Here is a 57045-nt window from a genome sequence, read left to right as displayed (position 1 = left end):
TTCTTGGCCGCGGTACGAACCAGCACGAGAGCACCCTTGGGTCCGGGCACAGCGCCCTTGACCAGGATCAGGTTGTTCTCGGCGTCGACCGCCTGCACCGTCAGGTTCTGCACGGTGAAGCGCTGGCTACCCATGCGACCGGCCATCCGGACGCCCTTGAAGACGCGACCGGGGGTCGCGCAGGCGCCGATCGAGCCGGGCGAGCGGTGCTTGCGCTCGACACCGTGGCTGGCCTTGAGGCCGTGGAAGCCGTGCCGCTTCATGACACCGGCGTAGCCCTTACCGCGGGTCTTGCCGGTGACGTCGATCGGCGCGCCCACCGGGAACGAGTCCACGGTGATCTCCTGGCCGAGCTCGTACTCACCGGCGTCGACGGTACGGAGCTCGACGACGTGCCGACGCGGCGAAACGCCCGCCTTCGCGAAGTGACCGCCCTCGGGCTTGTTCACCTTGCGCGGGTCGATGGCACCGAAGGCCAACTGGACGGCCGAGTAGCCGTCCTTCTCGTTTGTCCGGACCTGGGTCACGACACAAGGGCCGGCCTGCACCACGGTCACCGGGACAACCTTGTTGTTGTCCCAGACCTGGGTCATGCCGAGCTTGGCGCCCAGGATCCCCTTTACTTGCCTGTCCATCAGTCGCAGATCCCTACAGCTTGATCTCGATGTCGACGCCAGCCGGCAGGTCGAGGCGCATGAGCGAGTCGACCGTCTTGGGCGTCGGGTCGATGATGTCGATCAGCCGCTTGTGCGTGCGCATCTCGAAGTGCTCGCGCGAGTCCTTGTACTTGTGCGGCGAGCGGATGACGCAGAAACGGTTGATTTCCGTGGGCAGCGGCACCGGGCCAGCAACCTGGGCCCCGGTACGCGTCACCGTCTCGACGATCTTCCGCGCCGAGGAGTCCACGACCTCGTGGTCATAGGCCTTGAGCCGGATGCGGATCTTCTGTCCCGCCATGGTGGCTTCTGTTTCCTTCTCTCGATGCCGCTACGTGCGAAAGCGGCGGCCTTCGCATGCCCGCAGGACCGTTGATCCTGCGTTGTCCGACCCCCGCGGTCGGGCGTGTCGCGCTGAGTCTCAGAAAGCTGCGCAGGGCAGCACTCTAGATCGCGGGGATCTTGAGGTGTCTCGGGCCCGGAATCAGACCCGAAAAGGGCGGCTCGTAAACACACCCAGACACCCGGCGAGGGTGGCCAGCTGCACAAGGCAGCTGACCACCCCGCTCGGACGCAACCTGACTAGTATGCCGGATCTAAGCCGACAATGCTAATCGGGGCTACCGACCTGCTCAGACGTTGATCTTCGTGACCGTGCCGGCGCCGACGGTGCGGCCACCCTCACGGATCGCGAACTTCAGGCCCTGCTCCATGGCGATCGGCTGGATCAGCTTGACCGACATGCTGGTGGAGTCGCCCGGCATGACCATCTCGGTGCCCTCGGGCAGCGTGACGACGCCGGTGACGTCCGTGGTGCGGAAGTAGAACTGCGGGCGGTAGTTCTGGAAGAACGGGGTGTGCCGGCCGCCCTCTTCCTTCGAGAGGATGTAGACCTGGCCCTCGAACTCCGTGTGCGGGGTGCTCGAGCCCGGCTTCACGACGACCATGCCGCGCTCGACGTCCTCGCGCTTGATGCCGCGGAGCAGCAGACCGACGTTCTCGCCCGCGCGGGCCTCGTCGAGCAGCTTGCGGAACATCTCGATGCCGGTGCAGACGGTCTTCGTCGACTTCTCGCGGATGCCGACGATCTCGACCTCCTCGTTCGGCTTGAGGATGCCGCGCTCGGCGCGACCCGTGACCACGGTGCCACGACCGGTGATCGTGAAGACGTCCTCGATGGGCATGAGGAACGGCTTCTCGGTCTCACGCTCGGGCTGCGGGATCGCGGTGTCGACCGCGTTCATCAGCTCGAGGAGCTTGGCGGTCCACTCCTTGTCGCCCTCGAGCGCCTTGAGCGCCGAGACACGCACGACCGGCAGGTCGTCGCCCGGGAACTCGTAGGTGCTGAGCAGCTCGCGGACCTCGAGCTCGACGAGCTCGAGCAGCTCCTCGTCGTCCACCATGTCGCTCTTGTTCAGGGCGACGACGATGTACGGAACGCCGACCTGGCGGGCCAGGAGCACGTGCTCCTTGGTCTGCGGCATCGGGCCGTCGGTCGCGGCAACCACCAGGATCGCGCCGTCCATCTGCGCGGCACCGGTGATCATGTTCTTGATGTAGTCAGCGTGGCCGGGGCAGTCCACGTGCGCGTAGTGACGCGCCGCGGTCTGGTACTCGACGTGCGCGATCGAGATCGTGATACCACGGGCCTTCTCTTCAGGCGCCTTGTCGATCTCGTCGAACGGGGTGTACGGGTTCAGGTCCGGGTATTCGTCGTGCAGGACCTTCGTGATGGCCGCAGTCAGCGTCGTCTTACCGTGGTCGATGTGACCAATGGTGCCGATGTTGACGTGCGGCTTAGTCCGCTCGAACTTCGCCTTCGCCACTGGTGTCCTCCTGTGGACTGTGGAATTGCTTTTTCCCGGCACGCCCGATAAGGCGATGGGGACTCTGTCGACTGCTCGTGCGTGTGCGGCCCTCGACGGACCGCACACGCCTCAACGCATCAGGCGCCGGTGGCCTTCGCGATGATCTCCTTCGCGACGCCCTGCGGGACCTCGGCGTAGGAGTCGAACTGCATGCTGTAGCTCGCCCGGCCGGCCGTCTTCGACCGAAGGTCGCCGACGTAGCCGAACATCTCGGACAGCGGCACCAGCGCCTTGACGACTCGGGCGCCGGAGCGCTCCTCCATCGACTGGATGATGCCACGCCGCGAGTTGAGGTCGCCGATCACGTCGCCCATGTTGTCCTCGGGGGTGGTCACCTCGACGGACATCATCGGCTCGAGCAGCGCGGGGTCGGCCTTGCGGGCCGCTTCCTTCATCACCATCGCGCCGGCGATCTTGAAGGCCATTTCCGACGAGTCGACCTCGTGGTACTGGCCGTCAACCAGGGTGAACTTCACGCCGACCAGCGGGTAGCCCGCGAGGACGCCGTACTGCAGCGAGTCCTGCGCACCCGCGTCCACCGACGGGATGAACTCCCGGGGGATGCGGCCACCGGTCACGGCGTTGACGAACTCGTACGTCGGGCCGTCGGCCTCGAGCGACAGCGGCTCGAGCGTGATGACGACCTTCGCGTACTGGCCCGAGCCACCGGTCTGCTTCTTGTGGACGTACGTGTACTTCTCCACCGTGCCGCGGATGGTCTCGCGGTACGCGACCTGCGGCTTACCGATGTTCGCCTCGACGTTGAACTCGCGCCGCATGCGGTCGACGAGGATGTCGAGGTGAAGCTCGCCCATACCGGCGATGATGGTCTGCCCGGTCTCCTCGTCGTTGAAGACGCGGAAGGTCGGGTCCTCCTCGGCCAGACGCTGGATCGCGGTGCCCAGCTTCTCCTGGTCCGACTTGGTCTTGGGCTCGATGGCGACCTGGATGACCGGCTCCGGGAAGGTCATCGACTCCAGGATGACCGGGTTGGCCGGGTCGCTGAGCGTGTCGCCGGTGGTGGTCTGCTTGAGACCCTGCACGGCGATGATGTCGCCGGCCTGCGCCGACGGACGCTCTTCACGCTTGTTCGCGTGCATCTGGTAGATCTTGCCGATCCGCTCCTTGCGGTCCTTGGTGGAGTTGACCACCTGGGAGCCGGAGTCGAGCGTGCCGGAGTAGACCCGGACGTAGGTCAGCTTGCCGAGGTGCTTGTCCGTCTGAATCTTGAACGCCAGGCCGGAGAACGGCTCGGAGTTCGACGGCTTACGCAGGATCGGGGTCTCACCGTCGGTCGCGGTGCCCTCGATGGCCGGGATGTCCAGCGGCGACGGCAGGTAGTCGACCACGGCGTCGAGCATGGGCTGAACGCCCTTGTTCTTGAACGCCGAGCCGCACAGCACCGGGTTGGCCTTGCTGGCGATCGTCGCGCGCCGGATGGCGGCCTTGACCTCTTCCAGCGAGACCTCTTCGCCCTCGAGGTACTTCAGCATGACCTCGTCGTCGACGTCGGCCAGCGTCTCGATCAGCTTCTCGCGCCACTCGTTCGCGGAGTCGACCAGGTCGGCCGGGATCTCCTCGACGGCGTAGTCCTCACCCTTCTGGGTCTCACCACGCCAGGTGAGCGCGCGCATCTCGACCAGGTCGACGACACCGATGTGGTCGCCCTCGAGCCCGATCGGGATCTGCAGGACCAGCGGGGTGGCGTTGAGCCGGTCGATCATCATCTGCACGCAGCGGAAGAAGTCCGCGCCGGTCCGGTCGAGCTTGTTGACGAAGCACATCCGGGGGACGTTGTACTTGTCCGCCTGGCGCCAGACGTTCTCGGTCTGCGGCTCCACGCCGGCCACGCCGTCGTAAACCGCGACCGCGCCGTCCAGAACACGCAGCGACCGCTCCACCTCGACCGTGAAGTCGACGTGGCCGGGCGTGTCGATGATCTGGATCGTGTGGCCCTTCCACTCGCACTTGGTGGCGGCGGAAGTGATCGTGATACCGCGCTCCTGCTCCTGCTCCATCCAGTCCATGGTGGCGGCGCCATCGTGGACTTCACCGATCTTGTACGTGATACCGGTGTAGAAGAGGATTCGCTCAGTAGTCGTGGTCTTACCGGCATCGATGTGCGCCATGATGCCGATGTTGCGTACGTTGGCGAGCGCGTCTGCGGCGGCCACTTCAATCCCTACTTTTCTTCGTCGTCGTCTCGTGGACCGGTACGACTTGCGCCGCGGCCCGGTTCAGCACCGGGCCGGCAGCAGCGGGGTCTTACCAGCGGTAGTGCGCGAAGGCCTTGTTGGACTCCGCCATCTTGTGAGTGTCCTCGCGACGCTTGACCGCGGCGCCGAGGCCGTTGCTGGCGTCGAGCAGCTCGTTCTGGAGGCGCTCGATCATGGTCTTCTCGCGGCGGGCCTTGGAGTACTGCACCAGCCAGCGGAGACCCAGGGTGGTCTGGCGCGGGGTACGCACCTCGACCGGCACCTGGTAGGTCGCGCCACCGACGCGGCGGCTGCGGACCTCGAGGGTCGGCTTGACGTTGTCCATGGCGCGCTTGAGCGTCACCACGGGGTCGGTGCCGTTCTTCTCACGGCAGCCCTCGAGGGCTCCGTACACAATGCGCTCAGCGAGCTGACGCTTGCCGCCGACCAGGATCTTGTTGACCAGCTGGGTCACCAGCGGCGAGTTGTAAACCGGGTCCGCGACCACTGGGTGGCGCGGAGCGGGGCCCTTGCGCGGCATGTCAGCTCTTCTCCTTCTTCGCGCCGTAACGGCTGCGAGCCTGCTTGCGGTTGCGGACACCCTGGGTGTCCAGCGAACCACGGACGATCTTGTAGCGGACGCCCGGGAGGTCCTTCACACGACCGCCGCGCACGAGCACGATCGAGTGCTCCTGCAGGTTGTGGCCGACGCCGGGGATGTACGCCGTCACCTCGATCTGGCTGCTGAGCTTCACACGAGCGACCTTGCGCAGCGCGGAGTTCGGCTTCTTGGGGGTGGTGGTGTACACGCGCGTGCACACGCCGCGCCGCTGAGGACTTCCCTTCAGCGCCGGCGTCTTGGTCTTGCTCGTCTTCGCCTGGCGGCCCTTTCGGACCAGCTGCTGGATCGTGGGCACCGGGTTTCTCCGCTCCCTTCGGCCGCTTCCTAGGCGGCCGCACCGTCTGTTTCTGCCTTTTGTGTGCTGGTCAGCTCTCCCTCGCGGAGAGTTGTCCGGCACCCGCGGTCGGGCGTGTCGTCCGGCTCACGGTCCCGCCGCACGCTTGTTGCGTGCCCCGGGTTCTGTCTTTGTCGATGCCGCGATGGGCACCGGCTCGGCGAGCGCCGCCCAGTCGCAACTGGGGCGCACGCACGAGTTGCCCGAGCAAGCTCGGGCACGAGGGAGAAGATTACCCACCTCGAGCACCCAGGTCAAAATGAGCCCGGGGACCGCGCGACGGATATCTCCGATACAAGTGTACCGGGTGCCTCACGGAAGCAACGCCGCGGTACCAGATCCGGCCTCAGGCCGACAGTTGCAACACCAGAGTCAACGCGAGGGACAGCAGAGCAATTCCCGCGCCGGCGCATCCGCACACGATCCCCGCCATACCCAGTCCGGCGCCGGTGAACCGCACCTGGCCGGTCCGGCCCGACCCGCGGATCTGCCGGCGGGCGACCACGCCGAGGGCGATCGCACCCCCACCGACAAGCACGCTGAGCAGGGTGAAGGCGCCCGAGACCCAGCCGCCCCAGCCACCCGTGGAGCCGGCCACGCCGAAGCAGAGCACGAGCACCGAGACGAGAATCGAGCCGATGCCGGCGATGAGCGACCCGATGGCCAGGCCCGAGGTGATCGGTTCGACCCGCAGCTGGACCAGGCCGAACTCCGTGCCGGGCAGGGCGTCGACCCGCTCCGGGCGCCACCGGCCCGAGGGCGGCGGCGGGGGCACGGCGGGCGGATAGTGCGCCGGCGGCGGGGGTGGCACGGTCATATCAAGAGCATGTCACTCGGACGATGCCGCCCGCACCCCGCATCAATCCGTTCCGGGCGAGAAGTCGGGGCCACCGGGTGCGCCGGCCAGGTGCAGCAGACCGGCGATCGACGCCACCACCAGCGACGTCAGAGCCAGGACGATGCCCGCCCAGGCCAGGCGGCGGCCCCGGCGGATCCAGGCCGAGCCGGTCAGATAACCCTTCGCCTCGTACGCCTGCCGCGCGGTCTGACGGGAGAGCACGAGCGCGACGGTGGCCGGGATCACCCCGCCGACGAACACACCGGTCAGGAAGCCCACCAGGCCCAGCGCGAAGACCGCCCGCGCCTTGGACGAGGGCTCCGGATCCGGATCCATCGGGTGGCGGGTGGGCACGGCCGCGGGGTGGGTCACCAGACCATCCTAGAGACAGAGAGACAACAGAAGGGCGGCCGCGCAGCGCGCGACCGCCCTTCCGTTCATACAGCCTTAGCGGTACGACCCGAAGTCGAAGTCGTCCAGCGGCACAGCCTGCCCGCTGGCCGGCCCGAAGCCGTAGTCGGTCTCCGGGTACCCGGTCATCGAGTAGACCTTGGCCTTGGCCTCCTCGGTCGGCTCGACCCGGATGTTGCGGTACTTGGAGATACCGGTACCGGCCGGGATGAGCTTACCGATGATCACGTTCTCCTTGAGGCCGACCAGCGAGTCGCTGCGCGAGTTGATCGCCGCGTCGGTCAGCACCCGGGTGGTCTCCTGGAAGGAGGCCGCCGAGAGCCAGGAGTCGGTGGCCAGCGAGGCCTTGGTGATACCCATCAGCACCGGGCGACCGGCGGCGGGCTCGCCACCCTCGCCCACGATCCGGCGGTTCTCCGACTCGAAGAGCGCCCGGTCGACCAGCACGCCGGGAAGGAACTCCGCGGCGCCCGAGTCGATGACCGTCACCCGCTTCAGCATCTGGCGGATGATGATCTCGATGTGCTTGTCGTGGATGAGCACACCCTGCGAGCGGTAGACCTCCTGGACCTCACTGGTCAGGTGGACCTGGACCGCCCGCGGACCCATGATCCGCAGAAGCTCGTGCGGGTCGATGGTGCCCTCGGTCAGCTTCTCGCCGACGCCGACGTGGTCGCCGTCGTGGGCACGGAGCTTGACGCGCTTCGAGATCTTGTCGTAGACGATCTCGTCGCTGCCGTCGTCCGGCACCACGATGATCTTGCGCGAGCGCTCGCCGTCCTCGATGCGGATGCGTCCCGGGGTGTCGGCGATGGGCGCCTTGCCCTTGGGCACGCGGGCCTCGAAGATCTCCTGCACACGCGGCAGACCCTGGGTGATGTCCTCACCCGCGACACCACCGGTGTGGAAGGTACGCATCGTCAGCTGCGTACCCGGCTCACCGATGGACTGGGCGGCGATGATGCCGACCGCCTCGCCGATGTCGACCGACTTGCCGGTCGGCAGCGAACGGCCGTAGCAGGCCGCACACACGCCGAGCTTCGACTCACAGGTCAGCACCGAGCGCACCCGGACGTTCTCGACGCCGGCCGCGACCAGCAGGTCGACCAGGATCGAGTTGAGGTCCGAGCCGCGGGCGACGACCAGGTTGCCGTTGGCGTCCTTGATGTCGTCGGCCAGCGTGCGGGCGTGCACACCGGTCTCCGCGTGGACGTGCACGACCAGCGTGCCGTCCGCCTCGCGCTCGCCCACCTGCATCGGGATCGCGCGGTCGGTGCCGCAGTCCTCCTCGCGGATGATGACGTCCTGCGAGACGTCCACCAGACGACGGGTCAGGTAACCCGAGTCGGCGGTACGCAGCGCGGTGTCGGCCAGACCCTTACGGGCACCGTGGGTGGAGATGAAGTACTCCAGCACGGTCAGACCCTCGCGGTACGACGAGGTGATCGGCCGCGGGATGATCTCGCCCTTGGGGTTGGCCACCAGGCCTCGGATGGCCGCGATCTGGCGGAGCTGGAGCAGGTTGCCGCGCGCGCCCGAGTTGATCATGACCCAGAGCGGGTTCTCGTGCGGCAGAGAGTTCTCCATCTCCTTGGAGATCTCGTTGGTCGCCTTGGTCCAGATCTCGATGAGCTCGCCGCGACGCTCCTCGGCGGTCATCAGACCACGCTGGTACTGCTTGTCGATGCGGTCGGCCTCGACCTGGTAGCGGGCCAGGATCTCCGGCTTGCGCGGAGGGCCGATGACGTCGCCCATGCCGATGGTCACGCCGGACCAGGTGGCCCAGTGGAAACCGGCCTCCTTGAGCGCGTCCAGGGTCGCCGCGAGGGCCACCTTGGGGAAGCGCTCGGCGAGGTCGTTGACGATCGCCGACAGCTGACCCTTGCGGATCTCGTAGTTCACGAAGCGGTAGCCCGGGGGCAGCGTCTCGTTGAAGATGACCCGGCCGAGGGTGGTCTCGACGAGCAGCGGCTGCCCCTCGGTCCAGTCCTCGGGCGCCTCCCACTTGTCACCCTTGGCGCCGTTGTCGACCCCGATGACTTCCTGGAGGCGGATCTTGACGGGCGCCTGCAGGTGCAGTTCGCCGTTGTCGAAGGCCATCCGCGCCTCGGCGTCCGAGCTGAACACCCGTCCCTCGCCCTTGGTGCCGGGCGTCTGGTGGGTCAGGTAGTACAGACCGATGACCATGTCCTGGGTCGGCATGGTGACCGGCTTGCCGTCGGCCGGCTTGAGGATGTTGTTCGACGAGAGCATCAGGATCCGGGCCTCGGCCTGCGCTTCGGCCGACAGCGGCACGTGCACCGCCATCTGGTCACCGTCGAAGTCGGCGTTGAACGCCGTACAGACGAGCGGGTGGATCTGGATCGCCTTGCCCTCGACCAGCTGCGGCTCGAAGGCCTGGATGCCCAGGCGGTGCAGGGTCGGCGCGCGGTTCAGCAGCACCGGGTGCTCGCTGATGACCTCTTCGAGGACGTCCCACACGACCGGCCGCTGACGCTCGACCATGCGCTTGGCCGACTTGATGTTCTGCGCGTGGTTCAGGTCGACCAGGCGCTTCATCACGAACGGCTTGAACAGCTCCAGCGCCATCTGCTTGGGCAGACCGCACTGGTGCAGCTTGAGGCGCGGGCCGACGACGATGACCGAACGGCCGGAGTAGTCGACGCGCTTGCCGAGCAGGTTCTGACGGAACCGGCCCTGCTTGCCCTTGAGCATGTCGGACAGCGACTTGAGCGGGCGGTTACCCGGACCCGTCACCGGCCGGCCGCGGCGGCCGTTGTCGAACAGTGCGTCGACGGCCTCCTGCAGCATCCGCTTCTCGTTGTTGACGATGATCTCGGGCGCGCCGAGGTCGATCAGTCGCTTGAGGCGGTTGTTCCGGTTGATCACGCGGCGGTACAGGTCGTTCAGGTCGGACGTGGCGAAGCGGCCACCGTCGAGCTGCACCATCGGGCGCAGGTCCGGCGGGATGACCGGGACGCAGTCCAGGACCATGCCGAGCGGCGAGTTGCGCGTGTTCAGGAACGCGGCGACGACCTTGAGGCGCTTCAGGGCACGGATCTTGCGCTGGCCCTTACCGGTGCGAATGATCTCGCGCAGGTTTTCGGCCTCGGCGTCCAGGTCCATGTTCGTCAGCAGCGCCTTGATCGCCTCGGCACCCATGCCACCGGTGAAGTACTCACCGAAGCGGTCGCGCAGCTCGCGGTAGAGCAGCTCGTCGGTGACCAGCTGCTTGGAGTCGAGCTTGCGGAAGGTGTCGAGCACCTCGTCGAGACGGTCGATCTCGCGCTGCGCCTTGTCCCGGATCTGGCGCATCTCGCGCTCGCCGGCTTCCTTGACCTTGCGGCGCACGTCGGCCTTGGCACCCTCGGCCTCGAGCTCCGAGAGGTCCTGCTCCAGCTTCGCGGCCCGCTTCTCGATCTCGGAGTCACGGCTGTTCTCGGACTGGCGCTTCTCGGCGAAGATCTCGTTCTCGATCGTGGACAGGTCGCGGTGACGCGCTTCGGCGTCCACGCTCGTGATCACGTACGAGGCGAAGTAAATGATCTTCTCGAGATCCTTGGGCGCGAGGTCGAGCAGGTAGCCCAGCCGGCTCGGCACACCCTTGAAGTACCAGATGTGCGTGACCGACGCGGCCAGCTCGATGTGACCCATGCGCTCACGGCGGACCTTGGACCGGGTCACCTCGACGCCGCAGCGCTCACAGATGATGCCCTTGAACCGGACCCGCTTGTACTTGCCGCAGTAGCACTCCCAGTCCCGCTGAGGACCGAAGATCTTCTCGCAGAAGAGTCCGTCCTTCTCGGGCTTGAGCGTGCGGTAGTTGATCGTCTCGGGCTTCTTGACCTCGCCGTGCGACCACTGCCGGATGTCGTCAGCGGTGGCCAGGCCGATGCGCAACTCGTCGAAGAAGTTGACGTCGAGCACTTGGTCTATCCCTCGTATTTCATTGCTCGGATGGGTTCCAGGCCGGCGGTTGGCGTCCCGGGGCTTTCACACCCCGGGACGCTTCCGTCAGATCTCTTCGACGCTGCTGACGCCCTCGTTCGGGCGCCGCGACAGGTCGATACCGAGTTCCTCCGCGGCCCGGAAGACCTCGTCGTCCGTCTCGCGCATCTCGAGGGCCACACCGTCGCTGGAGAGCACCTCGACGTTCAGGCACAGCGACTGGAGTTCCTTGAGAAGCACCTTGAAGGACTCGGGGATTCCCGGCTCCGGGATGTTCTCGCCCTTGACGATGGCCTCGTAGACCTTCACGCGACCGAGGACGTCGTCGGACTTGATGGTGAGCAGTTCCTGCAGCGCGTATGCGGCGCCGTAGGCCTGCATCGCCCAGCACTCCATCTCGCCGAACCGCTGGCCACCGAACTGCGCCTTACCACCCAGCGGCTGCTGCGTGATCATCGAGTACGGGCCGGTCGACCGAGCGTGAATCTTGTCGTCGACCAGGTGGTTCAGCTTGAGGATGTACACGTAGCCGACCGAGACGGGGTCAGGCAGCGGCTCGCCGGAACGACCGTCGAACAGCTGCGCCTTGCCGTCACCGTTGACCAGCCGCTTACCGTCGCGGTTGACCAGCGTCGACTCTAGGAGACCCTTGATCTCCTCTTCCTGCGCACCGTCGAAGACGGGGGTCGCGACGTTCGAGTCCTTGGGGGACTCGTGCGCCTCGATCGCGCGCAGCTGGCGCTTCCACTCGGTGTCGTCGCCCTCGACCTCCCAGCCGGTCTTGGCGATCCACCCGAGGTGGGTCTCCAGAACCTGGCCGATGTTCATACGCGAGGGCACACCGAGCGGGTTGAGCACGATGTCGACCGGGGTGCCGTCCTCGAGGAACGGCATGTCCTCGACCGGCAGGATCTTGGAGATGACGCCCTTGTTGCCGTGGCGGCCCGCGAGCTTGTCACCGTCCTGGATCTTGCGCTTCTGGGCCACGTAGACCCGGACGAGCTCGTTCACGCCCGGGGGCAGCTCGTCGCCGTCCTCACGCGAGAACGTGCGGACGCCGATGACCGTGCCGGTCTCACCGTGCGGCACCTTCAGCGAGGTGTCCCGGACTTCCCGGGCCTTCTCACCGAAGATCGCGCGGAGCAGGCGCTCCTCGGGGGTCAGCTCGGTCTCGCCCTTGGGCGTGACCTTGCCGACCAGGATGTCGCCGGGGACGACCTCGGCACCGATCCGGATGATGCCCCGCTCGTCCAGGTCGGCGAGCATTTCCTCGCTGACGTTGGGGATGTCGCGGGTGATCTCCTCCGGGCCGAGCTTGGTGTCCCGGGCGTCGACCTCGTGCTCCTCGATGTGGATCGAGGTGAGGACGTCCTGCTGCACGAGGCGCTGCGACAGGATGATCGCGTCCTCGTAGTTGTGGCCCTCCCAGCACATGAACGCGACGAGCAGGTTGCGGCCGAGGGCCATCTCCCCCTCGTCGGTGCACGGGCCGTCGGCGATGACCTGGCCGGCTTCGACCCGGTCACCCTCGAACACGACCGGCTTCTGGTTGACGCAGGAGCCGGCGTTGGAGCGGCGGAACTTGTGCAGCAGGTACGTGCGGCGGTGGCCGTCGTCCTGGTGGACCGTGACGTAGTCGGCGCACAGGTCTTCGACCACTCCGCCGACCTCGGCCACGACCACGTCACCGGCGTCGACCGCGGCGCGGTACTCCATGCCGGTGCCGACCAGCGGCGACTCCGCCTTGACCAGCGGCACGGCCTGACGCTGCATGTTCGCACCCATGAGGGCGCGGTTGGCGTCGTCGTGCTCGAGGAACGGAATCATCGCGGTCGCGACCGACGTCATCTGACGCGGCGACACGTCCATGTAGTCGACCTCGGTGCCGGGCACGTAGTCGACCTCACCGCCCTTCCGGCGGACCAGGACGCGGTCGTCGGCGAAGGTGCCGTCACTCTTCAGCGTGGCGTTCGCCTGCGCCTTGATGTAACGGTCTTCCTCGTCGGCCGTGAGGTAGTGCACCTCGTCGGTGACGACACCGGCCTCGACCTTGCGGTACGGGGTCTCGATGAAGCCGAACGGGTTGACCCGCGCGAACGTCGAGAGCGCGCCGATCAGACCGATGTTCGGGCCCTCGGGCGTCTCGATCGGGCACATCCGGCCGTAGTGGGACGGGTGCACGTCGCGGACCTCGAAGCCGGCCCGCTCACGGGACAGACCACCCGGGCCGAGCGCCGACAGGCGGCGACGGTGGGTCAGACCCGCGAGCGGGTTGGTCTGGTCCATGAACTGCGACAGCTGCGACGTACCGAAGAACTCCTTGATCGCCGCCACCACGGGACGGATGTTGATCAGGGTCTGCGGCGTGATCGCCTCGACGTCCTGGGTCGTCATGCGCTCGCGGACGACGCGCTCCATCCGGGACAGGCCGACGCGGACCTGGTTCTGGATGAGCTCGCCGACCGTACGCAGGCGGCGGTTGCCGAAGTGGTCGATGTCGTCGGCCTCGTAGCCCTCTTCACCGGCGTGCAGCCGGGCGAGGTACTCGACGGTCTTGACGATGTCTTCCTCGGTCAACGTGCCGCGGACGATCGGAACGTCGATGTCCAGCTTCTTGTTGAACTTGTAACGGCCGACCTTGGCGACGTCGTACCTCTTCGGGTTGAAGAAGAGGTTGTCGAGCAGGGTCTGCGCGTTCTCCCGGGTCGGGGGCTCGCCAGGGCGGAGCTTGCGGTAGATGTCGAGCAGGGCCTCGTCCTGCCCGGCGATGTGGTCCTTCTCGAGGGTGGTCATGAGCAGTTCGGACCACCCGAACCGCTCGCGGATCTGGTCGGCCGACCAGCCGATCGCCTTGAGCAGGACGGTGACGGCCTGCCGGCGCTTGCGGTCGATCCGGACACCCACGGTGTCGCGCTTGTCGATGTCGAACTCCAGCCAGGCACCCCGGCTGGGGATGACCTTGACGCTGGAGAGGTCGCGGTCGGAGGTCTTGTCCGGCTCCTTGGTGAAGTACACGCCCGGCGAACGGACGAGCTGGCTCACCACGACGCGCTCCGTGCCGTTGATGACGAACGTCCCCTTGGGGGTCATCATCGGGAAGTCACCCATGAACACGGTCTGGCTCTTGATCTCGCCAGTCGTGTTGTTGGTGAACTCCGCGGTCACGAACAGCGGCGCGCAGTAGGTCAGATCCTTCTCTTTGCACTCCTCGATCGAGGCCTTGACCTCGTCGAATCGGGGTGACGAGAAGGACAGCGACATGGTGCCGGAGAAGTCCTCAATGGGACTGATCTCTTCGAGGATCTCTGCGAGGCCCGAGTGGGCGTGCGGGTCGTCCGTCGACCGGGCCTGCCAAGCCTCGTTCCCGACCAGCCAGTCGAAGGACTCCGTCTGGAGGGCAAGGAGGTTGGGGACCTCAAGTTGCTCGGTGATCCTGCCGAAAGAGACACGGCGGGGTGCGTAAGCGCTCGACGTACGGCTGGTCTTCGCAGGGCGGGAAGCTGCCAAGATGCGTCCTTCCGAGGACCGGTGCTGCTGATGCGGCTGCAGCTGCGGTATGCAACTGTCTGCGTGCACTCTGACGAGCCCCCAGGAATTCATCCGGATGGATGTCCCGACAGGGCTCAAGACAGAAGGCAGCGCAAACTAGCAGTGTAGCCGCTCGGCTAACCGCTGTCCAGCCCACACCTGAGGGGGCCTGCGGAACGTGTCCCCGCCGGCCTCTGACCTGCGCATCTCTAGGTCAGAACCGTCGTGCGGGGCCGCTCGGAACGCGGCAACTCTCCCTCTGGTGCCTAGCCACAGGACCCGGCCGAAACCGGTGTGCCCGCGGGGCGGCTGTCGCAAGCGCGGAAACTTGCTGCTGTCAGCGTGCCTGTCAGGGGACACACAGTCAAGGCCTGCGGCGCGGGTCGACTTCTCACCGTCGCCCACCCGGCGCGCTCTAGCGACCATACTCCACGGCTTGCCCGATTGGCCCCGCTTTGTACGTCGGGAGCCGGACAGCCGGCATCAATGCTCTGACCTGGGACGACAGGGGAAAGATACAAATGGCGGGAACCCCGTCACGGGGTCCCCGCCATTCGCAAGAGAAAGCAGTGGAGCGTTAGATCACTTGAGGGTGACCTTGGCGCCTTCGCCCTCGAGCTTGGCCTTGGCGGCCTCGGCCTTCTCCTTGTTGACACCCTCGAGGATCGCCTTGGGGGCGGACTCGACGGCGTCCTTGGCCTCCTTGAGGCCCAGGCCGGTCAGCTCACGCACGACCTTGATGACCTGGATCTTCTTGCCACCGTCGGCCTCGAGGACGACGTCGAACGAGTCCTTCTCGGCCTCGGCCTCGGGGGCAGCGCCGCCGCCACCGGGGGCAGCCGCGACGGCAACCGGGGCAGCCGCCTTGACGTCGAAGACGTCCTCGAACTGCTTCACGAACTCCGACAGCTCGATGAGCGTCATTTCCTTGAACGCGTCGAGCAGCTCGTCGGTGCTGAGCTTCGCCATATCTGGCAACCTTTCCTAGCTTCTTATGAAAAGTCGTACTGGTGCGCGGTGGCTCAGGCCTCCGCGGGACCGTCCTTCTCGCGCTTCTCCTGAAGAGCGGCCGCGAGGCGTGCCACCTGGGCCAGCGGGGCCTGGAACGTGCCCACGGCCTTGGCCAGGTTGCCCTTCATGGCGCCGGCCAGCTTGGCCAGCAGAACCTCACGCGACTCGAGGTCAGCGATCTTGTTGACGTCATCCGCCGAGATCGCCTTGCCCTCGAAAACACCGCCCTTGATGACCAGGACGGGGTTGGCCTTGGCGAAAGCCCGAAGGCCCTTGGCCGCCTCGACCGGGTCGCCGCTGATGAAAGCGAGCGCGGTAGGACCGGCAAACAGGTTGTCGAGGCCCTCGATGCCCGCGTCAGTTGCGGCACGCTTCGCCAGGGTGTTCTTCGACACCGCGTACTTGGTGTCGCTACCCAGCGAACGGCGCAGCTCGGTGAGCTGCTTGACCGTGAGACCGCGGTACTCGGTCAGCACGGTGGCCGACGAGTTGCGGAAATCGTCCGTCAGCTCAGCAACGGCGCTGGCCTTGTCGGCCCGGACCGGCTTGTCCGCCATGTCCCTCCTCTCTCAGTGCTCGAACCGCTGGTCGAGAGTGAAGGAGGAGCAAAATGAGAAACGCCCCGGCGCAGGGCGCACGGGGCGGGATCGGCCTGAATGGTCAAGGCGCAGTCACGAACCGTTCTCCCCTGCGCGGGCCGCCCGCATTGTGCGGGACCTTCGACCGTGGCTAAGGGGCAGCCACGGCGACCAGCGGTCTATGGGTGGAACTTCGATTCGCAAGAGTACGCGACGGTGCTGCAACCGCCAAATCGGCCGGGTCACGTGCCCAACCCACCCGACCGGGGGGCCTCCACCCTAAACAGTGGGGCGGTTGTGTCGGCCGGGTTATCCACAGGGCGTCGGGTTGTCCACAGGGTGCGGTGACCGGGGCTGCGGTAGCTGGCAGGCTGCGGGGCTATGAACGAGAGCGGCGGAGCTGGGCGTATCCGAGCAGGGCGGCGGCGCACCAGAGCGCGGCCCAGCCGGTGAGCAGAGCCAGTGCGGGTGCGCCGGGCAGCTCCCGGCCGCTGAGAGCCCGCGCGGTGGCCATGACCGGCGGGACCAGCCACGGGGCGACCGAGCCCTGCAGGCCCAGCACCACGACCAGGACGGCGGCGGTGACCAGCACGGCGACGCCGTTGCGGACGCCCCGGGTCACGGCGCGGCTGGCCAGAGCGCCCACGGCGATGGCGGGCGGGACGGCGAGCAGGTGGGCCAGGACGCCCAGCGCGACGCCGGGACCGAGCGCCTTGGTGGTGTCGATGCCGTTGAACAGCCAGGGGGCGCCCATGGCCAGGGCGCAGACGACCAGCGCGAGCACGGCGGCGGCGAGCAGGCCGGCGGTGGCCTCGGTGCGGGCGCCGACCGCGACCCTCGCCAGGCGGCGCTGCACGTCGGGCTCGGTGTCCAGCAGGAGCTTGGTCTGCCAGGCCAGCACCGGGAACAGGGCGGCCGCCGAGTAGCCGTAGGCCACCGCCGCCGGGGACGCTCCCCCGCCGTAAATGACGCCGAGGACGACCAGAACGGCGATGGCAGGCGGCAGCATCCGGCCGCCGCGCAGGAAACCGGCGAGGCGCATGCGGATCAGGGGACTCATCCGCGCTCCCATGAGCCGTCGGCGGCCTTGCGGGCGTTCGCCCCGCCCGGGGTGATAGATGCCGTCGGGCCCGGGACGGGCTCGGTGCGGTTGGGGGCGGAGACGTCGCGTACGGAAGAAACAGCGTGACCCTGAGCTCTCAGCCGGACCACCGTCTCGTCCACGGCGGCGCGCGGCACGGTGATCTCGATGACGACCTGGTCGTGCGCGGGTGGCGGAGGCGGCTCGGCGGGCGCGAGAGTGCCCTCGGCGACCTGCCAGTGGATGGCCCCGGGCAGATGGGCGGTCTCGCCGCGATGGTCGCTGAGCAGCACCATGCCGCCGGCCGCGGTCACCTCGGCGACGATCTCGGGGACGAGGGTGCGCGCGACCGCGTCGAGACCCTCCCACGGCTCATCGAGAATGAGCAGGCCGGGGCGGGCGATCAGGGCCTGGGCCAGACCGACCTTCTGCGCGGTGCCCTTCGAGAGATCGCTGAGCCGGGTGCCGGTGTGCGCGGTGAGCAGCAACCGCTCGATCCACTGGTCGGCCTCGCCCGGATCGTGGCCTCGTAGCTCGGCCATGCGGTGCAGATAGTCGCCCGCGGTGAACGGCTGGTCGGCCGGGAATCGCTCGGGCACCCAGCCCACGATCGGCGGGCGGTCGCGCACGACGCCGCGGGACGGACGCAGGACGCCGGCGGCGAGCTGCAGGAGCGTGGACTTGCCGGCGCCGTTGCGGCCCAGCACCACGACCGTCTGGCCGGGCTCGACCGCGGCATCGACCTCTCGCAGCGTCCAGTCGGCGCGGCGGCCGTAGCGGAACCACACTCCGTCGAAACGCACGACGGAACCTTGCCATACAAAAAGCCCCCGGGGTGTCCCCCGGGGGCCTTGCGAAAACCGATCAGGCCTCGGTGCTGGTCAGGCCCTTGACCACGTTCGGGTCGACCGGCACGCCGGGGCCCATGGTGGTGGTGACGGTGACCTTCCTGAGGTACTTGCCCTTGGCCGCGGACGGCTTGGCCCGCAGCACCTCGTCGAGCACGGCGCCGTAGTTCTCGACGAGCTGCTGCTCGCTGAACGACGCCTTGCCGATGATCAGGTGCAGGTTCGAGTGCTTGTCGACCCGGAAGGTGATCTTGCCGCCCTTGATCTCGTTGACCGCCTTGGTGACGTCCATGGTCACCGTGCCGGTCTTCGGGTTGGGCATGAGACCACGCGGGCCGAGGATGCGGGCGATGCGACCGATCTTGGCCATCTGGTCGGGCGTGGCGATGGCGGCGTCGAAGTCGAGCCAGCCACCCTGGATGCGGGCGACGAGCTCGTCGGTGCCGACCTCGTCGGCGCCGGCCGCGACGGCCTCTTCGGCCTTGGCGCCCTGGGCGAAGACGATGACGCGGGCGGTCTTGCCGGTGCCGTGCGGCAGGTTGACCGTGCCGCGAACCATCTGGTCGGCCTTACGCGGGTCGACGCCCAGACGCATGGCGACCTCGACGGTGGCGTCGAACTTGGTCGGGCTGGCCTCCTTGGCCAGCTTGACCGCCTCGGCGGGCTCGTAGAGCTTGTTGGCGTCGATCGTCTCGGCGCCCTTGCGGTAGCCCTTGCTGCGCTGCATGTTCACTTACTCCTGTGGTAGATGGCGGGCCCGTCTTGGTTTACCGGGCCCTCCCACTGACGTGCTTGTCAGATCTTGGCGACCTGGTTGAAGTTCAGCTCCACCGGCGTCTCACGGCCGAAGATGGAGACCAGAACCTTCAACTTCTGCTGGTCGGCATTAATTTCGCTGATCGAGGCGGGCAGCGAGGCGAACGCGCCGTCGGTCACCGTGACCGAGTCGCCGACCTCGAAGTCGAGCACCTTGATCTCGGGCTTGGCCTTCTTCTCCTCCTGCTCGACGGCCGGTGCCAGCCACTTCAGCACCTCGTCGAGCGAGAGCGGGGCCGGCCGGTCGACCCGGTCGGTCGCGCCCACGAAGCCGGTCACACCGGGCGTGTTGCGCACGCAGGAGTAGGACTCGGGCGACAGGTCCATGCGGACCAGGATGTAGCCCGGGAAGACCTTGTTGTTGACCTGGACGCGCTTGCCGCCCTTGACCTCGACCTCTTCGCGGGTCGGGACCTCGACCTGGAAGATGAAATCCTCCATGTCGAGGCTCGTGATGCGGGTCTCGAGGTTGGTCTTGACCTTGTTCTCGTAACCCGCGTAGGAGTGCACGACGTACCAGTCGCCCGGCGCGTAGCGCAGCTTCTGCCGAAGCTCCTGTACCGGGTCGTAGTCGGGGTCGTCCTCGGGGTTCACCGTGGCGACCGGGGCCGGCTCCTCGACGGTCTCCTCGGCCTCGACCTCCAGCGAATCAGCGGCCTCGACCGACTCGTCGGTGTCCGCCGTGGCCACCGACGACTGCTCGTCGGTCACCTTCGCGGTCTCGTCGTCGTACTCAGGCACGCTCGCTCACTTCCAGCTATGTCTTCTCGGGGGCGGCGTCAGCCGCCGAACGCCCAGAGGATGGCCTTGCCCAGGCCCAGGTCCAGCAGGCCGACGATCGTGGTCATGACCGCCACGAAGACGATCACGATCGTCGTGTAGGTCAGCAGTTCCTTGCGCGTGGGCCAGATGACCTTACGCAGTTCGCTGACGACCTCACGGAAGAAACCACCGATGCGACCGAAGAAGCCGGTCCGGCGGACCTCCTTCTTCGGCTTGGCCGACCGCTCGGCGAGGGCGGTTCCGCCGCGGCCTACCGGCTCATCGGCGTCGGTCGCGTCGTTGTCGTCCTCGACGGCTTCGTCGAACACCTCGTCGTCGGCAGGGTCGCCGGCGTCACCGGGTCGGTTCCTGTCGGCCATGGCGCCCTACTTCCGTCATCGGTGGGGGTCCCCTGTCGGCGCTCACCGGCGGCGGAGGTCGTGCGGACCGCGCACCGGGCGGGCACGTCTAGGAGGATTGCGCAGGGGTGACAGGACTTGAACCTGCAGCCTGCGGTTTTGGAGACCGCTGCTCTGCCAATTGAGCTACACCCCTATGTGAAGCCACACCCCATTATCGGGGGAGCCCCACGGCGCACCAGTGTACGGGTTCACACCAGGTTCGCCCAACCCGGCCCCGACTCAGCGTTTCCGGATCGTCGCCGTCGCCATCGAGAGGACCTTTTCGCCCTGGCAGGTGGCGGTCAGCGCGAGTTTCGTGTGGCCCTCGTCGGTGGTTCCCTTGACCGTGCCGGTGACGACCACCTCGGTGCCCTCGTCGGTGTCGGGAACCGGCACCGGGCGGGAGAACCGCACGCTGTATTCCACGACCGCGTCGGGGGCGCCGGCCCACGCGGTGACCGCCCGGCCGACCAGGGCCATGGTGAACATGCCGTGCGCGATGACGCCGGGCAGGCCCACGCTCTGGGCGACCCGGTCACTCCAGTGGATGAAGTTGAAATCGCCCGAGGCGCCGGCGTAGCGCACCAGGTCGGCCCGGGTGATCCGGAAGGTCTGCGGCTCCAGCTCGTCGCTCATCAGTGCTCTCCCCGCTGCACGAGCTTGGACCACACGGTGACGACCGGCTCGCCCTCGGCCGTGGAGACCTCGGTGCGGGTGGTCAGGAAGTCGTGCCCGCCGCGCGAGGTGATGTCGTCGACCGAGTTGACGCAGACCAGCGCGTCGCCGGCCACGACCGGGCGGGTGTACGCGAACTTCTGGTCGCCGTGCACGACGCGGCTGTAGTCCAGGCCCAGCGCCGGGTCGTCGATGATCTGCCGGCTGGACGTCATCGTGATCACGACCGGGAAGGTGGGCGGGGCGACGACGTCGGCGTAGCCGATCGCGCGGGCCGCCTCGGGGTCGTGATATTCCGCGTCGGTGGCGCCGATGGCCCGGGCGAACTCCCGGATCTTTTCGCGACCGACCAGGTAGGGCTCGGTGGGTGGCCAACTGCGGCCGATGAAGGACTGGTCCAGGGGCATGCTCTAGAAACTACTGCCCCGGAAACGACTCTGCGCCGCCCGGTACTCGACCGGACGGCGCAGGTGTTGTCTTAAAGGTCAGCGGGTCTCGCGGTGCAGGGTGTGCTTGCCATCGCGCGGGCAGAACTTCTTCAGCTCGACCCGGTCGGGGTCGTTACGCCGGTTCTTCCGGGTGATGTAGTTCCGGTCCTTGCACTCCGTGCACGCCAAAGTGATCTTCGGACGGACGTCGGTCGCCTTGGCCACGACGGGTTGCCTTCCTGCTAACGGGGTTTAAACGACGCTCCAGACTACTTCGTCAGGACGCCGACATGCAAAGTGGGACCCCGGCTGGGATCCCCTCTTGCAAAGTAGCGGTGGCCGGACTTGAACCGGCGACACAGCGATTATGAGCCGCTTGCTCTGCCATCTGAGCTACACCGCCGAGCCAGGCTCAAGTCCAGCGCCTGTGGCGGGAACGAACCCGGTAGAGCCCCCTTACGGAATCGAACCGTAGACCTTCTCCTTACCATGGAGACGCTCTGCCGACTGAGCTAAGGGGGCCTGCGCGCGATCGCTCGCTTGCTGCGCAGTCGAAAGCTTACACGGCCCGGGCAGGGGGGTGAAATCGACTCCCCCAAACCCGCATTCGCGCAGGTCAGATCACGGCTCGGAGCCTGCGGACCTCGCCCGCCGGAGTGGTCGCCGGCTCGGTCTGAGCGCTGAACCAGGCCTCGAGACGCTCGTAGGGCAACGGCCGGCTGAACAGATAGCCCTGACCGATCTCGCAGCCCATCTCTTCGAGCAGGTCGAGGGTGAGCTCGCTCTCGACACCCTCGGCGACCACGGTCAGGCCGAACTCACGGGCCAGGCTGATCACGGCCCGCACGATCGCCAGGTCGCCGGTGTCGGTCGCCATGCCCTGCACGAAGCTGTCGTCGATCTTCACCTCGTGCACCGGCCACTGACGCAGATAGGACAGTGAGGACGCGCCGGTGCCGAAGTCGTCGACGCTCAGCCGCACCCCGAGGTCGCGCAGCCGATAGAGGGTGGGCAGCACGCGCTCGATGTCGCCGAGCATGCCCGGCTCGGAGATCTCGAAGGTCACCTGGGCCGGGGCCACGCCGTACTGCTCGAGCAGCGACGCCACCTGATCGGGGAAGCGCGAGTCGAGCAGCGTACGCACCGAGAGGTTGACCGCGATCGACAGCGGACGTTCCTGGTCGGCCCACTCACGGCACCGCCGCAGGCCCTGCGTCAGGACCACCTCGGTCAGACGGGAGAGCTGTCCGGTGTGCTCGGCCACGGCCACGAAGTCTTCCGGCGACACCTCGCCTTGGGCCGGGTGCTGCCAGCGGGCCAGGCACTCCACGCCGACCAGATGGCGGTCGGTCAGCGTCACCTTGGGCTGGAAGTAGACGTCGAGGGCGCCGTTGTCGAGGGCCGTGCGCAGATCGGCCGCAATGCCGAGGCGGCGGACGGCGCGGGACTCGAGGGCGGGGTGGAAGAGCTGGACGCCGTACGGGAGCACCTTGGCCGAATTGGCGGCGAGCTCGGCCCGTTGGAGCAACGTCTCGGGGTCACCGCCGTGGTCGGGATAGACCGCCACACCGACCGCGGTGTCGACGTCGAGGGTGAGCGTGCCCACGGTCATCGCGCCGCGCATCTGCTCGCGCATCTCGGTGGCCATCTGCACGGTCGCGTCGGTGCTCTCGGCCCGCAGGGTCACCACGAACTCGTCGCCACCGATGCGGCCGACCAGCGCGCCCGGGCCGGCGATGGCCCGCAGCCGCTCGGCCACCTCGGCCAGCAGCTTGTCGCCGGCGGCGTGGCCCATCGACTCGTTCACGTCGCGCTGGCCGTCGACGTCGAACAGCATGACTGCGACAACCTCGTCCTCGGCCCGCACCTTGACCGACTCGGCCAGCGCGTCGGTGAGGCGGCGGCGGTTGGGCAGCGCGGTCAGGCGGTCGTGGTACGCGTCGTAGAGCAGCCGGTCGACCAGGCGCCCGTTCTCGACGGCGGCCGCGGCGTGCGCGGCGATCGTCTCGAGCACCTGGATGTCGGCGGCCCGGAAGGAACGCGTGTCACCGAGCCGGTTGACCACCTCGAGCGTGCCGATCGTGGTCTGCCCCGACCGCAGCGGGACGATCAGGATGTCTTTGATCTTCGCCGCGCGCAGCGGCTTCCGCAGCTCCTGCGTGTCGGGGAAACTCGGTCCGATGGCCAGGGTGCCGCCGTCGGCGACGGCCTGCTCGCGAATCGAGGCCGGGGCCGGGGAGAGATCGAGCAGGCCCTTGTTCTCGACGCGGGCGGTGAGCAGCACCTCGGGGTGCCTGTCCTGCGGGGCGAGCCAGAGCGTGGCGTATTCCGACCGCATCAGCGACTGCACCCGGCTCAGCAGCGCGTCGGGCAGGCCCGAGTCGGCCGCCACCGCGCGGACCGCCTTGGTGAGCTCGTAGACCTCGGCCAGGGTGCGGTGCTGCCGGAAGAACTCGGCGAACGACCGCAACATGAGGATGAGCGCGGCGACCAGCACGGCCAGGGGCACGGCCGACCAGTAGGTGGCGTCGAGCGCGACCAGGAAGACCAGGCCGATCACCGTGTTGATGCTCGCGACGATCAGCACCGAGACGCCGCTGCGCAGAACGTCCTGACCGGCCCGGAAGCCCTGGACGACGCTCATCACACCGGCGACGGACGCCACATCGACCGCCGTGTAGACCAGCAGCGCGGCCGCGAGAATGAGCCAGGTGCGCGGGTCGCGGCCGTCGAACCGCGGGAACGCGGCGATGACCAGCAAGGCCAGCGAGATGCCGGTCGAGCTCTTGGCGACGTTGAACCACAGCTTGGACGGTGTGATCACCGCGGACCGGATCAGCTGGGTCACCAGGGTGCCGACGGCGACAACGCAGATCACCATCGGCGGCGGCAGGTAATACAGCACCAGGACGAAGGGAACCTCGACCAGAACGATGCTGTATGTACTACGCCGGATAACTACATTGAAGACACCGACATAGACCAGGCAGACGCCGGCGAGCGACAGCAGACCGTAAGGCCATTTGCCGATCCATCCCGGGTCATTGGCCCAGAAGACGGCGAAGCAGGAAAGAGTGAAGACGGCCAGCGGGCCGGTGATGAGCCAGGCGTACTGCGCGGAACGCGACCGCACTCGTAGACGCTCGGCCATCGCGCTCCTCGTCGATATCGGCGCTCGTGACCTGCCGGTCAGCGGGCGTGGACCCCTAATCCCACTCGATGCCGAGGCTGGACTGAACCGGCCCCGAATTGGCGCTGCGTGCCGCAGCCGCATTGCTTTCAGTGGCATCGTGAGCAGAGACCGCAGCGACGCCCCCGAAGGCGGCGGCGAGCACGAAAACCAAGCCGGCGAGGCGGCCCAGCTTCCTTGCGAACATGTTTCACTCCTGCGGTTTTTGAACGCGCTCCGGTGGGGGGTTCCATGATGGTGCCACACGTGTTGTGCGACTGGCAGTGTCCGACGCCGGGTCGAAACCGCACATGAGGAAATCCTGACCGAACGGCTGAGCGACGCCCCCCACGGTTACGCGCAAAATTGACAACTTTACGTCCGAAATAACCGGAGAAGTGAGGGCAATTCGCCTCTCAGGCGCCCCTTGACCTTGCCTTACGCCGTGGCAGCCGGCCGGTCGGTCGCGCTGTATTGCGACCACGAACCGGGATAGAGACGCCCCGGAGCGAAACCGGCCCGTTCCAGGGCCAGCAGGTTGTGACAGGCGGTGACGCCGGAGCCGCAATAGGAGACAACCTCGGCGCCATCGGTGACCCCGGCCGCGGTGAACCGCTCACGCAGCACCTCGGGCGGAAGGAAACGACCGCCGACGTCGACATTTTCCCGGCACGGAACGCTGCGGGCGCCCGGAATGTGGCCGGGGCGCGGATCGATCGGCTCGGACTCGCCGCGGAACCGCTCGGGCTGGCGCGCGTCGATCACCACGAAGTCGCTCGAGGTGGCGTCGTCCAGACCGGCCAGGCGCTCGGCCGGCCACGGGCGCGTCACCCGGGCCGCGACCGGGCGCTCCGGCACGGCGGTTTCCAGTTCCTTTTCCCCGTACGCGTCCAGGCCGCCGTCGAGAAGTGCCGCGTCCTGCCCGAGCGCGCGCAGCATCCAGACCAGCCGGGCCGCCATCACGCCACCCGCGTCGTCGTACGCGATCACGGTGTCGTCGTCGCCGATGCCCAGCGCGGACATCCGCTCGGCGAAGTGCGCCGGGTCGGGCAGCGGGTGCCGGCCGTCGGCGGACGTGGGCGGGGCGGCCAGATCGGCGTCGAGGTCGACGAACACGGCACCGGGCAGGTGACCCCGCGCGTACGCGTCGGCGCCCTTACGCCCGTCGAGGTAGGCGCGCACGTCGGCGAGGATCACCCGATCGCGCCGGCGACGGACCCACTCGGCGCTGACGACCGGCTCGATCACCCTCGGAACTCCCTATCGATTGACGGGCCTCTGCCGGGCCCGCGGCCGGAACCGCACCAGGGCCACCGCCGCCATGATCATGGCAAGCACGGTGATCGTGGTGGTGACGACGGGACTGTTGATACCCGTGGCGATCACCACCAGGCCCAGCGAGGTGCCGAAGAGAAAGTGGTAGAAACCGGCGTCGCGGACCGAACGGAAGGCCCGGGAGGTCGGCGTCGGAGCCCGGCCGGTCACCAGGATGACCAGGCCGAACACCGCCAGCCCGGCCCCGGCCAGGCCGCCGGCCAGCATCGTCCAAGCACTGGTGCTCATGGCCCCAGTCTGGGGCCATGAGCCGCCCGGATCAGCGGTAATTGGTGAACTGGAGGGCGACGCCGAAGTCCTCGGCCTTGAGCAGCGCGATGACGGCCTGCAGATCGTCGCGCTTCTTGCCGGTCACCCGCAGCTGGTCACCCTGGATCTGGGCCTGCACACCCTTGGGGCCCTCGTCGCGGATCTTCTTGCTGATCGCCTTGGCCTTGTCGGTCTCGATGCCCTCGATGACCTTGCAGTCGATCTTGTAGGTCTTGCCGGACTGCCGGGGCTCCCCCGCGTCGAGCGACTTGAGCGAGATGTTCCGCTTGACGAGCTTCTCCTTGAAGACGTCGAGCGCGGCCGAGGCCCGCTCCTCGGTCTCCGAGGTGATGGTGATCCCGTTCTCCCCCGATTTGGCGACGGTCGTGCCCGTGCCCCGGAAGTCGAAGCGGGTGCCGAGCTCCTTCTCCGCCTGGTGGAACGCGTTGTCGACCTCCTGCTGATCGACCTTGCTCACGATGTCGAAGGACGGGCTGGCTGCCATGATCAGACTCCTGCGGCTGGCTTTCGGCGGGATGAACGGGAGCCGTCGACCGGCCCCCGACATGCCGACCGTACCCGGTTGCGAATCCGGTCCGCGGTACGGCTAAGCTGTTCTCCGCTGCCACGGGAAACTGTGGTGGTGTGCCCAGGCGGGTTGCCCGAGCGGCCAATGGGAGCGGACTGTAAATCCGTCGCGAAAGCTTCGAAGGTTCGAATCCTTCACCCGCCACAGGCAGACAGAAAGGCCCTCGACTTCGGTCGGGGGCCTTTTGCGTTTCCGCCATTCGGTTAGATGACCGGCATGACCTTGCCGACTACTGATGAGCTCGCCACCCCGGATGGGCGGGTGCTTCGCTATTGCCTGTACGGGCCCGCGGACGGGGTCCCGGTGATCTTTCACAGTGGCTCGCCCAGCTGTCGATGGAAGCGGCCCGATCTGATCGGTGTGATGGAGCGCAGCCGGCTGCGCCTGCTCGTTTACGACCGGCCCGGCTACGGCGGGTCGACGCGGCAGCCCGGACGGTCGGTGGCCGACGCCGCTGCGGACACGCGGGCGCTGGCCGACGCGTACGGGTGGGGAAGGTTTGGGGTCTTCGGGGGTTCGGGCGGTGGCCCGCATGCCTTGGCGACCGCCGCCCTGCTCGGTGACCGGGTCGCTCGGTGCGCTGTGCTGTCGGGGATCATGCCGCGGCCGCCGGCCCCGCCGGAGGAACAGGTGCGCTCCAGCGTCACGCGAAACGGCGCGGGGGTCATGGAGAAGATCGCGGCGGGCGGGCCCGAGGTGCCGTGGGTGCCGGGACCTCCGGCCCGCGACGATCCGGATGCGGTGGCCCGGCTGCGGGCTACGTTCGTGGAGAGCATCGACGGATGGGTGGACGACACCCTCGCCTTCGGGCGGCCGTGGGGCTTCGACCCGGGTGCGATCGCCGTGCCGGTGGGCAGTTGGCGGGGCTCGGACGACACCGCTGTGCCGGCTGAGGACGAGGCGTGGATCCGGGCGAGTGTTCCGGGAGCGCGTGGATACGAATACTCCGGCGGGCACATCCCGGGCGTGGATACGTACGGGGAAATCTTCGGGTGGCTGGCGCTCAGTCAACTCACAGCTCACGATGGATGAAACCGCAGGCCAGCGACGTTCCATAGGTACGTGACCACAACCCGGTCACATGTCTAAGGAGTCCTGTTGCACAGCCATCACAACGGCCTCAAGACGGCCGCTCTGCTGGGTCTGCTGACCGCCCTCATCCTGGGTGCCGGCTACTGGCTCGGTGGCAGTGGCGGTCTGGTCTTCGCCGTTCTCATCTCGCTGGCGATGAACGCCGGCACCTACTTCTTCTCCGACAAGCTGGCCCTGCGGGCGATGCGCGCGCAGCCGGTCAGCGAGGCGCAGTTCCCCGAACTCCACCAGATGGTGCGGGAGCTCTCGCAGACCGCGGGGCAGCCGATGCCGCGGCTCTACGTGTCGCCGACGCTGCAGCCGAACGCGTTCGCGACCGGCCGCAACCCGCAGCACGCGGCGGTGGCCGTGACCGAGGGGATCGTGCGCCTGCTCAGTCCGCGTGAGTTGCGGGCCGTGATCGGGCACGAGCTGTCGCACGTCTACAACCGCGACATCTTGATCTCGAGCGTGGCCGGGGCGCTGGCCGGCATCATCACGATGTTCGCCCAGCTGGCGATCTTCCTGCCGCTCGGCGGGTCGGACGACGACGACAGCCCGAACCCGGCCGCCCTGCTGCTGATGCTGATCCTCGGCCCGCTCGCCGCCAGTGTCATCCAGCTGGCGATCAGCCGTAACCGGGAGTTCCAGGCGGACGCCGACGGTGCCACCCTGACCCGCGACCCGCTGGCCCTGGCCGGCGCCCTGGAAAAGATCCACTACGGGGCTCAGCGGATGCCGTTGCCGGCCGACAACCGGCTCACCAGCGCCGCCCACCTGATGATCGCCAACCCGTTCCGGGGTGGCGGCCTGGCCAAGCTGTTCTCCACCCACCCGCCGATGGAGGAGCGCGTCGCCCGCCTGCGCCAGCAGGCCGGTGCGATCCAGTACGCACGCTGACCTTTCCTCCGCACGAGGGGTCGCCCGAGAAGGGCGGCCCCTCGCTGTGTTTCCCGACACCACACCTCATATTGCGGATGTGTTGCGAGGCCTCCGGCCGTTAAGGTCCGGGTGGCCTGATCGGTCGTTACACAGCACACGAGGAGGACGGGAAAGTGACCGCGTTGCGTCAGTATCTGAGCGTTTGGCATCTGCCGGGCGGACGGGTCCTGCTGAGCGTAGGAGTACTCGCCCGTCTCGGGATCGGCATGACCCCGCTGGCCCTGCTGCTGCTCGTGCAGGCCTCGACCGGCAGCTATGCCGCGGCCGGCCTCGCCGGTGGCGTCTACGCCCTGGCCGGCGCGGCGCTGAGCCCGGTCGCGGGCCGGCTCGCCGACCGCATCGGCCCGGCGCCGATCCTCACCGCGACCGCCGTGCTGCACCCGCTCGCCCTGGTCGCACTGGTGCTGATCAGCCGGGGCGGTTCGGCGGCGCTGCCGTGGATCTTCGTGGCCGCGGCCCTGGCCGGTGCCACCTATCCGCCGCTCACCGCGGCCATCCGGCGGGCCTGGACCGACATGACCGAGCCGGGCGGCGGCCGGCACCACCTGCGCGGTGCCGCCATCGCCGCCGAGACCTCCCTGTTCGAGTTGGTCTTCGTGCTCGGCCCGATGCTCGTGGCGGCCTTCGTGGTGGTCACCAGCCCAGCCACGGCGCTGCTGGGAGCCGCGGTGGCGACGTTCGCCGGCACCCTGTGGATCTCACGGCTGCCGGTCATGCGGCAACCGCACCGGCCCGAGCACGACGCGGCGGCCCGCGGTCTGGGGCCGCTGAAGGTGTCCGGCTTCCCGGCCCTGCTGGTGTGCGTGATCGCGCTCGGCATCGGGTTCGGTGCGGCCGGCGTCATCGTCCCGGCCTACGCGAGCCAGCACGGCGGCGGAGACGGCCTGGGCGGCGTCCTGCTCGGCATCTGGGGTGTCGGCAGCGCGATCGGCGGGATCTGGTTCGGCACCCGGCGGCCCGCGATGGAGCTGCCCCGGCAGTTCGCGTGGCTGCTCGGCGCGGTCTCCACCAGCTTCCTGGTGCTGGCCTTCATGCCGAGCCCGCTCTGGCTGGGCGTGGCGCTGGTGCTCGGGGGTGCGGTCATCGCCCCGGCGCTGACCGTGGAGACCAATCTGGTCGGTCGGCTGTCGCCGCCGGCGATGCTGAACGAGGCGTACACCTGGGTCGTCACCGTCTCGGTGGCCGGCAGTGCCGCCGGTGGCGCGGTGGCCGGAGCCATCGTGGACCAGCCGGGTGGACTCGGGTGGGCGTTCGCGTTCGCGTCGGCCGTGCTGATGGTGGCCGCGCTGGTCGCGGCCGTGCCGCACGGTTCGATCGCCCGGGCCGACCGGCGGGCCACCGACCGTCTGCGCGAGGCACTCAGCCAATAGGGGAATTTCCCTCTGCCGGGCGCTGGGGACGCTCCGATAGCCTGACCCGATCGACGGGGGTGCGAAGGAGCGTCTGATGGCGAAAGAGGTCCGGGCCGACATCGAGACGATGCGGGCCGCCGACGCCGACCGGCAGAAGGTCGCCGAGCAGCTCAAGACGGCCCTCGACGAGGGTCGTCTCACGCTGCACGAGTACGACGAACGGACGGCGCTCGCCTATTCGTCGAAGACGTACCAGGAACTGCTGATGCTCCTGACCGACCTGCCCCGGCCGGGGCAGAGCGCGACTGAGGTGCGGGCCCGCCGCGACGCCGAGCGGCGCCGCGCGGCCCGCCGGCTACCGACCGCGATGCTCGTGCTGTGGACCATCTGGGCCTCGCTGACGGTGGTCAACCTGGTCGTCTGGGGCCTGGTCGTGGTCGGCAGCGACTCGGGCGTCTACCCCTGGCCGGTGTGGATGCTCGTGCCGGGGGCGGCGCTGGCCGCGACCACGGTCGGCGTCCAGCTCATCCGGAACCGCGCTTAGCTTGAGTTTTAACCTGTGCGGCGGGGCCGCGGGGTGGTCGGGGTCTTCTTTTTGGTGGTGTTGCTGGGGCGGTTTGTTCTGGTGACGATGTGGACGTCGTGGCGGGTGGCTGGTCGGTTGTTGGGGCGTCCGGGTGGTCGTCCTGGTCCTGGTCGGGTGGGTTTCGGTGCGCTGGTGGGAGTGCCGGTTTGTGTGTGCAGGTGCCGAAACCCTCTTCGGACGCGGGCCGGGGTGAGGCGTTCGGGTGGGGCGGGGCGTTCCCAGGGCCGGCGTAGGTCAGCGACCAGTGTTCGAGCGAGGCGGAGCTGGGTGTAGGCGGCTAGCAGCAGCCAGGTCCACCGGTCGGCGGTGGCGGGGTCGCGTAGTTTCGGGCTGGTCCAGCCGAGGGTTTGTTTGAGCATGCGGAAGGTGTGCTCGACGTCGAAGCGGCGCAGGAAGGCTTGCCAGAGCAGGTCGACGGTGTTGCTGTTGGCGGCGGGGATCGAGGACCACAGCCAGACCGGTTTCGCGGTCGCGCCCGATGGCAGCCGTTCGACGCGTAGCAGGACGACGGTGCCCTCGATGACCGGCAGGACACCGGCATGACCGATCCACGCGGTGCGATGGGTCAGGCGGGGGTGTAGCCGTTGCCAGGCCAGCACACTCGCCGTGCCGTAGAGCCGGGTCGTGGCGGTGATGCTGGTGTCCGGGCTGCCCCAGCTGGTGGGGTCGCCGAAGATGAACTCACCGCCGTGGCGTTTCGTGCGGCCCATCGTGCCGGGTTCGCGGGGCGGTGCGGCCCGTCGCAGAACCCGGTCCGACCGCATCCGGACCAGCACGTTCACGGGCAGATCTTGCAGCAGTAGCGCCAGCCGGGGACCGTCGTAGCCGGCATCCGCGACGATCCAGATATCGGGCTCGCCGGGCTGCCACTGCCCGGCGAGGATCAGCCGCTCGACGACCTCACGCAGCTGCCCGGCGGTCACCGTGGCGGCGTCGTCAACGGGCGCCAGGCGGCGGGCGTCCAGCGGGGCCGTCCACGAATGCCGTCCTGATTCCAACGCGACCACCACCGAATAGGGCCAGCCTGGAACACCGACGTGGGAGTCTTTCGCCCGGCCGTAGGTGTGACACAGCACCCGCTGCGGCGACGTGTGGGCTCCGGACGCAGCCAGCACGTCACGTCCACGGCCAGGACGACCCGGCCGTCCGCGGCCCGCGGGACCGGCACCGCGGCCACCGCGGTCCGCAACCGGTCGATATCGACCCGGCCGCGGTTCAACCCCGCATACATCGCGCCGTGACCACGCCGATGCTGTCCCGCCAGGGACAACTCAGCCAGCGAACGCACCGGTGTATCCCCGCACAACACAGCGTCTACCAGCTCGAACAACGCATCACGGCGTGCGGTCAGACAACGGTGGAACTCGGCCCGGAACTCGGCCAGACGCCCGAAAGCACCAGCCGGATCCACGTCAGGCACACTGATCATCAGGCAGCCCTTGATTCGGTTTTCTTCCCTCGACAAGAAGATGATCAATCAAGGGCTGCCCTCATGATCAACCGGGGTCGATACCACCCAGCCACACGTTAAAACTCAAGTTAGGGAAACAGTGCCCGGTCGACGACCGGGGCGAGCGCGTGGGCGTATGCCAGCGTCATGTGGCTGTCGTCCTTGTAGACCAGGGTGTTGCCGACGATGACCGGGCACCTGGTGTCGTCGCAGAACCACGGGGTCGGATCGATCACCCGGATGCCGGCCGCGCCGGCTGCCTCGGCCACCAGCTCGCGCTTGTCCTTCTCCTCGATCGCGTTGGCCACCGGGCGGTCGCACTTCGACAGGAAGCGGGCGTTGACCGCCGCGCACTCCGGGGCGTCGCTCGCGGGCCACGGCGTGTCCTGGAGCAGGACCTTCGGGATGCCGTCGAGCTTGGCCCAGGTCTGCTTCCAGCGCTCGACCCAGACCGGGTTGTCTTCGGTGCCGGTGACGCCCAGGTTGCGCCCGTCGGCCTGGATGATGCCGCCGTTGTCGAGGTCGTTGGAGGCCATCACGACCAGGTCGGGCTTGTCGGCCGCGACCCGCTCGAGGATCTGGTCACGCCAGGTCACGCACTCGGTGTAGGGCCGTTTGAGCGCCGGGTTGAAGGTCAGCACCTCGGGCAGCTGGCAGGACGCCTTGGTCAGCGCGACCAGTCGCCAGCCGTGGTTCTTGGCGACGTCGTCGACGGCCGGGAACCAGTGGGCGGCGTGCGAGTCGCCGATCAGATACATCGTCCGGGTGCCGGCCGGATCGCCGTACACACAATCCTTGTTCTGCCTGGTCTGGGTGTAGTTGAAGTGGCACTGGTCGCGGTAGATCTGCGGGCTCTGATCACCCGCCTCCGGCACCTTGGGCGTCAGATTGCCGGGCAGCACCGTGCCCCGGGTCGACGCGGTGATCAGCTCGGTCAGGCGGGCCTGCGGGTCGGCCGCGTTGGCCAGCTCGGCCTGGGTGTTCGGGGCCGACGGTCCGGACGGCAGCGGGGGCGTGTACTGGCTCACGAAGAGCGCGAACCCGGCGGCCGAGGCGGACAGGATGAGACCCAGGCTCAGACCCCGGCGGGCCCGGCCGCGCAGCCACGGCCGCATCCGGATCGGGTTTTCCACCAGGTGGTAGGTGACCCAGGCCAGGGCGAGCGCGGCGACGGCGAACATCAGGTTGGTCTTGACGCTCGCGGTTCGCGACAGTGCGGCCGGCCAGATCATCAGGACCGGCCAGTGCCACAGATACCAGCCGTAGGAGAGCTTGCCGATGAAGCGGAACGGGCCGGTGCCGATCAGCGTGCCCGCGCCCCAGCCGGCCGCGCTGGTGCCACCGGCGATCACGGCGGCGGTGCCGAGCACGGGCAGAAGGGCAACGTAGCCGGGGAACGCGGTCGACTTGTCGAAGGTGACGGCTGCGGCGACGACGGCCACCAGACCGCCCCACGTGAGCATGGCGGCAAGTGCTTTCGGCGTACGGCGTAGGAAGCCCCCGGACACCGCTACGAGCGCCCCGATGCCCAGCTCCCAGGCCCGGGTGTGCGACCCGAAGTAGGCCCACGGCGCCGCGCCGGCTGTCTGCTGGACGCTGACCACGAGCGAGACCACGACCAGGAGGCTCAGCGCGACCATGGCCCGGCGGTTGGCCCGGCGCCCCGACCAGACGGCGAGCAGCAGCAGCGGCCAGATCAGATAGAACTGCTCCTCGACCGCGAGCGACCACAGGTGCTGCAGCGGCGAGGGCGCGGCGGTGGCGTTGAGATAGTCGGTTCCCTCGTACGCGAGACGCCAGTTGATGCCGTAGAACGTGCTGTACAGGGCGTCCAGCGAGATCGACTTGAACCGGGTGGCGGGCAGCCAGAACCACGCCGCGACCACGGTGGCGACCAGCACCACGGCCGAGACGGGCAGGAGCCGGACCGCGCGCCGGGCATAGAAGCCGCGCAGCGAGATCGTGCCGGTCTTGCCGAGTTCCTTGAGCAGCAGCGTCGTGATCAGGAAGCCGGAGATGACGAAGAAGACGTCCACGCCGACGTAGCCGCCGGCGAACGCGCCGACCCCCACGTGGCTGAGCACGACCAGCACGACCGCGATGGCTCGCAGGCCCTCGATGTCGGGCCGGAACCCGATGTGCGGCCCCTCGGCTTTCGGGCTCGCCGGAGCCGGCCGGTGGCGCTGACCGTCCGGATTCGAGGACGGCGGCCGCTGGCCGACGATCGGGGCTTGGACTGAATAATTCATGGTCGCCGCACCAAAGTACTCAGGAGCCGGGGAGAGTTCGACTCGAACGGGTCGCGCTAGGGTCGAAATGTGACCTTGATCGAACGTGTGCCACTGTCCGTTCTTGACCTGGCCACCGTGCGTGCCGGGCACTCCAGCACGGACGCTTTGCTGGGCACGATCGCCGTGGCACGGGCGGCCGACGATCTGGGCTACCGCCGGTTCTGGGTAGCTGAGCACCACAACATGCCCGCCGTCGCGTCGACGAACCCTCCCGTCCTGATCGCGTCGGTGGCCGCACAAACCAGAACGATTCGGGTCGGATCGGGTGGCGTCATGCTGCCCAATCACATGCCGTTCGTGGTAGCCGAGCAGTTCGCCATGCTCGAGGCCCTCCACCCCGGACGCATCGACCTCGGTATCGGGCGCGCGCCCGGAACTGATCAGATGACGGCGGCCGCCCTGCGGGGCGTCTCGCCCTATCTGACGGTCGAACAGTTCCCCGACCACCTGCGCGCGGTGCTGGCCCTTCTCGGCGACGACCGGATCGACGCCGGCCCGACCGCCCGGCTGCGCGCCACACCCGCGCCGGAGAGCTTCCCCGAGGTGTGGATGCTCGGCTCCTCGACCTACGGAGCTCAGGTCGCGGCCGCGCTCGGACTGCCGTTCTGTTACGCGTATCACTTCGCGATGGGCTCCGACGTGGACCGCGCCCTCGAGCTCTACCGGTCCGGTTTCCAGCCGTCGCCACGGTTCCCCGAGCCCTACCCGATGGTCAGCGCCTCGGTGATCGCCGCCGCGACGACCGAGGAGGCCATCTACCTGGCCGGGCCGTCCCGGGTCATGGTGCAGAGCCTGCGGACCGGTCGCCTCGGTCCGATCGTCTCGCCCGAGGAGGCGGCCGACCTCGACCCGGAGCTGCCCGGCACGCAGTACGCCGGCACCGCCGAGGAGGTCGTGGCCGGACTCGACGACCTGATCGAGCGCACCGGAGCCCGCGAACTGATGCTGGCCGGCACGGTCTACGACCCGGCGACCAGGCAGGACACTCTTGCCCGAATAGCGAAGGCGTGGGGCATGTAGGGCCTTCGCTCCACGTAGGGCCTTTGCTCCGCGCGGGGTCGCGCGATCACGCAAAGCGACGACATGATCGCGGTATGAGCTGGCAGCTGACCGATGACGTCGAGACCTTCGCCGCCACCACGGGCGACTTCCTGCGCGCCCGGCCGGTCGAGAACACCGCGATGCTGACCGTGCTCGCCACCCTGCAGCGGCGCGGGTCACACGCGTACGGAGAAGGAACGCCCGTGCTCGGCTGGTGGAGCACGCCGTCCGGGCAGGTCACCGGGGTGCTGATGCAGACGCCGCCGCACCCGATGATGTTCAGCGACCTGCCGCCGCGCGCGGTGCCGGCCGCGGTCGAGGTGCTCGACGGCCTGCCGCTGCCGGGCGCCAACCTGCCGGCCGAGGCGGTGGACGGCTTCGCGGCCGGGTGGCGGCGGCGGACCGGGGTGCGGACCCACGTCGTACGGAGAACCCGCCTTTATCGCCTGGAGGGGTTGAATTTCCCGCCCGACCCCCCGCCCGGCCATGTGCGATTCGCCGAGGCCCACGACTCGGCGCTGCTGCAGGGCTGGTTGCTCGCGTTCCACGACGAGATCGGCGAACGCCGCCCGGCCGACCCGCAAGCGGCGATCGACGACCGATTGGCGTACGGGGGTGTGCTGCTCTGGGAAGACGGCGGGCAACCGGTATCGATGGCGATGTGCTCCCGTCCCGAGGCGGGCATGGTGCGCGTGCAGATCGTCTACACCCCTCCCGTACGCCGTGGGCGCGGCTACGCCGGAGCGGTGACTGTGGTCGCGAGCCAGGCCGCCCTCGACACCGGAGCGCGAGATGTGGTGCTCACCACCGACCTGGCCAACCCGACCAGTAATGCTTTGTATCAGCGGCTGGGCTACCGCCCGGTCGAGGATCGAGTGATCGTGGAGTTCACGGCATGACAGACGGCAAAGTGCTCTCGGTGAACGTGGGCGTCGCCCGGCCCAACCCGGCCAAGCGCAACGGCGGCCTGACCGGCATCGACAAGCTGCCGGTCGAGCACGCCGTCGAGGTGCGGGCGCCCGGCCCCAAGACGACCGGCCTGCACAGCGGGGTGGTCGGCGACCCGATCGGCGACATCAAACACCACGGCGGCAACGACCAGGCCGTGTACGCCTACTCCCGCGAAGACTACGAGTGGTGGGAAGAATCGCTGGGCCGGTCGCTGCCGGACGGCATGTTCGGCGAAAACATGACGACGGTCGGAATGGACCTGAACCAGACCCAGATCGGCGAGGTCTGGCGGGTCGGGGAGGTGCTGGAGCTGCAGCCGACGTTCGGGCGCATCCCGTGCTCGACGTTCCAGGCCAAGATGGGCGAGAAGCAGTGGTTGAAGCGGTTCGCGCGGGAGGCCCGCACCGGCACCTACCTACGCGTGATCACCCCGGGGCCGCTGCAGGTGGGCGATCCGATCTCGGTGGTGCATCGGCCAGCGCGGAGCATCGGGGTGTCGGAGGCGTTCGACATCTATATGCACCGCTCTGAGGAGCTGGCCCGGTTGCTGGTCGCCGAGGCCCTGCCGGCCGACTTGAGGGCCGAGATCGACCGCCGCCTGTGACGGTGCTCGGTGGGGCTGGGGTCGACCCGTTGCCGTTGGCCGACTCCGTGCATGCGTCGTCGGCGTACACGCGGGCAGCGCAGACCGGAGATCTCGTCGCGCTCGGGTTGCACACGCTCGGAGTGGCGACCATGCACACCGACGTGACCGGCGACGACCCGGAGGGCGAGCTGGTTCGGGCGTTACACGCGCGCTGCGCCGCCGGCTGCAGTGGTCGACTCGAACGGGGCGGAGAGGCCTTCTGCCGCCGGGTTCCTCTATGGATGGCTCGGCGGCGATGCCGTCGCACGGTGCGTGGGGATGGGTGCGGTTGCCGGCCCGTCGCTGACGTGATCTGGGAGGCGGCCGCCGCCTCGCGAGGCATGACGCGACGACTGACAGATGCCACCGTCATGTCCGGCGCCTCATCGCTCCCCGCGCGGGGAGCGGCTACCGCTTCAAGGCTCGATAACGGCGGAGGAGGGCGGTGATCTTGTCCTGGTCGGCGGCGCCGTTCAGTTCGGTGAGCAGGTCGTCCGGGCACAACTCGTAGAGGTCGCCCCACCAGCAGCGTCTCTTGTTGTCCCAGATCCGGTAGCCGCCGGGTACTCCTCGGGCGACGTACTGCCTCCTGCTCACAGGACAGCAGCCTACGAATGCCCGCTGCTGTAAGTCAGGACAATGCGTTGAAGAGGAGCTGGGGGGCGAAGCCCAAGACCACGGCTGCAGCGGCGGCGGTGATCAAGGCCGCGGCCAGTGGGCGGGTCACGGGGAAGCGCGGGTGGGTGGCGGCCTCGAGCAGGGTGGGGTCGACGACCGGGATGCCGGGGACTGTGGGGGTGGCGTAGAGCAGGGCGGCTACCCGTACGTAGTAGGCCAAGGCGACTACCGCGTTCAGGACTACCACTACGGCCAGCCAAGTCTCGCCGCCCTCAATCAAGGCGTCGACGATGGTGATTTTGGCGAACAGGCCCGCCAAGCCTGGGGGTAGGCCCGCCAAGCCGGCCAGGGAAAGGACCAGGGCGGCGCCCAACCACGGGGAACGGCGGGCGGCTCCGCGGTAGTAGAGGATGTCGCCGCCTGTGGCGCCGGCGGGACGCAGGGCCGCGATCACCCCGAAGGCGATGAACTCCAGGATGACGAAGAAGACGGCGTAGACGGCGGCCGCCTGGACGCCGTCGGCGCCCAGGGACAGCGGGGCCAGGATGTAGCCCGCCTGGGCGATCGAGGACCAGGCCAGCAAGCGGACCATGCGGGTCTGACGCAATGCCACCAGGTTGCCCACGGTCATGGTCAACAGGGCCAGGAAGGCGGTCAGAGTGGCGGCGTCCAGGCGTACGACGATGGCGGCCAGGGCCAGCACGCCGCCCAGCTTGGACGCCGTGGAGAGGTAGGCCGCGATGGGTAGGGGCGAGCCCTCGTACGTGGGTGGGGCCCACGCGTGCAGGGGGACGGCGGCGACCTTGAAGGCCAGGCCGACCACCAGGAGAGCGACACCGGCCTCGGCTACGGGGGCCGTGGGGCCGCTGCCGTTGATCAGGCGGTCGAAGTGCAGGGCGCCGGTGGCGGCGTAGTTGAGTGCCGCTCCTAACAGGGCGATCGCCGTGGAGATGACGCTGATCAGGAAGAACGTTACCGAGGCGGAGGCGGCCGAGGTCATCGGCTTCTCGCCGGGGGCGAAACGGCGCAGGCCCACCAGCAGGTAGAGCGGCAGGGTCAGGGTCTCCAGGCCGACGATCAGGGTGATCAGGTCGCCGGCGTAGCCGACCGCTACGCCGCCGGTCATCGAGGCGGCCAGCAGGAAGCAGTACTCCCCCGCCGGTGCGGTGCCCAGGCGCAGGGCCGGGATCGAGAGGGCCAGCACGCCTACGGTCAGGGCGGCGAACACTACCGCGGCGGTGGCGGCCAGCGGGCTCGGTACCCAGGAGCAGGCGTCTCCGGTGGGGGCGCAGAACGTGCCGGCGCGGGAACCGGTGATGATCGCGGCGGCGACCGTGGCCAGGCCGCCGGTGGCGAGCGTGCCGAAGACCGCGCCGCGGCGGGCTACGAGCAGGTCGGCGAGCAGCACCAGTACGGCGGTGCCGGCTGCGGCGTACAGGGGAAGCAGGGAAACGTGGTCGACGGTCTGGGCGCTCATCGCAGGGCCTCCGTCAAGGCTCGGACGGGGGCGCTCGTCGCGGCCAGCACCAGGGTGGGGGCCAGGCCCACGGCCAGGGTCAAGGCCGCCAGCGGAGACCAGGCGAACCACTCGGCGCCGCCTATCCCGGCGGGCACGGAAGCGGAACCGGTGGGGCCGTGGGTGACCTTGCGGAGCAGGCGGAGGAAGTACGCGGCGGTGAGCGCGCCGCCGATCGCGGCCAGCACGGCCAGCGTCAGCCAGAGGCCGCCGCCGCGCTCGACGGCGGCCACCACGGCGAACGCCTCGCCCCAGAAGCCGGCCAGGCCGGGCAGGCCGAGCGAGGCGATGGCGGCGAAACCGAGCAGGCCGGCCAGACGAGGGGCGGACTCGCGCAGACCGCCGAGGTCGGCCAGCTCGCCGGTGTGGGCCCGGTCCTTGATCGCGCCGGCCAGGAAGAACAGCAGGCCGGTGATCAGGCCGTGGGCGACGTTGCCGAGCAGCGCGGCCTGCAGGCCGGTGGCGGTCAGGGTGGCGATGCCGAGCAGCACGAAACCCATGTGGCCGACGCTCGAATAGGCGATCAGGCGCTTGAGCTCGGTCTGGCGCAGGCAGATCAGCGAACCGGCCAGGATGGCGGCGACGGCCAGGATGCCGAGCAGCGGCGCGGCCCACTCGGCACCGAGCGGGGCGACGCCGACCCCGATCCGGATCAGACCGTACGTGCCCATCTTGAGCAGCACCCCGGCCAGGATGACCGAACCCACGGTCGGGGCCTGGGTGTGCGCGTCGGGGAGCCAGGTGTGCAGGGGCCAGAGCGGGGCCTTCACGGCGAAGGCGACGGCGAACAGGGCGAACGCCGCCAGCTGGGTGGAACGGCTCAGGCCGGTGCCGCCGGTGAGCTGGGCGAGGTCGCCGGTGCCGGCGTTGACGGCGACCGTGATCACGCCGAGCAGCAGCAGGACCGAGCCGAACAGCGTGTAGAGGACGAACTTGCGCGCGGCCCGCCGCCGGTCGTCGCCACCCCAGCCGATGATCACGGCGTACATGGGAAGCAGGACGACCTCGAAGAACAGGAAGAACAGGATCAGATCCAGGGCCAGGAACGTGCCCAGGATGCCGGCCTCGAGGACCAGGAGCAGGGCGACCAGGGTGCGGCCCTGACCACCGCTGGGAACCTTTCCGATGGTGTACGCGCAACAGAGAACCGTGAGCAGGCCGGTGAGCGCGACCAGCGGGTAGGAGACGCCGTCGACGCCCAGATGGAAGTCGAGGCGCAGGGCGGGGACCCAGGAGACGTCGAACTCGGTCCACGGGCGGAGGGCCGTCGGCGTGGCCGAATAGGTGGTCCAGCCGTCGTCACGGGCGAACGGGAGCACGGCGATCGGGATCAGGGTGACCGCGGCGAAGATCGTGCCGGTGACGCGGGCGGCGTGGTCGCGACCCCGCGGGAAGAGGGCGATGACGGCCGCACCCAGGGCGGGAACGAGCAGAACGGCGACCAGAAGAGCGCTCATGCGGCGGCTCCGAACAGGACGGCCAGGGCGCCCAGGAACAGGGCGCCGGCCAGGACGGCGGCGGCCGCTGCGGGCAGGGGAACGCGGTGGGCGTACGCGAGGGCGGCGCCCACGGTCGAGGTGGTCTTGCCGGTTCCCTCGACGGCGGCGTCCACCACCTTCTCGTCGACCGTGGTGACGGCACGGGCGAGGGCGCGAGTAGGGCGTACGAGGAAACGGTCTTGAATCTCATCGAGCCGGAAACCCGCCGCCAACAGGGGACGCGCGCGGCCCAGAGCCATCGCGGGATCGACTCCGGGCACCTCGCGCCACAGCCACCACGCGGCCGTCGCGCCGGCCGCCAGCAGGATCAGGGGCAGGACGATGGCCACGCTGAGGTGCGGATCTTCCAGCTCGAGGGCGGTGCGGAAGGCCGGCGCGTACGCGGCCACGCCCAGCAACGCGGCCGGAATCGCCAGCAGCAGGATCGGCCAGCGCATGGCGGCGGGCGGATCGTGCGGAGTCGCCGGTTCGGTGTAGCGGGCGTCGTCGAACCCGACCTCCCAGTCGGGGCCGTCGGGGCCGTGCGCGCGCGAGATGCCGAAGAACGCCCAGAGCAGCAGGCGGGTGGCGTAGAAGGCGGTGATCCCGATGGCGAACAGCGCGGCGATCCAGACCAGCCAGCCGACCCAGATCGGCGCCGCCTCCCCGCCCTCGGTGGCGTGCGCGGCCGCGGTGAGCACATTTTCCTTGGACCAGAACCCGGCCAGCGGCGGCAGCCCGGCCAGCGCGCCGAGACCGATCACGAACGACCAGAAGGTGACCGGCATGTGCCGGCGGAGGCCACCCATGCGGGAGAGGTAGTTCGTGCCGACGGCGTGGATCACCGCGCCCGCCGCGAGGAACAGCAGGGCCTTGAACGCGGCGTGGGTGAGCAGGTGGAACAGCGCGGCGGCGGGCGAGCCGACGGCCAGGGCGCCGGTCATGTAACCGATCTGGCTGACAGTGGACCAGGCGAGCACGCGTTTCAGGTCGTCCTGAGCCATCGCGCTGAGCGCGCCGAGCAGGATCGTGATCGCGGCCATGACACCCAGCACGGCCAGGGCGGCCGGGGACTGGGCGTAGAGCGGGTACAGGCGGAAGACGACGTAGACACCGGCCGCGACCATCGTGGCCGCATGGATCAGCGCCGAGATCGGGGTCGGGCCGGCCATCGCGTCGGGCAGCCAGGTGTGCAGCGGGAACTGGGCGCTCTTGCCGGCCACCCCGGCCAGAATCAGGATCAGCGCGGCCGGGTGCGGCGGGTGAGCCAGCACGGCCGAGATCTCGCTGGTACGCGCGTCGACGATCAGAAACGCGATGCCGAGCAGGAAGCCGACATCGCCGACCCGGGTGACCAGGAAGGCCTTGACCGCGGCGGCCGGGGCCTCGGGCAGTCGCCGGTCGTGGCCGATCAGCAGGTAGGAGCAGGCGCCCATCACCTCCCAGCCGATCAGCAGGGTGATCAGGTCGCCGCTGGTGACAACCAGCAGCATGGCGCCGGTGAACAGGCTGATCTGGGCCGCGTACGGGGCATAGCGCGGGTCGTCGTGCAGGTAGGCCACCGAATAGACCTGCACGGCGAGGGCCACCGCGCAGACGGCCAGTGCGATGTAGAGGGCCGCGGGGCCGACGCTGATACCCAACGTGAGCTGGATGTCGCCGATGCTCACCCAGTGTGCCGACCACTCCTGTTGCTCTCGACTCACGAGGCTGACGATCGTCACCAGGAGTGCGATCGCGGCGCCCGCGATGCCGAGGACGGCGGCGGGGCGGCGGCGGTCCTGGTTGTCGTCCGGGGGCAGGGTCAGACCCACCAGGCCCAGGAGCAGCGGTACGGCGGGAATCAGCGCGGCGATCGTCACGAGGACACCTGAGCGTTCCGGTTCTGCTCGGCCACCGTCGCGTGGTCGGCCGAGACCTGCTCGTGGTCGTGCTCGTGCAGCGCCACCTCGTCGAGCACCACGGCCCGGCGCAGGCGGTAGAACTGCAGCACGATGGCCAGGCCCACACCGACCTCGGCCGCCGCCAGCACGATGACGAACAGGGCGAAGATCGCGCCGGCCCGGGGCTCGGGGACGGCGTAGGCCCAGGCCTCGGGCTGCACGCCGGTCAGACCCGCCTTGATCGTGCTGTCGGCGGCGACCAGGATCAGGTTGACGGCGTTGAGCATGAGCTCGACCGCCATCAGGACGAGGATGGCGTTGCGCCGTTTGAGGACGCCATAGACCCCAAGACCAAAGAGCAGAGCGGCTACGACGTACGGGATCACCGCGTGCATCAGGTGCCCTCGTCATCTCTCGTCGGGCCCGAGGGCAGCTCTCTCGGCGGGCCTTTCCGGGTGCCGCGCGGCAGCTCGGGGCGGCCCCGGCTCACCTCGGTGCTCGTGCTCTCGATGACCCGGGGGTCGGGGGCGGGCTCGAGCGGCATGTCCGGCGTCCGGCCCAGTTTGGGTGCGCCCTCGCGAGCCTGGAAGACGACGTTGCGGGCCTGGTCCTTGAGAGCGTCCTCGCGGGTCTGTTCCTGAGCCGGCTCGGCAACCTCGGTGGCCTGCTCGGCGGCGTGCTGAGCGCGCACCCGGGCCTGGGCGGCGGCCTGCCGGGCGGCGATGCGTTCCAGGCGGGCGGCCACCTCGGGCGACTCCCCGATCGGGCCGGGTTCGGGCGCGGGCTCGGCCCCGGCGTTCGGGTCGGGGCGGGCGCCGATGTCGGGGCGGGACAGCACGATCGCGCCGACCAGGGCGGCCAGCAGCAGGATCGAGAGCACCTCGAACGGCAGCACCCAGGCCCCGAAGATCTGCTCGCCGACGCGCCGGCCGGTGCCGGGCGGGGGCAGTTCGTATTCGGTCCAGCGGAAGGCGTCGACCAGCAGGACGGTGAGCCCCAGGCCGACGCCGCCGCCGATCAGGGCGGCCGGAAGGGCGGGCCGGTCGAGATCGTCGGACGGGCCGATCGGGGCCCGGGTCAGCATGACGGCGAACAGAAGCAGCACGACGACCGCGCCGACGTAGACCAGGATCTGCACCCAGGCGACCAGTTCGGCGCCCAGCACCAGATAGAGGCCGGCGATCGCGCCCAGGCTGACGACCAGGTAGAAGCCGGAACGCACCAGGTGGGCGCTGGTGACGACGAGGGCGCCGGAGCCGACCGCGATCGCGCCGAGAGCCAGCATCAGCGCGTCCGCTACGGTCACCGCTCCTGCTCCGGGGCGCTGGGACGGCGTACGGGGGGACGGGCTGTCTTTGCCGCAGTCGCCGCGCCCGGACCGGCGGCCTTGCGAGCGGCGGTGGCCTCCTCCTTGGAAGGCTCGCCGAGCACGTCGTGGGCCGGGGGCGGCGGGACCGTACGCATCCAGTCGCCCAGCCTGTCCTTGGTGTGGAGCAGGTCGAGGACGTCGGTCTCGGCGTATTCGAACTCGGGCGTCCAGTGCAGCGCGTCGAACGGGCAGACCTCGATGCAGATGCCGCAGTACATGCAGAGCGAGAAGTCGATGTCGAACTTGTCGAGCACGTTCCGCTGCCGGGCCCGCGCCGCACCGGGGACCACGACCTCTTCCTTGTGCGAGTCGATGTAGATGCACCAGTCGGGGCACTCGCGGGCGCAGAGCATGCAGACCGTGCAGTTCTCCTCGAGGAGCGCGATCACTCCCCGGCTGCGGGGCGGGAGCTCGGGCTCGACATCGGGATATTGCTGGGTGCCCGACCGCTTGGTCATCGTCTTGAGGGTGACGGCGAGACCCTGCACCAGGCCCTTGCCGGGCGTGCTCCGCTCCCCGTCGTCACTCACAAACGCATATCCTGCCCCTTCGCCCGATTCGATGCGAGCACACCCCCATCAGATCTTCCGGTAGTTTGACTCGCGAGTGAGTAGCCCCGCGCCGGAGACCTCGCATGGTCGCTGCTGTCCAGCGACATGTCGCGCCCGGCGACTCGGCCTCATCAAGATCCCGGCTGCGGCATCGTCGCGAGATCTTGAACGGAGCCTCACGTGTCCCCGACTCATCCGGCGCTGTCCGGTCCCCAGGGCGGTCGGCTGACGGCCCTCGACGCGCCACCCGACGGCGGATGGACCGTCGACGACCTCGAGACCTTCCCTGAGGACGGAGTACGGCGGGAACTGCTCGACGGAGTGTTGCTCGTGCGGCCCTCGCCCCCGGTGGTTCATCAGCAGATCGCCATGCGGCTGATGGCCGCGCTCCAGGACGGCGGCCCGACCGAATACGACGTCAACCAGGGCGTGCAGATTCGACTGGGCCCACGAACGGCGTTCAGCCCGGACGTGCTGGCGGTTACCGAGGATGCCGCTCGGCGGTGCGGGAACCATTTCTTTCCCGGCGAGGTCGTGCTGGCGATCGAAGTCGTGGCCGGCGCCTCGGCAACCATGGACCGGATTACGAAACCGGCCCTTTACGCAGCTGCGGGCATTCCGTCCTATTGGATCGTCGAGACCGACGGGCGGGTCACCGTCCGCACTTACGCCCTCGACGGGGATGCCGGAGCGTATCGGGCGACCGGCGAGTTCGACGGGACGCTGGAGATCGACGATCCGTGGCCGGCAGTCATCTCGCTCACCGAGCTGGCGCCGCCGTTCTTGTGAAGCTGTACCACCGGGAACATCCCGGTCGGGCGCTACGGCCGTTCGCCTCGCTCAGGTCGCCGCGGCAGCCGCCGGAGGCGGAGGGCTGGGCTGGTGCTTCTGGGGCGTCGACGAGGCGTACGGGATGGGGTGGTTTGTGATCTTGAAAGTGGATAACAGTAAAAGTAATGAATATAGAAGATCCTCGGTTTGATGCCTTGGTGTCCGGTTACTACCCGGGTGACCGCTTCATCCGAGCGAAGGAGGATCTTCGAATGACCAGGACCGGACGAGTGGCAGTTGCCGTCGTGGGATCGGCCGGACTGATCGGGGCGATCGCATCGCCCGCCGCGGCGGCGCCGGCAGTGATGGCGACGCCGTGTGTGCAGAAGGTGAGCGTCGTCAACAATGGTGGGTTCGTGATGAACTACCAGCTCACTACGCGTGATGGGCAGCTGTCGGCGCCGACCGACGACTACCCGGTCAACCAGTGGCGGGTCGTCGATCTGGCGTCGACGCCGTTCGCCGAAGGGGTCGACGTGCGGCCGCTGGTGCACGCGACCGCCGGCAACACTGTGGCGGGCAACGTGTTCGTGTCGTACTGCGCCAACGGGCAGACGGCGACCTACACGGCCAGCGGCACCACGCTGAACTACTCGGTGACGCTGCTTACGTGAGCACCCTGACCAACGCGGTCAGCACCAGCTGACCCAGCGCGACCGGCACGAGGACCAGCCAGCAGAGGCGTTGCAGCTGGTCCTCGCGCAGGCGCGGGTAGCTGACGCGCAGCCAGATGATCACGAAGCTCACCGCGAACACCTTGACCAAGGTCCACAGCCAGCCGAGCTGGTCGGCGAACGGGCCGTGCCAGCCACCCAGGAACAGCACCGTGGTCAGGGCCGCGATCACGACGATGCCGACGTACTCGGCGAGCAGGAAGAACGCGAACCGCAGGCCGGTGTATTCGGTCATGTAGCCGAAGACCAGCTCGGAGTCGGCGATCGGCATGTCGAACGGCGGGCGGCGGATCTCGGCCAGGCCGGCCACGAAGAAGACGAGCGCGGCCGGGGCCTGCCAGAGCAGCCACCACGGGCGCCACGCCTCGACGATGCCGGGCAGGCTGAGCGTGCCCGCGGCCATGGCGACGCTGGCCGCGGCCAGCACCAGAGGGAGCTCGTAGCCGAGCAGCTGGGCCGCGCCGCGCAGGCCGCCGAGCAGGCTGTACTTGTTGGCCGAGGCCCACGCGGACATGAGCACCGCGAGCACCCCGACGCCGAGGACGGCGAGCACGAAGAACAGGCCGACGTCGAGCGCCTGGGCGACCAGGCCGTTCGGGCCGAGCGGGATGGCCAGCAGAACCAGCAGGTAGGGGAACAGGGCGACCAGCGGGGCGAGCCGGAAGACACGTCGGTCGGCCTCGCCGGGGGCGACGTCCTCCTTCTGCACGAACTTCACGCCGTCGGCCACGAGCTGGGCCCAGCCGTGGAAGGCGCCCGCGTACATCGGACCGAGACGGCCCTGCATGTGGGCCATGACCTTGTGCTCGGCCTGCCCGACGACGAGCGGGAGCACGAGGAAGGCCGCCACGACGGCGACCACGCGAACGATCAGGTCGAGCCAGAGCGGCATCAGTCGGTGCCCCCGGCCTTCGGTCCCCACTCTTTCGGGTCGGGGACGCCGGGCGGGCGCATCGGGGCGCGCTTGGTCGTGCCGGACTCGGACTCCCCCGGCTCCTTGGCGCCCGGCCAGGCCTTGGCGACCCGGGAGGCCAGCACGAACTCCTTGCGCAGCGGGTGGCCCTCGAAACCGGGCGGCAGCAGCAGCGGACGCAGGTCGGGATGCCGGGCGAAGGTGATCCCGAACATCTCGTACGTCTCCCGCTCGTGCCACGCCGCACCCGGGAAGAGTTCGACCACCGACTCGATGACCGGGTCTTCCCGCGGCACGATCGTGCGCAGCAGCAGGGCGTGGTGCCGGCGGGTCGACCACAGGTGAGCGACCACCCGGAAACCCTCGTCGAGCTCGTCGACGGCGGACAGCCAGTCGAAGAAGTCGCAGCCGACGGCGCCGTTGTGCTTGGCCGTGCCGACCGTCTCCCACCAGCGGGCGACCGGCACGTCGACCACCGCGCGCTCGTGACCGGGACCCCCGCCCGAGAGGCCGGCGACGATCTCGCCCGGAGGCGCGTCCGGCGAGTCGTCCGTCAGCAGCGCGACCAGGCGCTCGCCGACCTCTTCAGGCGTCATGGGGTCATCTTATGGTCAGAGGCCGGGCAGGCGGCCGTTGCGGAAGACGTCGACGAAGTCCTGGTGATCTTCGCGGGCCTGGTCGCCGTAACGGTGGGCGAACTCGACCAGGTGCTGCACGAAGCCGGCCTCGTCCTTGTCGATCTCGGCCACGATCGCCTCTTCGGTCGAGAAGTCGACCAGGTCGTGGCTGGACTCGTCGTCGGCCACCGAGTGCATGCGGGCCACGGCCCGGCCCAGGTCGGCGATGACCCCGGCCAGTTCCTCGGGCTCGTTGACGTCGGACCAGTCCAGGTCGGCCGCGTAGGGCGAGACCTCGGCGACGAGCTGGCCCACGCCGTTGAGCGTCGTGTAGCCCACCCAGGGGTCGGCGTGCGCCTGCAACGCGTGCTGCGACTCGGCCGTACGGTGGCCCTGGTGCTTGAAGTGGGACCGCACCCGCTCGTCGTCGATCCAGCGGGCGACGGCCGGCACCTGCGCCTGCTTCATATAGATGATCACGTCGTTTTCGAGCGCCTCGGTGTGGCCCTCGAGCAGCAGGTTGTACGAGGGCAGGCCGGCCGAGCCGATGCCGACGCCCTTGCGCAGCTTGATGTCCTTGATGGTGGTCGACACCGGCCGGGTCTTTTCGGGGAGGGTGCCGAGGTATTGCTCGAAGGCCTCGCGCACGGCCGCGACGGTCGGCTCGTCGACCTCGTAGACGCCGTCGGCCATGGTGAACCGGCGCTCGTAGTCGTCGATCGTGGTCTGACCGTTGAGCAGGTCGATGCGGGTGCTGAGCCGGGCGTCCTGCAGCACGCGGCGCAGCGCCCCGTCGGCGTTCTCGAGGGTGATCGAGCCGATCGCGTCGTCGCCGCCGACCGCGATGGCCCGCAGCTCGGTGATGTAGGACTTCGTGAACCCGGTGACCAGCGAGGTGATGTGCTCGTCGGAGAGCGCCTTGGAGTAACCGATCAGGGCCACGCTGGCCGCGAAACGCTTCAGATCCCAGGAGAAGGGTCCCACGTACGCCTCGTCGAAGTCGTTCACGTTGAAGACGAGGTGACCGGACGCGTTCATGTAGGTGCCGAAGTTTTCGGCATGCAGGTCGCCGTGGATCCACACGCGGCTGGTGCGCTCGTCCAGGAAGCTCGAGTCTGCATAAGACTCGGACAGGTCGGCGTAGAACAGCGAGGCGCTGCCGCGATAGAACGCAAACGGCGACGCGGCCATCTTGCGGAACTTACGCCGGAAAGCGGCCGGATCGATAGCGATCAACTCACCGAATTCCCTGGTCAGAACGTCGATGATGAAATCCGCGCGGGACTGGTCGGTCATAGTGCGGACACTAGTCCCCACTTGCACGCGGCGGAGTCACCAAAGGGGCAGTCAACGCCAACGGATCGGGCCTGGACACCCCGCCCGGGCCGGACTGCTCGGCGGCGATCTTTTCCTGCAGGCGCAGGATGCCGTGCAGCAGCGCCTCGGGCCGCGGCGGGCACCCGGGCACATAGACGTCGACCGGGATGATCTGGTCGACGCCCTTGGTCACCGAATAGGAATCCCAGTAGGGGCCGCCGCAGTTGGCGCACGAGCCGAACGAGATGACGTATTTCGGCTCGGGCATCTGGTCGTAGAGCCGCTTGATCGCCGGGGCCATCTTGTCGGTGACCGTGCCCGACACGACCATGAGGTCGGCCTGGCGCGGGCCGTGCGCGAACGGGATGACACCCATGCGCATGAAGTCGTGCCGGCTCATGCTCGACGCGATGAACTCGATCGCGCAGCACGCCAGCCCGAAGTTGAACACCCAGAGCGAATAGCGCCGCCCCCAGTTCAGCACGAACCGGATGGGTTCCCCGAGCACACCTGGCAGACCGGCCACGACGTCAACCTACTCGCCCGCAGCGCCCGGGCGCTGCAGCAGGCTGAGGAAACCGGTGAGCAGCGCTTCCCGGAGAGCGGGCGGGGCCACGTTGAGCAGCGAGTTGACCGCGGCCATCCGGGTGAAGTCGCCACCGCCGAGCCCGAGGCCCTCGGCCAGGCCGGCGATCAGGTCGGGGGTGACCATCTCGGGGGTCAGTGCGCCGGCCGCCTCGAGCGGAGCGGGTGGCAGGTCGGCCGGGCCGGCGGCCCGGGCTGCGGCCACCGCATCGGCTAGATCGGACGCGAACTCGGCGGCGGTCGCGGCCACTGCGGCGGTCACCGTGAGGTGAATCGTGGCGGGCATTTCCCCGTACGCCATCTGGGGCTGGGTGTGCCAACCACGCGCAGCCAACTCGTCGGCGAGAACAAATAGATCGACGCCACCACCCGAGCCGACCGTCGGAGCGACGTCGCTCGAGTCGACCGTCCCGGCGCCCCGGCCCGCGTCGGCTGTCTGAGCGCCGCCGGCCGCGAGGCACACGACCGTCGTCTCGGGTGGCGCGAACAGGCGCACGCCGTCGACTCGCTCCACCGCCTCGGCCAGCACGGCGACGGCATCGCGGGTGCGCTCGGCCAGCTCGAGATAGCCCGCGTCGCCGATGTGCCGCAGGGTGGCCAGCGCCGCCGCGATCGGCCCGCCCGACCGGGTGGACGAGATGATCGGGTTGATCATCGTGTAGCCGGGCCAGCCCGCATAGGCGAAATACTGCGGCCGGCGCAGCGCCTCGTCGCGGTGCAGCAGGATCGACACGCCCTTCGGCGCGTAGGCGTATTTGTGCAGGTCGACCGAGATGCTGGTGACCCCGGGAACGGCGAGGTCGAAGTCCGGCAGATCGGCGCCGAGCCGCCGTAGGTAGGGCAGCACCCAGCCGCCGAAACACGCGTCCACATGGAACCGCACGCCCCGCTCGGCGCAGATCGCGGCGATCTCGGGAATCGGGTCGACCACGCCGTGGGCGTAGGAGGGCGCGGAGGCCGCCACGAGCACGGTGTCGGCGGTGATGGCCGCGGACAACGCAGCCGAATCGGCCCGCAGATCGGCGCCGACCGGCACGACGTCGAGGGCGACGCGCAGATAGTGCGCCGCCTTGGCGAACGCCGCGTGGGCGGTCGACGGGATCACCAGGCGCGGGGTGGCGAGCTCGGGCCGGGAGTCGCGGGCCGCCTTGACGGCGAGGATCAGCGACTCGGTGCCGCCGCTGGTGACACTGCCGACCGTCTGGTCGTCGCCGCCGAGCAGCCGGGCCGCGGCGCCGACCAGGGCGTTTTCCATCGCCAGGAGCGACGGGAAGGCGGTCGGGTCGAGCCCGTTGACGTGTGCGGAGATGGCGTGGGCGGCTCGGGCCAGCTCGTCGAGGCCCTCGAGCGCGGGGTCGTAGACATACGCGAACAACCGGCCGCCGTGCGTGGGCAGATCGGCCGCTCGCAGACCTTGCAGCTCGGCGAGGATCTGCTCCCCCGGAACGCCCTTCTCGGGCAGCGCCTCCAACATGGCGATCACGCTATCCCAGGCCGGGAGCGGGGAGGACCGCCAAAGAGGGGCCGCGGAGACCGCCGGGCGGACCGGCGTCAGGGGTGTCGGATGACGTCGCGATACGAACGCAGCAGGGCGACGGCGACGCCGACCAGAAGGGCGGGGATCACGGTGAAACCGAGCAGCACACCCAGACGGGCGGTGTCGTCCTGCACGGCGGCCTCGCCGCTCGACGACGACACATATCCGAAGAGCTGAAGGACCAGTGCGTAGAGCCCGGGCCCGAGCGCCAGCCCGAGCGTCTCCCCCGCCGTCCACAGACCGGTGAACACGCCGGCCTGGCGGCGGCCGGTGCGCTCGGTGTCATAGGCGATGCAGTCCGGCAGCATCGCCATCGCGAACACCTGCTGCCCGGCGTACCCGACGCCGATCACCGCCACGATCAGATAGACGGCGACGGGCGGCAGAAGAGGCGCGGCCAGCAGGGCCAGGGCCCCGGCCGCGAAGAGAAGCGAGCCCACGGCCAGCGAGACAGGCTTGCCCAGACGACGGCCGACCCGGCTCCAGAGCGGCATGACCAGCAGGGCGGGCCCGACGAAGGCCGCGAAGAGGAAGGTGGCTCCGGAATCCCGCTCGACCACGTGGTCGGCGAAGTACTGCACGCCGGCCAGCATCGTGCCGATGCCGACCGCCTGCACGATCCAGAGGAGGAGCAGTGCCCGGAAAGGACGGTTGGCGGCAGCGATCCGAAGCTGGGCGCGCAGGGAGGGCTCGACCGCGGCCACCGAGCGGGAGTCGGCCGAGCGCGTTCCGGCGTAGACGCCCAGGGTGCCGACGACGATGAGCGCGCCGACGAAGACGCCGGCCCAGCGATGACCGGCCAGGCCGCCGCCGGTCTGCTCGACGACGAGCGGGGCGAGCGCGCCCGAGACCAGGATGGCCAGCGCCAGCACGGCGACCCGCCAGGTCATCAGGCGGGTGCGCTCGGCATAGCCGTCGGTCAGCTCGGCCGGCATCGCGACGTAGGGGACCTGGAAGAACGCGTACGCGGTGGCGGCGGCGAGGAAAGCCAGGGCGACGTAGGCACCCGCGCCGGCTCCGCTGCCGACCGGGCCGGCGAAGATCGCGGCGAACAGCACCGCCAGCAGCAGACCGGCCCCGAGCAGGAACGGACGCCGGTCGCCGCGACGGTCGGAGATGCGCCCGGCGACCGGGTTGACGAGCACGTCCCACGCTTTCGGGAGCAGAACGAGCAGACCGGCGACACCAGCCGCCACACCTAACGTATCGGTCAGATAGGGCAGCAGCAGCAAACCCGGCACGGTGCCGAAGGCGCCCGTGACCAGCGAACCTAGGGAATATCCCGCCAAAACACGACGTGGCAGGGCGGCCGCCGGCTGTACGTCGGGAGTGGGACCGGCGGTCGTCATGAACGCGGATGGTAACCACGATCTTGTGATCCCGCCTACGCTTCGCCAGATGAAAAAGGTTGCGGCCGGGGTCGCCGCCAGTCATCCGGCCACGGCCGAGGCCGGGCAGCGCATCCTGCGGGACGGCGGAACGGCGGCCGACGCCGCGGTCGCGGCGGTGCTGGCCTGCTGCGCGGCCGAGACGATCTATACCGGACTGGGCGGCGGCGGGTTCGCCACCTACTTCGACGCGGCCACCGGCGAGGTCACGTGTCTCGACTTCTTCGTCGCGGTGCCGGGCACCGACGGTGACCGGGAAGCCGGCCCGATGGTCGCGGTCGACGTCTTCTTCGGGGGCATGCCGCAGGTCTATTCGATCGGCGGGGCGAGCGTGGCCGTCCCGGGTGTGCCGGCCGGCTGCGGCGAGGTGCACCGGCGCTGGGGCCGGCTGCCGTGGGCCGATGTGGTGGCGCCCGCGGTCGAGCTGGCCACGACCGGGGTGCCGGTGCCGGCCGCGCACGCGCAGACCCTCGACGCCTGCGCACCCGCGCTGGCCTGGGGCGAGGGCGCGCCGGTCTACACGCCCAACGGGAAACGGCTGCAGGGCGGCGACCGGCTGTTCCACCAGGGGCTGGGCACGGCGATGGCCCGGCTGGCCGCGGACGGGCCCGGCGTCTTCTATACCGGCGACTACGCCGCGATCATGGTCGACACCGTACGCGCGGCCGGCGGCAGTCTGGGCCCGCGGGATCTGGCCGACTACCGAGTGCTGGAGACGCCGGTCGACCACGCGACGCTGGCCGGGCACCGGGTGCTGGCCCGCCACGACATGAACCGCACGGTCGACACGATCGCCGGGCTGCCGGACGACCTGTCCCGCCCGGGCCGGGCCACCGGGGTCGCCACCGCCCTGCGCGACCAGGGCCGGCAGAAGATCGGGGACACGACCAACGTCTCGGTGGTGGACGCTGACGGCAACGCCTGCGTGATCACCACGACGCTCGGGCTGGGCGCCGGGGTCTGGCTGCCGGGACTGGGCATCAACCTGAACTCGATGCTCGGCGAGGGCGAACTGGTCACCGACGACATGGCCCCGGGCAAACGGATGTCGTCGAACATGTGCCCGCTCGTGGTGATCGACCCCGACGGACATCTCGCCGTGGCGGCCGGGTCGGCGGGAGCCAGCCGGATCCGTACGGCCCTGGTCGACACCCTGCTCGGCGTGCTGGTCGACGGGCTGGACATGACCGAGGCGATCGGGCGGCCGCGCTTCCACGTCGTCGACGACACCGTGCACGTCGAGCCGGGCTATCCGCGCGAGGAACTGAGCGCGCTGGCCGCCGCGGGCTGGCAGATCAAGCAGTGGCCCGGGATGAACCACTACTTCGGCGGGGTCACCGCGGTCGGGCAGGCGGGCGCGGCGGGAGATCCCCGCCGCGCCGGTGTCGGCCTGTTGCTCTAGCACTACATGGTGCGGGCGGCGATGGCCTGGGCGTCCTCCGCCGTCTCGCGGATGCCGACCTCGATCGGGCTGGCCTGCAGGCCGAAGGTGCGCTCGGTGAGCGAGCTGTCCAGGTGGAACGGCCGGTAGAACTGGTAGTCCATCTCGGCCAGCTCACGGGCCATCGGCTGGAACAGCCCGGCCGTCCGCATCACCGCGCGCGGCAGCTTGCGGATGGTCAGGTGCGGCCGGCCGACGAAGTCGCAGTAGCGGTCGGCGAGCTCGCGGATCGAGATGGCCGGGGCGGTCGGGGTGTGCCAGGCCTTGCCCCAGGCGCGCTCGTCGTGGGCCAGCGTGATCATGGTGCTGGCCATGTCGCCGGTGTAGGTGAAGCTGTGCGGCAGGTCGGGGTCGGCGGTGGCGTACGCAGCCCGGCCGGCGTTCAGGGCGGGCAGGATGCTGTACGAGAACACGCCGACCGCGCCCGCGCCGATGTAGTCGGAGCCGCGCACCTCGACCGTACGGACGCCGCTGGCCAGGGCGTCGCGCCACATCTGGATCCGCACCTTGCCCTTGCGGCCGACGGCGGCCAGCGGGCTGTTCTCGGTCATGTGGCCACCGGGCTGCGGGCCGTAGACGTACAGGTTTCCGGTGATCACGTAGACCGCGCCGGCCGCCTTGGCCGCGGCGATCATCGCGTCGTTCATCGGGAACCAGAGCTTCTCCCACTCCGTGTACTTCGGGTTCGCGCAGTTGTAGAGCGTCTCCGCGCCCTGGGTCAGCTCGGTGAGCCGGCGGGCGTCGGAGGCGTCGGCCGCGACCAGCTCGATCAGCGGGTGCGACGGGCCCTTGCCACTTCGGGTGACCATGCGGACCCGCTCGCCGCGCTCGGCCAGCCCGCGGGCGACCGAGGAGCCGATGGGACCGGAACCGACGACGACGTGAGTAGGCATTGCCGTTCTCCTTTGTGAGCACCGCTCTCTGTTGAGAACAACGATTACACGACTCGGCGGCAAAAGCAAGAGCACTGCTCTCGTTGTGGCACACTGGTCGCATGAGCGCCTCCGGAGTACGGGCCCGCGTCCGGGCCGAGATGACCGAAGAGATCAAGACCGTGGCTCGCCGGCACCTCGCCACCGACGGGGCCAACCTGTCGCTGCGCGCGGTCGCCCGCGACCTGGGCATGGCCTCGTCCGCGGTCTACCGCTACTTCGCGAGCCGCGACGAGCTGCTGACCGCCCTGATCATCGATGCCTACAACTCGCTCGGCGACGCCGCGGAGCGGGCCGGGGCGGGCCCCCGCGAGCCCCTCGACCGGTTTTTACAGATCACTGCGGCCGTACGGGAATGGGCCCTGGCCGACCCGCACCAGTGGGCGCTGATCTACGGAAGTCCGGTGCCCGGCTACCAGGCGCCGCAGGACACGATCGGCCCCGCGACCCGGGTGATCCTGCTGATCGCCGACGTCGTCAAGGACGGCTACAAGGCCGGGAAGATCGCCGAGCGGCCACCGATCACCGGACGGTTCGCCGAGGAACTGCGCGTGGTGGCCGACCGATTCACCCCGGGCGCGCCGCCCCGGCTCGTCGGCGCCGCCCTGTCCGCCTTCCTGCACCTGAACGGTGCGATCAGCGCGGAACTGTTCGGCCAACTCGTGCAGTCGGTCGAGGAGGACCGGCCCGGCTTCTTCGCATTCCAGATGCGCAACCAGGCCTACCTGATCGGGCTCACCGACGAGCTCTGAGCACGTGCCCGCCGGGCGTGTCGGCCGGGATGTCGTCGCGCCCGAAGAACCGGGCCGCGAGCTGGGCCGGTCCGAGATCCTCGAGATCGCCGAAGCCCAGCCCGGTCAGCCGCGTGGCGATCTCGTCCGGCTCGAAATACGTCAACCACGGCTCGCCGATCTTCGCGACCCGGGCCGCCCGCGCCTCGAGCGCCTCCCGACGCTCGGGAGACATCCGCGACGGCGACTGGGCGTAGTCGAAAACCACCTCGTTGCCCGGACGATCGGCGATCGCCTCGAGCGTGGCCGCGAAGCCGTCGAGCGTCAGATAGGGCACCACCCCGAGCCACAGGAAGAACGCCGGCTCGGTCAGGTCCAGCCGCTCGGCCAGCGATTCCTTCTCGAAATCGACCCCGAGATAGCGTACGGACGAGGGAATCGCGATGCCCGACTCGGCCAGCCGGGTGCGCTTCCAGGCCCCCGTGTCGGGGTGATCGATCTCGGTCACCCGCAGGCCGGGATGAGGGTTGCGGTAGGCGAACGTGTCCAGGCCGGCGCCGAGCACAACCATTTCCCGTACGCCGTGCGAGTACGCCACGGCCAGCGCGTCCTCGGCGAAGCGGGTGCGGGCGGCGATGAACACGCGCATCGCCCGGCGGGGCGCGTCGGCCAGCAGCTCCTGCTCGTCGAGCCCGAGGATGCGTACGGCGAGAGGGTCTTGAAAGATCTTGCCGTGCTCGAGAATCTGGTGCGCCGCTCGGTAACGGGCCGCGCTCATCGCCGTACGGGAAGGCTCTCCGCTCTTCATCGCGGCATCCACCCGGCCCGGGCCAGATCGACGCGCTCACCCTTGAGCGGGACGCCCTCGGAGAGCAGACGCTGGCGGGCCTCCTGCTCGTGACCGGGCGGCATGCGACCCGAACTGTTGACCACCCGATGCCACGGGACGCCGCCGCCGTGCCGGGCCATGATCGTGCCGACCTGGCGCGCGGAGTTGCGGCCGGACCGGTCGGCCAGAGAATCGGCGATCGCCCCGTACGTCATCACGCGGCCCTCCGGAATGCTCTCCACGAGTGAGAGCACCTCTTCCACGTACTCCTGCGGTGTCACTCACGCCACGATATGGGATCTCGGCCCGGTTCCGTCGGCCCGCCCGAGCACAATTGGCCGGTGCGTGAACTGGTGACCGGTGCGCGCCGGATCGTGGTCAAGGTGGGTTCCTCGTCGCTGACCACGGCCTCCGGCGGAATCGACGAGCAGCGCGTCGACGCGTTGGTCGACGTGCTCGGCGGGCTCGCCGCCGACGGACGCGAGGTGGTGCTCGTGTCCAGCGGCGCGATCGCGGCCGGGCTGGCCCCGCTGAGCCTGCGCCGCCGGCCGCGTGATCTCGCGACCCAGCAGGCGGCCGCCTCGGTCGGGCAGGGGCTGCTGATCGGGCGCTACGCGGCCGGGTTCGCGCGGCACGGCCTGCAGGTCGGCCAGGTGCTGCTCACGGCCGACGACGTGACCCGCCGCTCGCACTACCGCAACGCGTACCGGACCCTGCGCAAGCTTCTCGACCTGGGCGCGCTGCCGATCGTGAACGAGAACGACACGGTGGCCACCGACGAGATCCGCTTCGGCGACAACGACCGGCTCGCCGCGCTGGTGGCCGCCCTGGTCCAGGCCGACCTCCTGGTGCTGCTCTCCGACGTGGACGCGCTCTACACCGGCAACCCGTCCGACCCTCTGTCGCGCAAGATCAGTTACGTGGGTGACGAAACCGATCTTGAAGGAATCAACATCACCGCGCCCGGCAAATCGAAGATCGGGACGGGCGGCATGGTGACCAAGGTCGAGGCGGCCCGAATCGCGACCGGGTTCGGCATCCCGGTGGTGCTCACCGCCGCTCCCCTGGCCGGCGGTGCGCTCTCCGGTGACGACGTCGGAACGCTTTTTCAACCGGCCGGCAGCCGGCCCACCGCCCGGCTGTTCTGGCTGGCCCACGCCACCGCCCCGCGCGGCCGCCTGCAC

Annotated in this window: 53 protein-coding genes, 4 tRNA genes and 2 pseudogenes (2 of these 59 only partly in view); 13 read left to right on the top strand and 46 right to left on the bottom strand. The window is 69.1% G+C overall.

Annotated features, from left to right (window positions below; all coding sequences use genetic code 11):
- From rplC to KOI35_RS34385, 28 genes are all read right to left on the bottom strand, one after another.
- Positions 1-635: the 5' portion of a 50S ribosomal protein L3 gene (gene rplC, locus KOI35_RS34520; RefSeq protein ID WP_215792894.1), read on the bottom strand. 16 nt of this gene lie to the left of the window's left edge; 635 of the gene's 651 nt are visible here — the first part of the coding sequence; the start codon lies at positions 633-635; the stop codon falls past the left edge of the window.
- Between the two features lie 13 nt (positions 636-648).
- Complete coding sequence (gene rpsJ / locus KOI35_RS34515; protein ID WP_007073037.1) at positions 649-957, bottom strand: 30S ribosomal protein S10; 309 nt, start codon at positions 955-957, stop codon at positions 649-651.
- A 331-nt stretch (positions 958-1288) separates the two neighbouring features.
- Entirely contained in the window at positions 1289-2482 is a 1194-nt protein-coding gene (gene tuf / locus KOI35_RS34510; protein WP_215792893.1) for an elongation factor Tu, read from the bottom strand.
- Positions 2483-2601: 119 nt separating this feature from the next.
- On the bottom strand, positions 2602-4698 hold the full coding sequence (gene fusA, locus KOI35_RS34505; RefSeq protein ID WP_215792892.1) for an elongation factor G: 2097 nt from the start codon (positions 4696-4698) through the stop codon (positions 2602-2604).
- A 91-nt stretch (positions 4699-4789) separates the two neighbouring features.
- On the bottom strand, positions 4790-5260 hold the full coding sequence (rpsG, locus tag KOI35_RS34500) for a 30S ribosomal protein S7 (protein WP_133873229.1): 471 nt from the start codon (positions 5258-5260) through the stop codon (positions 4790-4792).
- Position 5261: 1 nt separating this feature from the next.
- Entirely contained in the window at positions 5262-5636 is a 375-nt protein-coding gene (gene rpsL / locus KOI35_RS34495) for a 30S ribosomal protein S12 (protein WP_014440718.1), read from the bottom strand.
- Between the two features lie 385 nt (positions 5637-6021).
- Positions 6022-6492 (bottom strand): hypothetical protein, encoded by a 471-nt coding sequence (locus tag KOI35_RS34490; protein ID WP_215792891.1) that lies wholly within the window; start codon positions 6490-6492, stop codon positions 6022-6024.
- Between the two features lie 42 nt (positions 6493-6534).
- The gene (locus tag KOI35_RS34485; RefSeq protein WP_215793101.1) at positions 6535-6849 is read right to left on the bottom strand and encodes a hypothetical protein; all 315 of its coding nucleotides are present in this window, start codon (positions 6847-6849) and stop codon (positions 6535-6537) included.
- A 111-nt stretch (positions 6850-6960) separates the two neighbouring features.
- The gene (locus KOI35_RS34480) at positions 6961-10851 is read right to left on the bottom strand and encodes a DNA-directed RNA polymerase subunit beta' (protein ID WP_215792890.1); all 3891 of its coding nucleotides are present in this window, start codon (positions 10849-10851) and stop codon (positions 6961-6963) included.
- 87 nt (positions 10852-10938) lie between these two features.
- A complete protein-coding gene (gene rpoB / locus KOI35_RS34475) occupies positions 10939-14379 on the bottom strand; it encodes a DNA-directed RNA polymerase subunit beta (protein WP_215792889.1) in 3441 nt (1146 codons plus the stop codon).
- 603 nt (positions 14380-14982) lie between these two features.
- The gene (gene rplL / locus KOI35_RS34470) at positions 14983-15369 is read right to left on the bottom strand and encodes a 50S ribosomal protein L7/L12 (RefSeq protein WP_215792888.1); all 387 of its coding nucleotides are present in this window, start codon (positions 15367-15369) and stop codon (positions 14983-14985) included.
- A gap of 53 nt (positions 15370-15422) precedes the next feature.
- A complete protein-coding gene (gene rplJ, locus KOI35_RS34465; RefSeq protein WP_215792887.1) occupies positions 15423-15968 on the bottom strand; it encodes a 50S ribosomal protein L10 in 546 nt (181 codons plus the stop codon).
- Between the two features lie 400 nt (positions 15969-16368).
- Entirely contained in the window at positions 16369-17049 is a 681-nt protein-coding gene (locus KOI35_RS34460) for a hypothetical protein (RefSeq protein WP_215792886.1), read from the bottom strand.
- A complete protein-coding gene (locus KOI35_RS34455; RefSeq protein WP_215792885.1) occupies positions 17046-17873 on the bottom strand; it encodes an ATP-binding cassette domain-containing protein in 828 nt (275 codons plus the stop codon). The genes KOI35_RS34460 and KOI35_RS34455 overlap by 4 nt, the downstream gene beginning before the upstream one ends.
- Positions 17874-17934: 61 nt before the next feature.
- Complete coding sequence (rplA, locus tag KOI35_RS34450; RefSeq protein WP_215792884.1) at positions 17935-18645, bottom strand: 50S ribosomal protein L1; 711 nt, start codon at positions 18643-18645, stop codon at positions 17935-17937.
- A 68-nt stretch (positions 18646-18713) separates the two neighbouring features.
- Positions 18714-19475: a transcription termination/antitermination protein NusG gene (gene nusG, locus KOI35_RS34445; protein ID WP_215792883.1), complete on the bottom strand. Its 762-nt coding sequence runs from the start codon at positions 19473-19475 to the stop codon at positions 18714-18716.
- A gap of 38 nt (positions 19476-19513) precedes the next feature.
- Positions 19514-19876, bottom strand: coding sequence for a preprotein translocase subunit SecE (gene secE, locus KOI35_RS34440; protein WP_215792882.1), 363 nt, complete (start codon positions 19874-19876; stop codon positions 19514-19516).
- 102 nt (positions 19877-19978) lie between these two features.
- Positions 19979-20051: transfer RNA gene (locus KOI35_RS34435), tRNA-Trp, on the bottom strand.
- A gap of 86 nt (positions 20052-20137) precedes the next feature.
- On the bottom strand, positions 20138-20533 hold the full coding sequence (locus tag KOI35_RS34430; RefSeq protein WP_215792881.1) for a MaoC family dehydratase: 396 nt from the start codon (positions 20531-20533) through the stop codon (positions 20138-20140).
- A complete protein-coding gene (locus KOI35_RS34425; RefSeq protein ID WP_215792880.1) occupies positions 20533-20979 on the bottom strand; it encodes a MaoC family dehydratase N-terminal domain-containing protein in 447 nt (148 codons plus the stop codon). The genes KOI35_RS34430 and KOI35_RS34425 overlap by 1 nt, the downstream gene beginning before the upstream one ends.
- A 78-nt stretch (positions 20980-21057) precedes the next feature.
- Complete coding sequence (gene rpmG, locus KOI35_RS34420; RefSeq protein WP_133873242.1) at positions 21058-21225, bottom strand: 50S ribosomal protein L33; 168 nt, start codon at positions 21223-21225, stop codon at positions 21058-21060.
- Positions 21226-21330: 105 nt separating this feature from the next.
- Positions 21331-21403, bottom strand: a tRNA-Met gene (locus KOI35_RS34415).
- A gap of 46 nt (positions 21404-21449) precedes the next feature.
- Positions 21450-21522: transfer RNA gene (locus KOI35_RS34410), tRNA-Thr, on the bottom strand.
- Positions 21523-21616: 94 nt separating this feature from the next.
- Positions 21617-24151: a putative bifunctional diguanylate cyclase/phosphodiesterase gene (locus tag KOI35_RS34405; protein ID WP_215792879.1), complete on the bottom strand. Its 2535-nt coding sequence runs from the start codon at positions 24149-24151 to the stop codon at positions 21617-21619.
- A 55-nt stretch (positions 24152-24206) separates the two neighbouring features.
- Positions 24207-24377: a hypothetical protein gene (locus KOI35_RS34400; protein ID WP_215792878.1), complete on the bottom strand. Its 171-nt coding sequence runs from the start codon at positions 24375-24377 to the stop codon at positions 24207-24209.
- 230 nt (positions 24378-24607) lie between these two features.
- Positions 24608-25417, bottom strand: a complete 810-nt coding sequence (locus tag KOI35_RS49120; protein WP_215792877.1) for a sulfurtransferase — start codon at positions 25415-25417, stop codon at positions 24608-24610.
- A 12-nt stretch (positions 25418-25429) separates the two neighbouring features.
- Positions 25430-25732: a hypothetical protein gene (locus KOI35_RS34390; protein WP_215792876.1), complete on the bottom strand. Its 303-nt coding sequence runs from the start codon at positions 25730-25732 to the stop codon at positions 25430-25432.
- A gap of 31 nt (positions 25733-25763) precedes the next feature.
- Positions 25764-26258, bottom strand: coding sequence for a YajQ family cyclic di-GMP-binding protein (locus tag KOI35_RS34385; RefSeq protein ID WP_215792875.1), 495 nt, complete (start codon positions 26256-26258; stop codon positions 25764-25766).
- Positions 26259-26405: 147 nt separating this feature from the next.
- Between KOI35_RS34385 and KOI35_RS34380 the strand changes: the two genes are divergently transcribed.
- The 5 genes from KOI35_RS34380 (at position 26406) to KOI35_RS34360 (ending at position 30251) form a co-directional block, all read left to right on the top strand.
- A tRNA-Tyr gene (locus tag KOI35_RS34380) sits at positions 26406-26486 on the top strand.
- A gap of 63 nt (positions 26487-26549) precedes the next feature.
- On the top strand, positions 26550-27374 hold the full coding sequence (locus tag KOI35_RS34375; protein WP_308121280.1) for an alpha/beta fold hydrolase: 825 nt from the start codon (positions 26550-26552) through the stop codon (positions 27372-27374).
- A gap of 66 nt (positions 27375-27440) precedes the next feature.
- Complete coding sequence (gene htpX, locus KOI35_RS34370) at positions 27441-28313, top strand: zinc metalloprotease HtpX (protein ID WP_215792873.1); 873 nt, start codon at positions 27441-27443, stop codon at positions 28311-28313.
- A 155-nt stretch (positions 28314-28468) separates the two neighbouring features.
- Positions 28469-29725, top strand: coding sequence for an MFS transporter (locus KOI35_RS34365; protein WP_215792872.1), 1257 nt, complete (start codon positions 28469-28471; stop codon positions 29723-29725).
- A gap of 76 nt (positions 29726-29801) precedes the next feature.
- Positions 29802-30251: a DUF1707 SHOCT-like domain-containing protein gene (locus tag KOI35_RS34360; RefSeq protein ID WP_246614241.1), complete on the top strand. Its 450-nt coding sequence runs from the start codon at positions 29802-29804 to the stop codon at positions 30249-30251.
- 8 nt (positions 30252-30259) lie between these two features.
- On the opposite strand, the pseudogene KOI35_RS34355 reads toward KOI35_RS34360, so the two are convergent.
- Both KOI35_RS34355 and KOI35_RS34350 read right to left on the bottom strand, forming a co-directional pair.
- Positions 30260-31722, bottom strand: a pseudogene (locus KOI35_RS34355) (NF041680 family putative transposase).
- Between the two features lie 110 nt (positions 31723-31832).
- Positions 31833-33992: an acyltransferase family protein gene (locus KOI35_RS34350; RefSeq protein ID WP_215792871.1), complete on the bottom strand. Its 2160-nt coding sequence runs from the start codon at positions 33990-33992 to the stop codon at positions 31833-31835.
- Between the two features lie 78 nt (positions 33993-34070).
- Between KOI35_RS34350 and KOI35_RS34345 the strand changes: the two genes are divergently transcribed.
- The 3 genes from KOI35_RS34345 (at position 34071) to KOI35_RS34335 (ending at position 36630) form a co-directional block, all read left to right on the top strand.
- Positions 34071-35054, top strand: a complete 984-nt coding sequence (locus KOI35_RS34345) for an LLM class flavin-dependent oxidoreductase (protein ID WP_215793099.1) — start codon at positions 34071-34073, stop codon at positions 35052-35054.
- Positions 35055-35128: 74 nt separating this feature from the next.
- Positions 35129-35974 (top strand): GNAT family N-acetyltransferase, encoded by an 846-nt coding sequence (locus KOI35_RS34340; RefSeq protein WP_215792870.1) that lies wholly within the window; start codon positions 35129-35131, stop codon positions 35972-35974.
- Positions 35971-36630: an MOSC domain-containing protein gene (locus KOI35_RS34335; RefSeq protein ID WP_215792869.1), complete on the top strand. Its 660-nt coding sequence runs from the start codon at positions 35971-35973 to the stop codon at positions 36628-36630. The genes KOI35_RS34340 and KOI35_RS34335 overlap by 4 nt, the downstream gene beginning before the upstream one ends.
- Positions 36631-37059: 429 nt before the next feature.
- On the opposite strand, the gene KOI35_RS34330 is transcribed toward KOI35_RS34335, so the two are convergent.
- The 7 genes and pseudogenes from KOI35_RS34330 to KOI35_RS34300 form a co-directional block, all read right to left on the bottom strand.
- Positions 37060-37248: a hypothetical protein gene (locus tag KOI35_RS34330; RefSeq protein ID WP_215792868.1), complete on the bottom strand. Its 189-nt coding sequence runs from the start codon at positions 37246-37248 to the stop codon at positions 37060-37062.
- A 34-nt stretch (positions 37249-37282) separates the two neighbouring features.
- Entirely contained in the window at positions 37283-38746 is a 1464-nt protein-coding gene (locus KOI35_RS34325) for an NADH-quinone oxidoreductase subunit N (RefSeq protein WP_215792867.1), read from the bottom strand.
- Positions 38743-40242: a complex I subunit 4 family protein gene (locus tag KOI35_RS34320; RefSeq protein WP_215792866.1), complete on the bottom strand. Its 1500-nt coding sequence runs from the start codon at positions 40240-40242 to the stop codon at positions 38743-38745. Before KOI35_RS34320 ends, KOI35_RS34325 begins: the two co-directional genes overlap by 4 nt.
- On the bottom strand, positions 40239-42125 hold the full coding sequence (locus KOI35_RS34315) for an NADH-quinone oxidoreductase subunit 5 family protein (protein ID WP_215792865.1): 1887 nt from the start codon (positions 42123-42125) through the stop codon (positions 40239-40241). Before KOI35_RS34315 ends, KOI35_RS34320 begins: the two co-directional genes overlap by 4 nt.
- Entirely contained in the window at positions 42122-42541 is a 420-nt protein-coding gene (gene nuoK / locus KOI35_RS34310) for an NADH-quinone oxidoreductase subunit NuoK (RefSeq protein WP_215792864.1), read from the bottom strand. Before nuoK ends, KOI35_RS34315 begins: the two co-directional genes overlap by 4 nt.
- 350 nt (positions 42542-42891) lie before the next feature.
- Positions 42892-43452 (bottom strand): annotated as a pseudogene (locus KOI35_RS34305) (NADH-quinone oxidoreductase subunit J family protein); the annotation flags it as partial.
- The gene (locus KOI35_RS34300) at positions 43449-44045 is read right to left on the bottom strand and encodes a NuoI/complex I 23 kDa subunit family protein (protein ID WP_215792863.1); all 597 of its coding nucleotides are present in this window, start codon (positions 44043-44045) and stop codon (positions 43449-43451) included. The pseudogene KOI35_RS34305 and the gene KOI35_RS34300, both read right to left, overlap by 4 nt.
- 201 nt (positions 44046-44246) lie before the next feature.
- Here KOI35_RS34300 and KOI35_RS34295 point away from each other — a divergent pair, with 201 nt between their 5' ends.
- A complete protein-coding gene (locus KOI35_RS34295; RefSeq protein WP_215792862.1) occupies positions 44247-44855 on the top strand; it encodes a Uma2 family endonuclease in 609 nt (202 codons plus the stop codon).
- Positions 44856-45109: 254 nt separating this feature from the next.
- Positions 45110-45511 carry a hypothetical protein gene (locus tag KOI35_RS34290; protein ID WP_215792861.1) on the top strand — a complete coding sequence of 134 codons (402 nt, stop codon included), beginning with the start codon at positions 45110-45112 and terminating at the stop codon, positions 45509-45511.
- Here KOI35_RS34290 and KOI35_RS34285 read toward each other — a convergent pair.
- From KOI35_RS34285 to KOI35_RS34260, 6 genes are all read right to left on the bottom strand, one after another.
- Complete coding sequence (locus KOI35_RS34285; protein WP_215792860.1) at positions 45504-46463, bottom strand: complex I subunit 1/NuoH family protein; 960 nt, start codon at positions 46461-46463, stop codon at positions 45504-45506. The genes KOI35_RS34290 and KOI35_RS34285 overlap by 8 nt on opposite strands.
- Positions 46463-47080, bottom strand: a complete 618-nt coding sequence (locus tag KOI35_RS34280; RefSeq protein WP_215792859.1) for an NADH-quinone oxidoreductase subunit C — start codon at positions 47078-47080, stop codon at positions 46463-46465. Before KOI35_RS34280 ends, KOI35_RS34285 begins: the two co-directional genes overlap by 1 nt.
- Before the next feature lie 15 nt (positions 47081-47095).
- The gene (locus KOI35_RS34275; protein WP_215792858.1) at positions 47096-48397 is read right to left on the bottom strand and encodes a DUF2252 domain-containing protein; all 1302 of its coding nucleotides are present in this window, start codon (positions 48395-48397) and stop codon (positions 47096-47098) included.
- A 10-nt stretch (positions 48398-48407) separates the two neighbouring features.
- Positions 48408-48944: an NADH-quinone oxidoreductase subunit B gene (locus tag KOI35_RS34270; RefSeq protein WP_215792857.1), complete on the bottom strand. Its 537-nt coding sequence runs from the start codon at positions 48942-48944 to the stop codon at positions 48408-48410.
- 9 nt (positions 48945-48953) lie between these two features.
- Positions 48954-50477 carry a pyridoxal phosphate-dependent decarboxylase family protein gene (locus KOI35_RS34265; RefSeq protein WP_215792856.1) on the bottom strand — a complete coding sequence of 508 codons (1524 nt, stop codon included), beginning with the start codon at positions 50475-50477 and terminating at the stop codon, positions 48954-48956.
- A gap of 77 nt (positions 50478-50554) precedes the next feature.
- Positions 50555-51889 carry an MFS transporter gene (locus KOI35_RS34260; RefSeq protein WP_215792855.1) on the bottom strand — a complete coding sequence of 445 codons (1335 nt, stop codon included), beginning with the start codon at positions 51887-51889 and terminating at the stop codon, positions 50555-50557.
- A 49-nt stretch (positions 51890-51938) separates the two neighbouring features.
- On the opposite strand from KOI35_RS34260, the gene KOI35_RS34255 reads away from it, so the two are divergent.
- The gene (locus KOI35_RS34255) at positions 51939-53330 is read left to right on the top strand and encodes a gamma-glutamyltransferase (RefSeq protein ID WP_215792854.1); all 1392 of its coding nucleotides are present in this window, start codon (positions 51939-51941) and stop codon (positions 53328-53330) included.
- 2 nt (positions 53331-53332) lie between these two features.
- Here the strand turns inward: KOI35_RS34255 and KOI35_RS34250 are convergent, their stop codons facing one another.
- On the bottom strand, positions 53333-54262 hold the full coding sequence (locus KOI35_RS34250; RefSeq protein ID WP_215792853.1) for an NAD-dependent epimerase/dehydratase family protein: 930 nt from the start codon (positions 54260-54262) through the stop codon (positions 53333-53335).
- A 101-nt stretch (positions 54263-54363) separates the two neighbouring features.
- On the opposite strand from KOI35_RS34250, the gene KOI35_RS34245 reads away from it, so the two are divergent.
- The gene (locus KOI35_RS34245) at positions 54364-55053 is read left to right on the top strand and encodes a TetR/AcrR family transcriptional regulator (protein WP_215792852.1); all 690 of its coding nucleotides are present in this window, start codon (positions 54364-54366) and stop codon (positions 55051-55053) included.
- Here the strand turns inward: KOI35_RS34245 and KOI35_RS34240 are convergent.
- Together KOI35_RS34240 and KOI35_RS34235 are read right to left on the bottom strand one after the other, a co-directional pair.
- Entirely contained in the window at positions 55037-55840 is an 804-nt protein-coding gene (locus KOI35_RS34240) for a class I SAM-dependent methyltransferase (protein WP_215792851.1), read from the bottom strand. The genes KOI35_RS34245 and KOI35_RS34240 overlap by 17 nt on opposite strands.
- Positions 55837-56142 carry an MGMT family protein gene (locus KOI35_RS34235; RefSeq protein ID WP_215792850.1) on the bottom strand — a complete coding sequence of 102 codons (306 nt, stop codon included), beginning with the start codon at positions 56140-56142 and terminating at the stop codon, positions 55837-55839. Before KOI35_RS34235 ends, KOI35_RS34240 begins: the two co-directional genes overlap by 4 nt.
- Positions 56143-56154: 12 nt before the next feature.
- Here KOI35_RS34235 and proB point away from each other — a divergent pair, with 12 nt between their 5' ends.
- Positions 56155-57045: the 5' portion of a glutamate 5-kinase gene (proB, locus tag KOI35_RS34230; protein ID WP_215792849.1), read on the top strand. 270 nt of this gene lie beyond the right edge of the window; 891 of the gene's 1161 nt are visible here — the first part of the coding sequence; its start codon is at positions 56155-56157; the stop codon falls past the right edge of the window.

Source organism: Paractinoplanes bogorensis (assembly GCF_018829635.1).
In the GTDB taxonomy this organism is placed as follows: Bacteria; Actinomycetota; Actinomycetes; order Mycobacteriales; family Micromonosporaceae; genus Actinoplanes; species Actinoplanes bogorensis.
This window is presented reverse-complemented; position numbering and strand designations above follow the sequence as displayed.

Coding starts and splice junctions, on each gene's coding strand:
- rpsJ (WP_007073037.1), bottom strand. CDS start 957: ATGGCGGGACAGAAGATCCGCATCCGGCTCAAGGCCTATGACCACGAG.
- rpsG (WP_133873229.1), bottom strand. CDS start 5,260: ATGCCGCGCAAGGGCCCCGCTCCGCGCCACCCAGTGGTCGCGGACCCG.
- KOI35_RS34490 (WP_215792891.1), bottom strand. CDS start 6,492: ATGACCGTGCCACCCCCGCCGCCGGCGCACTATCCGCCCGCCGTGCCC.
- KOI35_RS34485 (WP_215793101.1), bottom strand. CDS start 6,849: ATGGATCCGGATCCGGAGCCCTCGTCCAAGGCGCGGGCGGTCTTCGCG.
- rplL (WP_215792888.1), bottom strand. CDS start 15,369: ATGGCGAAGCTCAGCACCGACGAGCTGCTCGACGCGTTCAAGGAAATG.
- rplJ (WP_215792887.1), bottom strand. CDS start 15,968: ATGGCGGACAAGCCGGTCCGGGCCGACAAGGCCAGCGCCGTTGCTGAG.
- KOI35_RS34460 (WP_215792886.1), bottom strand. CDS start 17,049: ATGAGTCCCCTGATCCGCATGCGCCTCGCCGGTTTCCTGCGCGGCGGC.
- rplA (WP_215792884.1), bottom strand. CDS start 18,645: ATGCAGCGCAGCAAGGGCTACCGCAAGGGCGCCGAGACGATCGACGCC.
- secE (WP_215792882.1), bottom strand. CDS start 19,876: ATGGCCGACAGGAACCGACCCGGTGACGCCGGCGACCCTGCCGACGAC.
- KOI35_RS34430 (WP_215792881.1), bottom strand. CDS start 20,533: ATGAGCGACGAGCTGGAGCCGCAGACCTTCCGGATCACCCGGGCCGAC.
- KOI35_RS34425 (WP_215792880.1), bottom strand. CDS start 20,979: ATGCCCCTGGACCAGTCCTTCATCGGCCGCAGTTGGCCACCCACCGAG.
- KOI35_RS34405 (WP_215792879.1), bottom strand. CDS start 24,151: ATGGCCGAGCGTCTACGAGTGCGGTCGCGTTCCGCGCAGTACGCCTGG.
- KOI35_RS34400 (WP_215792878.1), bottom strand. CDS start 24,377: ATGTTCGCAAGGAAGCTGGGCCGCCTCGCCGGCTTGGTTTTCGTGCTC.
- KOI35_RS34390 (WP_215792876.1), bottom strand. CDS start 25,732: ATGAGCACCAGTGCTTGGACGATGCTGGCCGGCGGCCTGGCCGGGGCC.
- KOI35_RS34385 (WP_215792875.1), bottom strand. CDS start 26,258: ATGGCAGCCAGCCCGTCCTTCGACATCGTGAGCAAGGTCGATCAGCAG.
- KOI35_RS34375 (WP_308121280.1), top strand. CDS start 26,550: ATGACCGGCATGACCTTGCCGACTACTGATGAGCTCGCCACCCCGGAT.
- KOI35_RS34360 (WP_246614241.1), top strand. CDS start 29,802: ATGGCGAAAGAGGTCCGGGCCGACATCGAGACGATGCGGGCCGCCGAC.
- KOI35_RS34350 (WP_215792871.1), bottom strand. CDS start 33,992: ATGAATTATTCAGTCCAAGCCCCGATCGTCGGCCAGCGGCCGCCGTCC.
- KOI35_RS34340 (WP_215792870.1), top strand. CDS start 35,129: ATGAGCTGGCAGCTGACCGATGACGTCGAGACCTTCGCCGCCACCACG.
- KOI35_RS34335 (WP_215792869.1), top strand. CDS start 35,971: ATGACAGACGGCAAAGTGCTCTCGGTGAACGTGGGCGTCGCCCGGCCC.
- KOI35_RS34325 (WP_215792867.1), bottom strand. CDS start 38,746: ATGAGCGCCCAGACCGTCGACCACGTTTCCCTGCTTCCCCTGTACGCC.
- KOI35_RS34320 (WP_215792866.1), bottom strand. CDS start 40,242: ATGAGCGCTCTTCTGGTCGCCGTTCTGCTCGTTCCCGCCCTGGGTGCG.
- nuoK (WP_215792864.1), bottom strand. CDS start 42,541: ATGCACGCGGTGATCCCGTACGTCGTAGCCGCTCTGCTCTTTGGTCTT.
- KOI35_RS34290 (WP_215792861.1), top strand. CDS start 45,110: ATGACCAGGACCGGACGAGTGGCAGTTGCCGTCGTGGGATCGGCCGGA.
- KOI35_RS34285 (WP_215792860.1), bottom strand. CDS start 46,463: ATGCCGCTCTGGCTCGACCTGATCGTTCGCGTGGTCGCCGTCGTGGCG.
- KOI35_RS34280 (WP_215792859.1), bottom strand. CDS start 47,080: ATGACGCCTGAAGAGGTCGGCGAGCGCCTGGTCGCGCTGCTGACGGAC.
- KOI35_RS34275 (WP_215792858.1), bottom strand. CDS start 48,397: ATGACCGACCAGTCCCGCGCGGATTTCATCATCGACGTTCTGACCAGG.
- KOI35_RS34265 (WP_215792856.1), bottom strand. CDS start 50,477: ATGTTGGAGGCGCTGCCCGAGAAGGGCGTTCCGGGGGAGCAGATCCTC.
- KOI35_RS34260 (WP_215792855.1), bottom strand. CDS start 51,889: ATGACGACCGCCGGTCCCACTCCCGACGTACAGCCGGCGGCCGCCCTG.
- KOI35_RS34255 (WP_215792854.1), top strand. CDS start 51,939: ATGAAAAAGGTTGCGGCCGGGGTCGCCGCCAGTCATCCGGCCACGGCC.
- KOI35_RS34250 (WP_215792853.1), bottom strand. CDS start 54,262: ATGCCTACTCACGTCGTCGTCGGTTCCGGTCCCATCGGCTCCTCGGTC.
- KOI35_RS34245 (WP_215792852.1), top strand. CDS start 54,364: ATGAGCGCCTCCGGAGTACGGGCCCGCGTCCGGGCCGAGATGACCGAA.
- KOI35_RS34240 (WP_215792851.1), bottom strand. CDS start 55,840: ATGAAGAGCGGAGAGCCTTCCCGTACGGCGATGAGCGCGGCCCGTTAC.